This window comes from Paenibacillus sp. A14 (assembly GCF_036864815.1).
Classification (GTDB): domain Bacteria; phylum Bacillota; class Bacilli; order Paenibacillales; family Paenibacillaceae; genus Fontibacillus; species Fontibacillus sanfengchensis.
Genome location: NZ_JBAGJD010000012.1, coordinates 1 through 57,671 on the forward strand (window position 1 = coordinate 1; position 57,671 = coordinate 57,671).

A 57,671-nucleotide genomic window follows, 5' to 3' on the forward strand; every position below is an offset into this window, starting at 1 on the left:
ATAAATTATCCGGTATTAGCTACCGTTTCCGGTAGTTATCCCAGTCTTACGGGCAGGTTGCCTACGTGTTACTCACCCGTCCGCCGCTAACCATCAGAAGTGCAAGCACTCCATCAAGTCCGCTCGACTTGCATGTATTAGGCACGCCGCCAGCGTTCGTCCTGAGCCAGGATCAAACTCTCCAATAAAGTTGAAACTTATTGAATAAGCTGATAGCTCATTTTGAATCTGACGAGAATTTTACTTCTCATTTTAATACTCACTCGTTGTTCAGTTTTCAAAGATCAACTTCATTCATTTCGTTATCGCCTCATCAGCGGCAACTCTTATAGTATATTACATCCGGCGTTATTTAGCAAGCATTATTTTTTACCAAGAAGCTGTGCTCTTCGTTTCAAACACGCTTAATTAACGACCGGATATATAATATAACATAGACATCAGACCATAGCAACTCTTTTTTAAAACAAAAAAAGAGCCCCGCTCACCGCAGGGCTCCTCAGTGTTACTCCGCCGTATTCCGCATATGCGGGAACAGCAGTACGTCGCGAATCGATGGCGCATCGGTGAGCAGCATCACAAGGCGGTCAATACCGATACCCAACCCGCCGGTTGGCGGCATGCCATATTCCAGAGCACGGATGAAATCTTCATCCATCTCATGCGCCTCATCATTCCCGTGCTCGCGCTCCAGCAACTGGGCTTCGAACCGTTGACGCTGATCGATCGGATCGTTCAGCTCGGAGAACGCGTTCGCATGCTCACGCGCTACGATAAACAGCTCGAAGCGGTCGGTAAAGCGCGGATCTTCCTCGTTCTTTTTGGCCAGCGGCGAGATTTCCACCGGATGACCGTAGACAAAGGTCGGTTGAATCAGAGTTTCCTCAACGAACTGCTCGAAGAACGCGTTCAAAATATGACCAAAGGTCATATGCGGCTCTACAGGAACTTTATGTTCCTTAGCCAGTCGATGGGCTTCCTCGTTCGTCATCTGAACGCCGAAATCAACGCCGGTCACCTCTTTCACCGCATCCACCATGGAAACGCGGCGCCACTGCGGCGTCAGGTCGACCTCGTTTCCTTGATATTGAATCACTTGAGTACCCAGTACTTCTTGGGCAATGTGAGCGATCATATTTTCCGTCAGCGCCATAATGTCCTTATAATCGGCATAAGCCTCATACAGCTCGATCATCGTGAATTCCGGATTGTGGCGTGTCGATACACCTTCGTTCCGGTATACCCGGCCGATTTCGTAAACCTTCTCCAAGCCGCCCACGATTAAACGTTTCAAGTGCAGCTCGATGGCAATCCGCATGTACAGCTCCATGTCCAGCGCGTTGTGGTGCGTGATGAACGGACGAGCCGCCGCACCGCCGGCAATGCTGTGCAGTGTAGGCGTTTCAACCTCCAGGTAGCCGAGCGAGTCCAAATAGCGGCGCATGGATTGAATAATCCGCGAGCGCTTGATAAAGGTCTGTTGCACTTCGGGGTTAACGATTAAATCCACGTAACGTTGGCGGTAGCGCAGTTCCACGTCCTTCAGGCCGTGGTATTTGTCGGGAAGCGGATAGAGCGACTTGGACAAAACCTCCAGATCTTTCACCTTGATGGTCGTTTCGCCGGTTTTCGTCTTGAAAACCTCACCGGTCACGCCGATGATATCTCCTAGATCGAGAACGTTGAACGCGGCATACTTTTCTTCCGGAACGCTATCCTGACGCACGTAAAGCTGAATCTTCCCGGAAAGATCTTGAATATGCGCAAAGCTGGCTTTACCCATCACCCGTTTGGCCATAATCCGGCCGGCCACCGAAACCTCGACCTGCTTCTCATCGAGTTCTTCCTTCGTCAATGGGTCATACTGGGCCAAAATATCGCCGGCCATCGCATCACGCTCGTATTTTTTGCCGAAAGGATCAATGCCCAATCCCCGCAGCTCGTCCAATTTTTCGCGGCGAATTCTTAGCAACTCGCTGACCTCGACCACTTCCTGGTTGTTTTGTTCCTCGCTCACTTGGTTCCACTCCTTGCGACTAATATTTAAATTGAATTAAAAACAGTGAAAGAAGCTTCCGCCGGGGAAGCTTCTCGGGACGTTGATAGAGCTTATTTCTTGATATCCACGATTTTATATTGAATAACGCCTGCCGGTACGGTTACATCGACGATCGCGCCTTTTTTCTTGCCCAAAATCGCCTTTCCGACAGGGCTTTCGTTCGAAATTTTATTCTGCAGCGGGTCGGATTCGGCCGTCCCCACGATCGCGTATTCCATCGTATCGCCAAATTCCAAATCTTCAACCGTTACTGTAGAACCGATGCTCACTGTATCCGTATCGATCTCATCGTTATTGATGATCCGGGCGTTGCGCAGCATCTTCTCCAACGTAATGATTCGGCCCTCGATGAAGGCCTGTTCGTTCTTGGCGTCCTCGTATTCCGAGTTTTCGCTGATATCCCCATACCCGATGGCTGTCTTAATCCGCTCGGCCACTTCGCGGCGTCTTACGGATTTCAAATTCTCCAACTCTTCCTCCAGTCTCTTCAGACCGTCCTGTGTAAGAATGACTTCTTTATCGCTCATCTCAACCGATTCTCCTGTCATGGAAATAATATTCGCACTGTGCGGCGGACTGCCGGGCAACTTCAAGGGCGCCTCTCCCCGTTAGGAGCGTTCAAAGCATCGACTATCCCGAGAAGGTCCGTGGTTCCCGCCTGACAACGGCCGTGAAAGCTCACGCATCATTGAGAATATCATATGCAATCGCATGGAGGTCAGACCATCCATGTTGTGGAAGTTATCTCCTGAGGCGAATTTATATTGTGAAATTATAGGGGAACCGTTCTGAAATGTCAATGACACCAGACTCTAGAATTGTAAACGCTTCATAAATCGATTCCCTGTAAAAAGAGGACCCACCGGCCTCCGTATGCGTTTCTCCCGCATCCTTATGCCGATTCGGCTTCCCCATAGTTTTCCGCATTTAATTCGGCAACAAAGTTCTCCAAAATCCGCACCATTTCGTCACGTTTCGTTTCTTCCATGATGATGTCCTTAACCCGGGCCGTGCCCTTCAGGCCTTTCAGGTACCAAGCCATATGTTTGCGCATTTCCCGGACGGCGACAGCCTCGCCTTTCAGTGCGGCCAACCGGTCCATGTGCAGAATGGCAATGCGGATTTTCTCTTCCGCTCCCGGCTCGGGCAGCAGAACGCCCGTCTTTAAATACTCGACGGTACGATACAGCATCCAAGGGTTACCGAGCGCACCTCGTCCGATCATCACCCCGTCACACCCGGTTTGATCGAGCATCCGCTTGGCATCCTCCGGCGTGACTACGTCCCCGTTCCCGATGACAGGAATCGACACCGCCTCTTTAACTTGCTTTATAAATTCCCAGTCAGCCTTGCCGGTATACAATTGCTCCCGGGTACGGCCGTGAACGCTGACGGCTTTGCCGCCCGCGGCCTCCACCGCCTTGGCATTGTCAACGACATAAATATGCTCCGCATCCCAGCCGATCCGCATTTTTACGGTAACCGGTTTGCTGACAGCGTCTACGACCGCCGAAACCATTTCATAGATTTTGTTCGGATCCAGCAGCCAACGCGCACCCGCGTCACATTTCGTTACTTTGGGCACCGGGCAACCCATATTGATATCGATAATATCCGCGTTGGTCTCCTGATCTACCACTTTAGCGGCTTCAACCAGAGATTCGCGGTCTCCCCCGAAGATTTGCAAGCTAAGCGGTTTCTCCCGTTCGTCGACAAACAGCATTTCCTTCGTCCGCTTGTTGCCGTGAATAATCGCTTTATCGCTGACCATCTCTGCGCAGACAAGCCCGGTGCCGAACTCTTTCGCAATCAGGCGGAACGCCGGATTACATACGCCTGCCATCGGAGCGAGCACGACCTGATTTTTCATTTCAATATCGCCGATCTTCAGCATGATGGTCCCTCCTGATTTTATGGATTTTGATGTTGCTTGAGCTCCGCCAACGGTACGCCCAGAACATCCGCAATTTTATTTAAAATTTGATCTTCTGCCCGTCGGTTACCCCGCTCAACGGCCCCTAAAACAGCCAATGATATGCCGGTCTCATCGGCGAGTTGCTGCTGCGTGTATCCCTTCAGTTTTCGGAATGCCCTAAGCCGCTGGGCAAGCTGCCTGTTTTCCAAAACCGTACGCCATCCTTTCCGTCCACCAAATCCAAGGCGGCCCTTACCCGCTCGTATAACCCCGATGCTTCGCCTTCGGATACGATATCGCTAAGCGGAACAAGCACAAAAGCCCGTTCAAACATGCGCGGATGGGGCAGTGTCAAAAAAGCGGTCTCCATCGTCCGGCCCTCCATCCACAGCAGATCGAGGTCTACGGTTCTCGGGCCGAAACGGATGCTCCGCTCCCGCCCGAGAGCAAGCTCCACCTCTTGCATCACCGCCAGCAGAGCCTCCGGTGTCAGCGTTGTCTTTACCGCCAGCACCATGTTGATAAAGTTCGGCTGATCCAGGTAACCCACCGGGTCAGTCTCATACAAATTCGAGCAACGCAGCAGCGCTATCTGCGGATGTTCGCTCAGCAATGCCGCCGCTCTCATCATCTGCGCTTCCCGGTCTCCCAAATTAGCCCCTAATGCAATATAAGCCTCTGAGCTTTCAGAGGGGGTCTGTGCTATCATATAACCTTCTCACTTTCTGGTGCGGCGCAGTTCCACCGTCACGCCATCAAACTTGATATCGAAAGGCGGATGCGGTTTGGTCACGCCGACCGTTAAAGCATCTACCCTAGTATAAGTGTCCAATACCGAGGATGCAATATGCTCGGCAAGCGCCTCAATCAATTTGAAGCTTTTTTGTTCCACAATTCCGCGGACCAGCTCATGAATTTCGGCATAATTAACCGTTTTGGTCAAATCGTCGGATTCCCCCGCGTCCCGCAAATTCAGCTCCAGCTCCAAATCCACATAGTAACGGGCACCCAATTTGCGCTCTTCCTCGAACACACCATGGTATCCGTAAAATTCCATCCGTCGTACGATCATTTTATCCATCATTTTTCACCCTCCGTTTTAACCAAAATTAAGCGTATAAAATCGCATCGCACATCAGAGCCGTGCGCTTGATTTCTTTCACGTCGTGCACCCGAACGATCTGGCATCCTTGGGCAATACCGAGGGCCACCGTGGCGGCCGTGCCGAACACTACTTCCTCCGTCGGCAGATCCAGCGCGGTGCGGATGAATTTTTTGCGCGAGGTTCCGAGCAGCAGCGGGTAGCCCAGATCCATCAGGCGATCCAGGTTTTTCATCACCAGCAGGTTCTCGTTGTAATCTTTGGCAAACCCGATCCCCGGGTCCAATATAATCCGCTCTTCCTTCACACCGGCCGTCCGGGCCAGAGCAACACTCTCCAGCAGATCGTCCGCCACATCCTGGAGCAGGTCGGTGTAATCCCGGTTGTCGCGATTATGCATCAGAATCGCCGGGCAGCCAAACTCCACGGCCACCGCAGCCATCTGCGGGTCGGCTTTGAAGCCCCAGACATCGTTGATGATATGCGCTCCCGCCTTGAGCGCCTCCCGGGCCACGCGCGATTTATAGGTATCCACGGAAATCGGAATATGCGGCGCCTCCCGGTGAAGGGCTTCCACCACAGGAACGACCCGTTCCAATTCCTCCTGCTCGCTCACCGACTGATGTCCGGGGCGTGTCGACTCCCCACCAAGGTCGATCAAGTCCGCCCCGTCGGCGATCATTTGCAGCGCATGACGAACCGCCCGCTCGGGATCGTTATACTTTCCCCCATCGGAGAATGAATCCGGGGTTACATTGAGAATACCCATAATGAGGGTTCTTTCGCCTAGTTTCAAAGTCGTTTCGCCGCATGGATAAGTTCTTTCGAATACCCTGTTCTGCATATCAGCTTCCCACACTCTCTCTATAAAAATAAAGCAGCCGTTCCGTCACCGGCCCGATTTCTCCGCTGCCTACCGGCACTTCACTCCCGCCGGGCTCCGCCAGCCGGGTTATCGGCACTAACTCCTGAATCGAGTTTGTGACAAACACCTCATCGGCTTCCCGCAATTCATCCCAGGTATACCTGCCCTCTTCGACAGTCCAACCGTGTTTGCCGGCGAGCTCCAGGACCGCCCATCGGGTAATCCCCGGCAATATCCCCGTTCCGATCTCAGGAGTATATAGTTTACCTAACCGGACAAAAAATAAATTGCTGGCGATCCCTTCCGCTAAAAAACCTTCCGCCGTCAGCATCATCCCTTCAGCCGGCTGCGGCCGTACCACCGCCCCGGCTTTCCCGGCACTCGCCGCCGCTGCCGTCAGCCGCTCGTATTCCGCCAGTTCCCGCCGGGCCAGCATATTGTTCATGTAGTGGAGCGACTTGAGCCGCACCCCGCTTTCCGGCGTATTCCGCGGCGTTGAGAGGCGCCACAGCGTTTTGCCGAGGCGGTACAGCTCCGGGCTGGACTTGGGCAGCGGCTTGACGTACAGAATCACCGCAGGCATCGCATAAGGCTCGGTGGTCAGCCCAAGAGGGCCTTGTCCCGCGGAGACTGTCAGCCGGAGATAGGCATCTTCCAAGCCGTTCAAGGCCAGCAGCTCGGCGATTTCCGCCTCCAGCCGATCCCGGCGCGCTGCATAAGGAATGCCGAGCACCCGGCAACCCTCCTGTAGCCGCTCCAGATGGCGGTCCAACAGACACGGTAGGCCACCATAGGTGCGGAACGTCTCAAACAGCCCCATCCCGTACATGAAGCCGTGATCCATAACGGAAATCACGGCTTCGTTTGAGGGGGTCGGCTTCCCGTTCACCCCGAGGTAAGTCATACCCCGGCTTCCGCCTTCCGGCTCAGGAAGTTGCGGAGCATCTGATGCCCATGATCGGTGATGATGGATTCCGGGTGAAATTGAACGCCTTCAACAGCGTATTGTTTATGGCGCAAGCCCATAATCTCGCCTTCAGCGGTTTCCGCCGTAATTTCCAAACAATCCGGAAGACTCTCCCGCTCCACGATCAGGGAATGATAGCGCGTCGCCGTAAACGGCGACGGCAGGCCGGCAAACACCGATGTCCCTTGATGATGGATCGGTGAGGTTTTGCCGTGCATCAGGCGTTCGGCCCGGATGACCTTCCCGCCAAAGGCCTGTCCGATCGCCTGATGGCCGAGGCATACGCCAAAGATCGGAATCTCCCTTTTAAAGCGGTCGATCACGTCCAGCGTAATCCCCGCCTCATTCGGCGTGCAAGGCCCCGGGGACAGCAAAATATGATCCGGGTTCAGCTGCTGGATGCCCTCGAGGTCGATTTCGTCATTACGGCGTACGACGACCTCCCCGCCCAGCTCCCCCAAATATTGAACCAGGTTGTACGTAAACGAATCGTAATTATCGATGACCAGTATCATCACTTCATCCCCTGTCCTTCGCCGTGAACGGCGGTTAGTTCGCTCTGCCGGACCGCTGCGGCAACCGCTCTGGCCTTGTTGCTGCATTCCCGGTACTCGCGGTAGGGAACGGAATCGATGACGATGCCCGCTCCCGCTTGGATATAGCCGACTCCGTCCTTGACGACCAGTGTTCGTATAATAATATTTAATTCCATATTCCCGTTGTAGTCAATCCAGCCCATAGAGCCGGTATACGGCCCCCGGGTGACCGGTTCGAGCTCTTCGATGATCTCCATGGTCCGCACCTTCGGCGCCCCAGTGATCGTTCCTCCCGGAAAAACGGCGGCAATCGCGTCGTACGCCGTTTTATCCGCAGGCAGGGCGCCCTCCACCTCGGAAACGAGGTGCATGACGTGGGAATAGCGCTCAATGGTAAACAGCTCGCTGACCCGAACCGAGCCGTAGACCGCCACCCGGCCCAAGTCGTTGCGCAGCAGATCGACGAGCATGATGTGCTCGGCGCGTTCTTTTTCGCTGCCGGTCAGCTCCGCCTCCATAAGCGCATCCTCCTCGGCGGTATGCCCCCGCCGCCGGGTGCCCGCAATCGGACGGGTGCTGATGCGCCCCCGCTCCACCTTCACAAGAAGCTCGGGCGAAGCCGACACGAGCTGAAAATCCGGCAGCCGCAGCAGACCCATATAAGGCGAGGGATTGATCCGCCGCAGACACTCGTAGACGGCTTCAGGGGAGCTTTGGACTTCAAAGGCTTGCCTCAGCGACAAGTTCACCTGAAACACGTCGCCAGCCGCGATATAGTCCTGCACCCGCCGAACCGCCGCCTCAAAAGCCTCCTGCGGCATCGAAACCGCCTTGCAGCCCGGCAAAGCATCCGACTTGACCAGCTCCCCGGCTTCGGCGGGCGGTTTCAAAGGACCAGGGCCGGCAGGCGGGGCCTGATTCTTTTCCCCGGATTGTTCCTCGGAGTCCTGGGGGGACACGGAGCCCTCTTCCATCCTCCGGCAAAACCGCTCCCAACGGTCCGCCATCCCCATCGCCCTGTCGCGCGCCGACGTATAGAGCTTCTTCAGGTCCATTCCCGGCTCATTGTCCACCGGGCTATGAACGACGGCATATACGAACTTTTCCGTCTCATCCCAGACCCAGACTTCCTCGAACCGCATCCATACATAATCGTCGAGCTCCAGATCGTCTTTGGCCATCCGGGGAAGGCGCTCCAGGGAGCGGGCGACATCATATCCCAAAAATCCGACCGCGCCCCCGCAAAACTTCGGCAAGCCGTCTGCAACCGGCGACTTCCAGGGCGCCATCCACTGTTTAAGCAACTGCAGGGGCTTCCCTGACCGCTCCACCGTTTCACCGGAAGCTATCTCGGTAAGGACAGCTCTGTTTCCTTTGCCGCGGATGACCGAGATCGGATCAAGCCCGAGAAAGGTATACCTGCCTGTTTTTCCGCTCTCCAGCACAAAAGAATACGGCCGCGCCTCCTCCCAGGCTCGCGTCCAGTCGGCGGGCAGACCGCCCGCCACCGGTTTTCTAACCGCACAAGGCAGCAGAGACCATGTCCCTTCCTCCGCCCAAGCTTCCCATTGTTCCTGCGATATGACCGTCTCCATCCGCTGCCGCATCCTCCAGCCTCATTCTTGGTTATTGCTAGCTAGTATACTAAAAACCCCGCGACTTTAAAATACAAATAACCCCTACAGCGGCCCTGAAGAGCCGCGATAGGGGTAGTATCCGCGTTATTGCCAAGAATGGCCGCCAAATTAAGCTTCGAAATTATACAGCGGCGTGCTCAGGTAACGTTCGCCGTTACTAGGAATGATCGCAACGACCCGTTTGCCTTTGCCGAGTTTCTTGGCGACTTGAAGCGCCGCAAATACGGCCGCACCGGAGGAAATCCCGGAGAGGATGCCCTCTTCCTTGGCCACTTGGCGCGCTTGCTCAAATGCATCGTCATTCTCGACATGAATGATTTCATCATAAATCTCACGGTTCAAGATCTCGGGAATAAAGTTCGCGCCCAATCCTTGAATCTTATGAGGTCCCGGTTTGCCCCCGGCCAGAATCGGCGATGCCGCCGGCTCAACCGCATAGATCTTGAGGTCCGGAAAACGCTGCTTCAGCACTTCGCCCGCACCCGAAATTGTACCGCCCGTTCCAATCCCGGCGATAAAAGCATCAAGCTTGCCGTCCAGCGAGTCGATCGCTTCCACGATTTCCGGGCCGGTCGTCTCGCGGTGGATTTTCACGTTGGCTTGGTTGCGGAATTGATCCGCCATGAAATAGTCCGGGTTGGCCGCCAAAATTTCCTCGGCTTTCTTAACCGCGCCGTTCATGCCTTCCGATCCCGGCGTCAGCACCAGCTCGGCACCGTAAGCCCGCAGCAGGTTGCGGCGCTCCAAGCTCATCGTTTCGGGCATGACAATGACCGCTTTATATCCCTTCGCCGCAGCGACAAGGGCAAGCCCGATTCCGGTATTGCCGCTCGTGGCTTCAATGATCGTGCCGCCCGGTTGCAATTTGCCGGCCTTCTCCGCCTCTTCCACAATGCTGATGGCGATCCGGTCCTTCACGCTGGACCCCGGGTTTTGGTATTCCAGCTTCACATAGATTTCAGCGCTGTCCTCCGGTACAATGCGGTTCAGCCGGACCAGCGGCGTATCGCCAATCAGATCTGTAATGTTGTTTACGATTCTAGCCATGTCATAACCCTCCTTATTGATTAAGAAAAAAACAAGATCGAATCCGACGCTTAAATGTATTTATAAACTATAGATTTGCGGATAGACCGTCTCCGTTCCATCCAAGCTATTTCCGAGTAAACAAGTTGGTTTTACTACTATTATCTTAACAACCCCGATCGGACTTGTCAATAATGGCGCAAAAAAATACCCTGCCCTTCCAAAGTCTACACCGGAAGAGCAAAGTATTCCATCCAACCGCCGGACCTTATCCCCCGGCGAGGGAATTAATTCATTTGCGCAAGCAGTTCGTCCAACTCGTCCTGGGTGAAGGTATATACCTCGTTGCAGAAGTCGCAGACAACCTCCGTCTCCTTGTCCTCATCCCGAAGCGTGGTCAGTTCCTCTCTCCCCAAACTGATCAGCGTCCGTTCCACCCTGTCCCGGGAACAGTGGCAGGAGAACGTAATGTCCATTTCCTCCAGCACTTTGACATCCGGTACGATCCAACGCAGCATTTCCTCCGGTTCCAAGCCTTGGTCGAGCAGCGAAGTCACCGGCGGCAGCTGTCCGACCGCCCGTTCGATCGCGTCGATTTCCGAATCGCTCAATCCCGGCAGCAGTTGAATAATGAATCCGCCCGCCACGATGACGGAAGAATCGGTATCCACCAGCACCCCCAAGCCGACCGCCGACGGCGTCTGTTCCGAAAGGGCGAAGTAATAGGTAAAGTCCTCGCCAAGCTCCCCGGAAATTAAAGGAACGCTCCCGCGATAAGGGTCTTTGAGTCCCAAATCCTTCGTCACGTGAATAAAGCCCGTCGTGCCGACGGCTCCCGCCACATCCAGCTTGCCTTTGCTGTTGCTCGGCAACTGGACATGAGGATTCGTTACATAGCCGCGCACTTCTCCCTTGGCATTGGCATCGGCCACGATTTGGCCGACCGGTCCGTCCCCCTTCACCTGGATGGACAGCCGTTCTTCGCCTTTCAGCATCGCGCCCATCATCGCGGCCGCGGTGACGGTACGTCCCAGCGCGGCCGTCGTCGTCGGGTACGTATCATGGCGGCGGCGGAGTTCCTCCACCAGCTCCGTCGTCTGCACCGCAAAGGCCCGGACTTTCCCGTCCATCGCCGTCCCCCGGACCAGCCGGTCCTTCAATTCTTTCTTTTCCTCCACGCAGGAAGCCTCCTTTATATGAACTTGGAGTTCACGTTCATTGATTTCGTTCGTAAATAATGCGAAGCCCCTCCAGCGTAAGCCAGGGATTCACTTCCTCAATCGTCCGCGATTCGCTCGCGATCAACTCGGCAAGGCCGCCGGTGGCGACCACCTTCGGCTCGGCGCCCATTTCGGCCCGAATCCGTTCCACAATCCCGTCGACCTGGCCCGCGTAACCGAAAATAATGCCGGCCTGCATCGCGTGCACGGTGTTGCGTCCGATAACCTTTTTCGGCTTCTCCAGCTCGATGCGGGGCAGCTTCGATGCCCGCTGGTACAGGGCCTCCGTCGAAATGCCGATCCCCGGTACGATGGCTCCGCCTAAATAATTACCCTGGGCATCGACGCAGTCAAACGTCGTCGCCGTCCCGAAATCGACGACCACCAGCGGGCCGCCGTACCGCTCAATCGCCGCCACGGCATTGACGATCCGGTCGGCACCCACTTCGCGCGGATTTTCATAGCGCAGGTTGAGCCCGGTTTTGATGCCCGGGCCAACCACCAGCGGCTTATGATGCAGGTATTTTTTGCACAACTCTTCCAGGACATGCATCAGCGGCGGAACGACCGAGGAAATAATGATCCCTTCGATGTCATCCGGTTCGATTTTGGACATCTGGAACAGGTTATGAATCAGGACGCCGTACTCGTCGACCGTTGCCTGCCGGTTCGTCGAAATCCGGAAATGGTGCAGCAGCTCACGCTGGCTGTATACCCCAAGAACAATATTCGTGTTGCCGACATCTACCACTAGAAACACGGTATTACCCCTCTTTCTTTTCGCCCAGGTCCAGACTGATGTCCAGATTTTCGAACGAGTACGTTAACCGGCCCACGGAGATGACGTCCACACCGCTTTCCGCAATCCGCCGCACCGTCTGCAGATTTACGTTCCCGGAAGCCTCCGTTTTCACATGGGGCGCTATCACTTTGATTCGCCGCACCGCTTCCTTCATCAAATCGGGCCCCATATTATCCAGCATAATGATATCGGCCCCCGCTTGCAAAGCTTCTTCCACTTGCTCCAAGCTTTCCGCCTCAACCTCAATTGTCATCGTGTGCGGAATGTTCTTCCGCGCCCGGCTCACCGCCTGGGCGATGCCGCCGGCCCCTTTAATATGGTTGTCTTTGATCATCACGGCATCGTACAGCCCGAACCGGTGGTTCGCCCCGCCGCCGGTGCGCACCGCGTATTTCTCCAGCATGCGGTGGCCGGGCGTCGTTTTGCGCGTATCCACCAGACGGACCGGCAGCCCTTCAAGCGCGTCTACAAAGCTGCGGGTCCGGGTAGCGATTCCGGACAACCGCTGCAGCAAATTTAACGCAAGACGCTCTCCCGTCAAAATACTGTGCGTGCTGCCCTCCACTTCCGCCAGAACAGCGCCCTTCTCCACGTGCTGACCATCCTGGACAAGCGGTGTAAACGCGAGCATCGGATCTACAACCTCGAATACCAGCTGCGCGACCGGCATCCCGGCAATAACGCCGGACTCCTTGGCATGGATAATGCCTTTGGATTGATGTCCGGAGGGGATTGTGACGCCCGTCGTGACATCGCCCGAACCCACGTCCTCCTTCAGCCACAACCGAATCGACTCCACCAGGCCTTCGTTATATCCATTAAACATCATCGCTGATTTCCTCCAACATTCCTTTTTTCCGGTGACATAAAATATGCCGGCGCCACCGTACGTCGTCCTTCTCCGGGAAATCCTCCCGGTAGTGCCCCCCGCGGCTCTCCTCGCGGGCCAACGCCGCCTCGGCCAACAGCAAAGCGCAGGTCAGCATGTTGGCGTACTCCAACTGCTCCCGGGTATGTAAAACCGCCCCGAAGATCGGCAGCTGCCGCTTCAATTCCTCCATGCCTTTCAGCAGCCCTTCCTTCGTGCGGCGCACTCCCACCTGCCGAACCATGACTTTCTGCAGCTTCAGCCGCCGTTCCACGATCGGCTGCATAACCGCCTCCTGGCGGCCCGGCATGTACGCGATGTCCGCACCGGTCTCGGCGAGCGGCTCCAGTTGCCGGATGCGCCCCACGATTCGCCGTCCGAAGACGACCGCCTCGGACAGTGAATTGCTCGCCAGCCGGTTCGCACCATGCACGCCGGTGGAGGAAACCTCCCCGCAAGCGAACAGACGGCGTACGCTGGTTTCTCCATGATGCCCCGTTTGCACGCCTCCCATCATATAATGCGCAGCCGGGGCGACCGGAATCCAATCGGCAGTCATATCCAGACCATAGCCGATGCAGGTCTCGTAAATGGTAGGGAACCGGTGCTTGATCGTCTCGGGGTCCTCATGGGTGATGTCGAGATACACGTGAGTCGCACCCGTCTCCTCCATTTCGCTGACAATCGCCCGGGCCACGATATCGCGCGGAGCCAATTCCAGCAGCTCGTGATACTTCTCCATGAACCTTTCGCCGCGGATATTCCGTAAAACGGCGCCTTCTCCGCGCACCGCCTCCGAGATAAGAAACCGCGGAGCGCCGGGATAACAAAGCGCGGTCGGATGGAACTGGATAAACTCCATATCCCGAATTATCGCGCCTGCCCGGTAGGCCATCGCCACCCCATCGCCGGTCGCCACCTCCGGATTGGTCGTATAGCGGTATAGCTGGCCGACCCCGCCGCTGCAAAGAACCGTTGCGTTGCCGCGCAGGAAAACCCGGCGGCCATCGGGCTGCTGGACCAGCGCACCCAGACATACATTGTCCTTCGTGATCAAATCGATCACGTAGTGGTCATCCCAGATGTCGATATTGGCGTGTCCCCCCACCTGCTCCGACAGAGCCCGGACAATCTCATACCCCGTGGCATCTCCATTGGCATGCAAAATCCGGCGGTGGCTGTGCGCGCCTTCCTTTGTCAGGGCAAGCTCCCCGTTCTCAAGATGATCGAACGCCGTTCCCAAAGACATGAGCTCTCTGACACCGTCGGGACCTTCATTGACCAGAATATCCACCGCGGCCGAGGAACAAAGCCCCGCTCCGGCAAGGAGCGTGTCCTCCCGGTGCGAAGCCGGCGAATCCTCATCGGAAATGACCGCCGCAATGCCGCCCTGGGCATACCGGGTGTTGCTCTCCATCAGTGATTTTTTCGTTATTATTATGACCTTGCGGTCTTCACTTGTTTTTATGGCCGTAAACAGCCCGGCGATGCCCGACCCGATCACGATCACGTCCGTGTCGATCACGGGAAGCTCCGCCAAATCAAAATCAACCAAGTATTGTGGAATCAAGGTGACCACCTGTCCTTGACAGAGAGTAGCGCATGCTACTGAACTTGTAGCATGCGCTCTAATGAGGTTCTGGCTTTGTCGGCGACCGCCGGCGGGACATAAATTTGCGGCTGCATCGTTTCCAGACACTTCACCAATTTTTTCAGATTATTGACTTTCATATTGGGACAAACGAGAAACTTCGAGGCAAAATGGAAGGTCTTCTCCGGACTGTCCAGCCTCAGTTGGTATCCGGTCCCGTCTTCGGTTCCCACGATAAATTCCTTGGCGGACGACTTCTTGCAATATTCGAGAATCGCGGTCGTGCTGCCTACGAAATCACCCATCGCTACGACTTCCGGCCGGCATTCGGGGTGAACGACGAATTCCGCTTCCGGATGCTTCGCCTTCATCTCGACCACGTCTTTCACGGTCAGCATATCGTGGGTGTTGCAGTACCCTTCCCAGATAATCATTTTTTTGTCCGTATGCTGCTGGACATAGTGTCCCAGGTTCTTGTCGGGGACCCAGATAATCTCATCCGCATCGACCGAGTTAATCACCTTCACGGCATTGGAGGAGGTGCAGCAAATATCCGTCTCCGCCTTGACCTCGGCCGAAGAGTTAATATAGGTGACCACTTTGGCATTGGGGTGCTGCGCTTTAAGCTTTCTTAAGCCATCCACGTTCACCATATCCGCCATCGGGCAGCCGGCCCGTTCATCGGGAATGAGCACCGTCTTGTTCGGCGCCAAAATTTTTGCGCTCTCTCCCATAAAATGAACGCCGCAAAACACGATCGTTTCCGCCTCGGTTGAGGCCGCCTTTTGAGCGAGCAAAAAGGAGTCGCCGCGAAAATCGGCCACTTCTTGAATTTCGTCGCGCTGATAATAATGCGCCAAAATAATTGCGTTGCGTTCCTTCTTAAGCTGAACCAGCTTCTCCCGAAGCTCCCGGTTCATTTCCGCCTTCCGCTCCCGTGCTAGAGCCTCCACCTGACATCCTCCCCTGTATGCGACCGCGGTGTTTCCCCGCGCTTCTCTCTCATCCGCATCCCTATAGTAATGTTTGTGCAAAAATACGCATACTTGCCGTCACGTCAACGTACCTAAATTCACACGGCTGTGTTAACACCTAATTTACACAAGCGAATTAGGGCTGTCAATCGATCCGGGAAGGAAAGCTCAAATTTAAATTAAATCAGGCCGGATTCCCAAATTTAGGTGGAATGAAGTAAGAGTACGGAGTATTTAACGTGAAAACCTCCCGCTAATAAGCCTCCATACGGCCACTAGCGTTGCATTAAGCAATTTGAATCTCGTGCAGGTAGATAAGGGCCTTATGCGGCGCTATTTTGTCGAATTCGGCTAGATGATGTGAAATTGCGGCTTTTTGGGGTCCAATTTTTGGGAAAAGCAGGCCGACCCTGATTTTGGGTCCCTGCAGATTTGCAGGAAATCCTCATGCCAAATGAGTCAACATGGGACAATGGTAATCTAACGGCCTTTAAGCCATGAATTCGCAAAAAATCCGGGAAACAGACTTTGTCTGTCCCCCGGATGATATCCAGCGTCGCTTATACGGTTGGCGGCGTGCTGCCCCCCGGGCCTTGCCCGTTCCCGTCTTTGTTGTCCCCGTCCGGCGTTACATCGCGCACCGTACTTTCCGGCGCGTCGACCGTCGGGTCGTTCGAGACGTCGTTCGTGCTGCTGCCAGGGATCTCGTTCGGAATGTCTCCGGTTGGTCCCGCAGGGGCCGGATCCTCGGTCTTGCCTTGAATCCGAACGCGCACGTCGCCGACATTGTCCACGATAGGCTCGCCCGGCTCGGTCGTGCCGCTTCCGCTGTCGCCTTCGCCGTCTTTGCCGGCTTCCGGCGCATCCAGCAGACGCCCATGCTCGATCAATTGCTTGATCTGATCCAGGTCCAGCGTTTCCACCTCAAGCAAGGTCTCGGCGATCAAGCGAACTTCCTCGGCATGCTCCGTCAACAGCTTCTTACAACGCTCATACGACTCGTTGATGAAGCGCTGCATTTCCTGATCGATCTCGTAAGCGATCTGATCGCTGTAATTCTGTTCGTGCCCGATATCGCGGCCCAGGAACACCTGGCCTTGCGATGTGCCGAATTGCATCGGACCGAGCTTCTCGCTCATCCCGTATTCGACGATCATGCTGCGCACGATGCTCGTCGCCTGCTGGAAGTCGCTGTACGCCCCGGTGCCGATTTCGCCGATGAACAGCTCCTCTGCAACCCGGCCGCCCAGTAGGCCCGTGACCTTGTCGAGCAGCTCTTGCTTCGTCACCAGCATGCGGTCTTCCTTCGGCAGCATGATGACATATCCGCCGGCGCGGCCGCGCGGTATAATCGTCACCTTGTGTACCATATCGGCGTGCTCCAGAAAGTAGCCTACAATCGTATGGCCCGCTTCATGGAAGGCCACGATGCGTTTCTCCCGGTCGCTGATCACGCGGCTGCGTTTCTCCGTACCTACGATGACGCGGTCGATGGCTTCATCCACTTCGGTCATAGAAATATCCTTGCGGTTCCGGCGGGCGGCAAGGAGTGCCGCTTCGTTCAGCAGGTTCTCCAGATCCGCACCGGTAAAGCCGGTTGTCCGTTTGGCGATAACGTCAAAACGCACATCCTTGGTGAGCGGTTTGTTGCGCGCATGCACCTTGAGCACCGCTTCGCGGCCTTTCACGTCCGGACGGTCGACCGTAATTTGACGGTCAAAACGTCCCGGACGCAGCAAGGCCGGGTCCAAAATATCCGCACGGTTCGTGGCCGCGATGATAATAATACCTTCGTTGCCGCCGAAACCGTCCATCTCAACGAGCAACTGGTTGAGCGTCTGCTCGCGCTCGTCATGTCCGCCGCCGAGTCCGGCGCCGCGCTGACGACCAACGGCATCAATTTCGTCGATGAAGATGATACATGGCGAATTCTTCTTCGCGTTTTCGAATAAATCCCGAACCCGGGAAGCACCGACCCCAACGAACATTTCCACGAAATCGGAACCGGAAATACTGAAGAAAGGACGTCCCGCTTCCCCGGCTACCGCACGGGCCAACAAGGTTTTACCGGTCCCCGGAGGGCCTACGAGCAGTACCCCTTTCGGGATTTTGGCACCGAGTGCGGCAAATTTCCGCGGATCCTTCAGGAACTCGACGACTTCCACCAGTTCCTGCTTCTCTTCGTCGGCTCCGGCCACGTCCTCGAACGTCGCCTTCTTCTCCTCATTATAGAGACGGGCCCGGCTCTTGCCGAAGTTCATCACTTTGCCGCCGCCGCCCTGCGCCTGATTGAACAGGAAGAAGAACAGAATGAACATGATCGCGAGCGGAATGATCGAAGTCAGGAAGGTCAGCCAGATGCTCTCTCCCCGCATTTTTTCCCATTTAATGTTAAATTTATTCTGCTCGCTGAGATCCGTAATTTCTTTAAGGACATTCGGATCATAAGGGATATAGGTCGAGAAGTTCTTCGTTTTGCTTTCTCCGACCTCCTTTTTATACTTACCGGTCACCAGATAAGCGTAACCGTCGAATTTCCCGGTTAATTCTTCTACGTTTTTCTCCTTTAATTCGTGCCGCAGTTCGGTATAGCTCGGGTTGACGGTTGTCTCATTTCCGCTGTTGAGGAATTGGACGATGCCCACCACGACTAAGAAAAGTATCAAATAAAAACCAGAATTCCGGATGAACCGATTCATCCCCTACCTCCTCTCAAAACCTTAAGTTATTTTAACATAGCCGCGCACGCCTTTTCAAAAAAACGGCGGGGGATGGCTCCGGCCCGAGGGACCGGTGAAATTAGCTGCTGTAAATTTCCGGTTTCAGCACTCCGACGAATGGGAGGTTGCGGTACTTCTCGGCGTAATCCAATCCATAACCGACAACGAAAGCATCCGGGATCACAAAACCTGCCAGATCCGCTTCCAGCTTCACGGTCCGACGCGCCGGCTTATCAAACAAGGTGACGATCTTCACGGATTTCACCTTGCGGCGCTCCAGAACATCAATGAGGTAGCTCAAAGTGAGCCCGCTGTCGATAATATCCTCCACGATCAGGATGTCTCTGCCCTCTACCGAGGTGTCCAAATCCTTGATGATTTTAACTTCACCCGAAGATCGGGTAGAAGCTCCATAACTGGATACCGCCATAAAATCGAGCTCCAGCGGCACAGTGATCTCCTTCACCAGGTCCGCCATGAATATAAAAGCGCCCTTCAGAATGCAGATGACCAGCGGATTCCGGCCCTCGTATTCCTCGCTCAGCTGGCGCCCGAGCTCTTTGACCTTCTCCTGAATCTGTTCCCGGGTAATCAAAATTTCCTGGATATCGTTCTGCAAGATAAGTAAACCTCCTACGTTATACTATGAATGTCATCACTACGTTAAACCCCAAGGTCGGGATCAGGATTCCGCAGCAGGGCCATATGCAGCACGGAGGACGTCTTCCCGTCCACTACCGCCGCCGATGACCGCCGCACGCCGGGAATCCAAAGAATCCGGCCCAAAGCGTCCGTCACCATGGGGGTCTGGGAGCGAAGCGTGGGAGGTATTTTCTCATCGATAAAAATATCTTTCACCTTTTTGCTTCCATTTAGCCCCATCACGTTCATCCTGTCTCCCGGAAGCCGGGAACGAACAGTAAGCGGATAGACAAGCTCATCCGCATCAAACGCTGCCTCCCCGTTGCCATCCGTCATGGGCCCGACAAGACCCGAACCGGCAGGCTTACGGGTAAAACGCAAGGTTTGCCCCGTGTCCGTCACGGACACTTCCGCCGGAAAATGTTCCACAACATATGTATAATGAGGATTTTCCGCTCGGGCAGGTACAAACCGAATGGTATCGTATTCACGATAACAGCGGACACCTCTTCCAAGATCCAAAACCCATGTCGTGGGCCGATCCTGGACCGCCCCTTTTCGAATGGCTTCTACCTTGATAAAATCGCCGTCATCCGTACCTAAAGGCAGATAATTTAATATTAGTTTAATCAACCTCCGTTGTAAAGCGGCATGTAGGGAGGTGAATCCCCGGAGTTGAAACGCCGCACCGCCGTTTTGCCAAGTCACCGTCTCCGCATAAATCCGCTCGGTTTCCAGCCGCATATAGTCGTCTTCTTCGCCGATGACCTCGGCCAGACGATTCAGTGAATCCGTTAGCTGTTCATTATATTGCCCCAAAAAAGGAAGCACATCCAGCCGGATTGCATTGCGCGCATACTTGGGAAGCAGGTTGGAGCTGTCGATTACATAAGGAATGCTTGAGCGGTCGCAAGCTTGGACCAGCTCGTTTTTGTATATACGAAGGAGGGGACGAATAAGTTCCACATTTTTTTCGCGGCGTTTCAGCTTCATACCGGCCAAACCGGACGGGCCGCTTCCCCGCAAAATCCGCATCATCACGGTCTCCGCCTGATCATCGGCATGATGGGCGAGAGCAATCGCCGAAGCCCCGTATTTGGCGGCCATTTCATGAAGGAAGGCATACCTTTTCTCCCGGGCGGCCAATTGCCCGCCCTTTCCGGTTTCCTTCATATATGTAGGAATATCAAAAACGCCAAGTTCGAAAGGAATCCCCAGACGCTGTGCCAAACCGCGGACAAATTCGGCCTCCTCATCGGACTCCTTCCCGCGGAAGCCATGATTGACGTGTGCGCAGACCAACTTCAAACCAAGTTCCGGATCCCGCGAAAGCTCCAGCAAAATGTGCAACAGCATCACGGAATCCGGCCCTCCGGATACCGCTACGACGATGCAGTCTCCCGGGGACCATAACGCGTGTTCCTTTCCAGTGCGGCGCACCGCATCCACCAAGCGGTACATATCGGGATTCATTTGGCGGCTCTTCCTTTCCGGGCGATCCTATAGTCTATGGTTGCAGCATATGTTTTGACCTTCGGCGGTCAAAAACGTAAGGTCAGATACAATGCGCAAACCAGCAATGTTAAAGAAACGGCAAAGGCCCCCAGCATCCAGCGCGGGGTTTGACCTTTGGGCTTGCGGCGGCCGAACGAGGCGGTCACCAGCTCCCGCCATAATTGGCAGGCTTCGGCCGTATCGTTAAATTGGCCGGCCAGCGCCCGCTCCAGCCATTCCCGGTAGGGCGCCAGTGCCGGCTCCGAACGGAGAATAGCGGTCAGATCGTTGCAGCTCCGCGTCTGGGGCAACTGGGTCGCCGCCCGTTTCAATGGCCCTTCGGCCAGCAAATGGATACAAACGACGGCGAAGGAGAACCAGTCATAAGAAGGCTCCGCCGTTCGCCCGCCCGCTCCCCAAAAACCGCGGTCATACCATTCCGTGAACTGCTTGACGCTGCGGCCGATCCCGCTGACTCCACCGTAATCGATTAATTCGACCTCCCCATAGGGGGAGACCAGCACATTCTCCGGCTTCAAGTCTCCAAATACCCACCCGGACTCATGAAGCTGCCGGAGCTGACGCAGCAGGTGGAGGCCGGCGATCCCCAGCCAGGCCCCGCCTCTCTTGGCAAGAAAAGCCCTTAACGGCTCCCCTTTGACATAGCGCATGACGTAGAAAGGAATCTCCCTGCCTTGAAAGGAATAGTCATCGACTTCCACCAGATAGGAAAGATCCCGCCCCGTCACGCCTCGCCGGTATCTCTGCCGCTGAAGAGCTTTCAGCACATTGACTTCCGATTGTATATCCACCGTGTCGAAACCCATTTTCAGGGCATACAGCTTCGCGCTGTCCACCTGCTTCACCAGGTAGACGACCCCGTTCGCGCCCTGTCCGAGCAGGCGCTGAATCGCGTAGCGCCCGCCCTTCCAGCGGCCTGTCACCACCGTTCCCGGCGCCAGGCTCCATTTAGACGACGTAGTCACCGAGTATCCCTTCTCCTCTACCTGTGTCCTCCAGCCAATTCTTCGATCCATGTCCTTCCAGTGTACCATACCGGAAGAAATCCATCACCTTCAGAATGGCCGGACCGGTGGGGGTCGCGCCGCGCATGGCAAGCCGCTGAAAGATCGAGCGGGCTTGGCCGAGATCATCGGTCCAGTCCAGGTCCAGGACGGCGTCTTCGCCCCCGTGCGCCCCGGGGAAATGGAACACCGCCATTCGGCTGGCCCCCTGCCTTGCCCCAAGGCTGAGCATCATATCGCGAATCGCCTCCTCCACGGCGGCGAGCTTCGGCTTCATGCTGGCGCTGGCGTCGATGAGCAGCGCCACGTCCAAGGGGCTGTTCTCGCTCAGTTCGTCGATGACCTCCACCACCTGGGAACGCTGGTCCGGTGGCAGGTCCTCCACGGAAGAATTCCCCAGAATTGTTTTCAACTCCTTATTAACCGCGTGCTGAATCGTCTGAACCACGGTCTTGCGCGTCAGCATTTGCATCGTTTGCGCCAGCTTCTGCGTGCCGGAAAGCCGGCTCATCCCGCCTCCCGCCTTGGCGATTTCGGCGATTTCCAGACTGCCGAGCTCCCCGATCGTGCCGTAGTCGACAATCCCGATCACATTGACGACGATCCCCTCCTGCCGGGCCAGCGCGGCCGCCATAACCGGGCTCTCGCCTACATTGGAACAACCGTCGGTAATCAGCAAAATTTGCTTCATCTCTATCCCCGCTTTCTTTTTTCCATCTGATAGACTCTCTTCTCTATCATTTCCAGCGAGAATAGGATTCAAACCCGGCCTTTCCACTGGCGTCAAAAAGCAGCAGGGACACCTTTGCAGGAATGAAAAAAGAGGCTGTCCCCGAAGGGAAATGCCTCCTTAATTCGCGGCGGATGCCAGCGCAATGTCGAACCGGACCTCGCCGGTCGTATGATCCCGATGAGAGATGAAGAAGGCCCAGTGTTGTTCGGGAACCCCGTCCCGCAACAGCTCATAATTACGTGCGCATAGCCTGATGTCTATGAAGCGGGACCCGTCGAACCGGTAGTCTTCACCGGTCTGAAGGCCGAAACGAATTCGCAGCAAACTTTGCAGACCCCCCGCGGTAATAAATTTGAACCGGTATCCCTCGGTGATAGCCTTTCGCATGGCTTCCCCGCTTTGATGGGCATATGCAAGGAATTCCTCCCAATCCACATCCGGATTCACCTTCTCCTTTAAACCGGGGGCATCTTTGTTCTCTATCCATGAGATCACTTCCCTGTCCGAATAGCCTGCGGCCCGGATCATTTCCAGGCGCAGCGCGTAAGGCTGGGGCAGGCTCGTCAGCATCGCATTTGTCCCCCTTCCGGTATAAAAATTCTCAGTCTACAAGATGGCAGGCCACATAATGTCCGCTCCCGACATCGCGGAATTCCGGCTTCCTTTCTTTGCATGCCTCTGTGGCATAAGGACAGCGGGTGTGGAACTTACATCCGGACGGCGGGTTCGCCGGACTCGGGATCTCTCCCTTCAATAAAATCCGCTCTCTCTTCAATCGGGGAATCGGAAGGGGAACAGCCGACAACAATGCCTTCGTATAAGGATGGAGCGGGCGAAAAAAGATCTCGTCGCACGGCGCCATCTCCACCAGATTCCCCAAATACATAACGCCGACTCGCGAGCATAGATGCTCCACCACACTTAAATCATGAGAGATAAAAAGAGAGGCCAGTCCCTGCGTTTCCTGCAGTTTTCTGAACAAATTGATGATTTGGGCCTGAATCGACACGTCCAGCGCGGAAACCGGCTCGTCGGCGATGATCAGATCCGGCTGAAGGATCAGCGCCCGGGCGATTCCGATCCGCTGCCGCTGCCCGCCCGAGAATTCATGGGGGTAGCGATCGAGATGAGAGGCCGACAGACCGCAAAAGCCCAACACTTCCAGCACGCGTTCGCGGATTTCCTCCTTGGGGTGGAGCCCATGGTCCAGCAGAGCCTCGCCGATGGCGTCCCCTACTCGAATTCGGGGATTCAGCGAGCTGTAAGGGTCCTGAAAAATCATTTGAATTTTCGGCCTCAGTTGGCGCAAGTCCCCCTCCTTAAGGCCGTATAGGTCGAGTCCTTTAAATTTGACTTCTCCCCCGGTCTTGTCCGCGAGCCGTACAATCGTGCGTCCGACGGTGCTTTTTCCGCTGCCGGATTCCCCGACAAGCCCGAAGGTTTCTCCCGGAAGGATGGTGAAGCTGATGTCGTCCACCGCACGAACATATCCGGTAGTCCGCTGCAAAAGGCCCGATTTGATCGGAAAATATTTTTTTAGGCGGTTCACCTCAAGCAAAGCTTCACGCATGGGCATTCGCCTCCTCATAGAGCCAGCAAGCCGCCCGCTGCCGCTCCCCCACCTCTCCCAGAGCGGGCTCCCGGTGCCGGCAAATCTCCATCCCATGTTCACAACGGTCGTAAAAGTAACAGGATGGCTTTAATTCGAGGAGGTCGGGCACTTGGCCCGGGATCGAATACAGTGATTCCTCCCGCTGTCCCAGCACCGGTTTGGAACGCAGCAGCCCCCGCGTGTACGGGTGCTTCGGCGCTTCAAACAGGCGGGTAACCTCCCCTTCCTCCACGATTTTTCCGGCATACATCACGACGACATAATCGGCCATTTCGGCTACAACCCCGAGGTCATGCGTGATCAGTAAAATGGACATCCCGGATTCCTCCTTGATTCTGCGCAAGGTATCGAGGATCTGGGCTTGGATCGTCACATCCAGGGCGGTGGTCGGTTCGTCGGCAATCAGCAGCTTCGGCCCGCAGGATATCGCCATGGCGATCATGACCCGCTGCAGCATCCCTCCGCTGAGCTCGTGCGGATAGCTTTTTATGATTTGTTCAGGCCTGGAGATGCCGACCTGTTCAATCAGTTCTACGGCTCTCTTTCGGGCGTCTTTTTTACCGAGCTTCAAATGCTCAATCAACGGCTCCATCATTTGCTCGCCGATCGTTAGGACCGGATTCAGGGAAGACATCGGCTCCTGGAAGATCATGGCGACTTTGTTTCCGCGAACCGCGCGGAGCTCATGGCGATTTAGGGACAACAGGTCCACACCCTCAAAAAGGATATCCCCCTCGATTTTCGCCCCCGGAGTCCCTTGGAACAATCCCATGACCGAGAGGGCGGTCACGCTTTTTCCGCAGCCCGACTCCCCGACAATACAGACGGTTTCGCCTTGCAGCACACGCAGGCTTACTCCGTCCACCGCTTTAATAACGCCCTCTTCGGCGGGAAATTGCGTAATGAGCTGATCTATTTTCAGTAAAATCGACATATCGTTTTCACCTATCTTTTCATTTTGGGATCGAGGACGTCCCGCAGCCCGTCACCAAACACATTGATGGCGATAACCGTTGCAAAAATGGAGACGCCCGGCGGAATCCAAAGCCAGGGATGCTCTTGAAAATCAATCATATTGTTTGCAGTGTCAATCATATTCCCCCATGTCGGCGTCGGCGGCATAACCCCCAGCCCGAAGAAGCTGAGTACCGATTCGCTTAGAATCGCACCGCCGATATTCAGGGTAGCCATGACGATAATTAGCGGGAGCAGATTGGGAATCAGATGATGGAAGAGTTTCCGGCGATCTCTTAACCCGAGTACGACGGCCGCCTGCATAAACTCCCTCTCCCGCAAGCTGAGCATTTGCCCCCGGACCATTCGCGCCAGTCCCGGCCAATTGACAAGGCTCAGCATCAGCATAACGATATACATCCTGTAATCGGTAGGCACCTTCCAATCCGACAACAAGGCTCCAAAAATAAACAGAAGCGGCAGTCCCGGGATGGTCATCAGCAAATCGGCAATTCGCATAATGACCTGATCCACGATGCCCCGGTAGTAACCGGCAACCGCTCCAAGCAAGGTTCCCAGAAATACGGATAAGACCATGGAAGCGAGACCGACCGTTAGGGAGATGCGCCCGGCTTGCATGACCCGGGTCAATACATCCCTCCCCAGTTTATCGGTCCCCAGCCAGTGCTGTAGATTTGGAGGTCTGTTCATCAGAGCCATATTCACTTTATTGTCCGTATACGGAGAAAAAAGTGGACCCACAAAACAGGCGATTCCCATAAACACCACGACGGCCAGTCCCGAGACGGCCAATTTGTTTTTCAATAATTGTTGAAACGCCTGCGACCAAAGCGAAGACCTTCCGGACGGGCGAGTCCCCGGTCTCGCCGCCCTCGTCTCAATTGTTTCAATATTGTCCATTTCTTCCACCCCCTAATGAAGCCTGACGCGAGGGTCGGCCATGCGATACAACAGATCGGACAAGAGTGTGCCGATGACCGTTAAAACGGCAATCAACATCGTGAATCCCATCAATAAAGGATAATCCCGCAAAGAGAAAGAGCTCATATACAGCTGACCGATTCCCGGCCAGTTGAATATTTTCTCAATAATCAACGAACCTCCGAATAGAGCGGGCAGCTCGAAGCCCACCAAGGTGATCGCCGGCAGCAAGGCGTTGCGAAGCGCATGGGTAAATAGCACTTTCCCTTCCTTCAGCCCCTTGGCTCTGGCTGTCCGGATATAATCCTGCTTGATCACATCGATCATATTGGAACGGAAGTACCTCGTCAGCGACCCCACCCCCAAAATGGTCATGACGATCACGGGCAAGGTCATATGGCGAATGACTTCGGTAATATAAGCCCAACCTGCCGCATTGCTTCCCGTCGTCAGCATTCCCCCCGGCGGAAGCCACTTCAAATCGACGGCCACGATTTTGATCAGGAATAAGCCGATGAAAAAGGAAGGCAGCGACATGGCCGCAAACACGGCGACCAGCACCACCGTATCAAACCAGGAGTACTGTTTGTAGGCGGAAATAACGCCCACAATAACCGCAATGACCCAGGTAAAAAAGGTGGACACCGCAGCCAGCAGAAAAGAGTTCCATATATATTCGTTAAAAAGCGTCAGAACCGGCTTTTGCTGGGCGAGAGAATAGCCGAAATCGCCATGCAGCGCGTTTTTCATCCATAAGGCGTACCTTTCCAGCAGCGGTTTGTTCAAGCCATAGATTTCCCGGAGCTCGGCCTTTCTCTCCGGCGAAAGTTTAATATTGCCGCTGATAAAATCGCCGGGGGTTAAGGCGTATAAACTAAAGATGAGCAAGGATGCGGCAAGCAGAATTAAGGTCATATAGATCAGCCTTTTGCTTATATAAGCGCTCATAATCCGGCCCCTTATGTAAGCCGCCACTCCAAAAACCGGAGCGACGGCCTATTTTTATTTCAATTCCCAATTCGGCAAGCTGGAGGACAAGCCGGTGAACGGACTGACGGAAAGGTTCTGAATGCGCCCGTTGTAGGCGTAAACCGTCTTTTTGTAACTTGTAAAAATAACCGGAAGCTCGTCGTTCAACAGTTGGAACAGCTCCTGATAAACGGCCTTCCGCTGCCCGATATCGGTGGTTGAGAGCGCCTTGTCATAAAGCTCCTTCACCTTGGGATTGTCGTAGCCCTTGATTTCCCCGTCCACAAATTGCAGCACCCCTTCCGACGGGTCCGTCAGCATCGGTGTGGAGAACGAAGCGATATCATAGTCGCCGCCTTCGACTTTAGAAACCAGGGCGTTGAAGTCGGCAAAAATTTCAGGTACGAATTCAACGCCGATGGCATCGAAATTTTCCTTGGCGACCGCAATAAAAATGTCCGTTTGGGCGTTCTTGGTGCCCAGGAAGTGAATCGACAGCTTCTTTCCGTCCTTCTCGCGGATCCCGCCCTGGCCTTTGGCCCAACCGGCTTCATCGAGAAGCTGATTCGCTTTCACCGGGTCATAAGGATACGCATTGATGCTCTCTTCCGTATAAGCCCAGGAAATCGGCGAAGCGGGGACGTTGGCCACCTGGCCGGCTCCCTGGTTCGCATCCACATAAATGCTTTGCCGGTCCAAACCATAGGTGAGAGCCTGCCGAACCTTCTTATCCTTGAGCTGGTCGTGCTCCAGATTTAATTGAAGATAACCGTAGGTGCTCGGGGTATAAGGCAGTATATTGACGAAGCCCAAACTTTTGAGCTTATCGATATTCTCTTTCGTCGCACTGAACGAAGCATAATCCACTTCACCGGTCTCGAGGTACTGCCAAGTATCCCCTTCGGACGTTTTATAGATAAACCGCGCTGTCTTTGGCTTGCCGGCATAATAATGCTCGTTGGCCACATACCTTACTTCCTGTCCGGGAATGAATTTCTCAAGCACATAAGGCCCGTTGCCGAGAGGCTTTTCGTGCAGCTTTTTGATGTAGTCCAACTGACCGAATTTGTAATCCTTGCCGTAATAAGCCTTGGATAGAACGTCCCCGCCCAAAATTACAAGGGCCATGGCATTCGGCTTCTCCAGCTTCGCCGTTACGGTCAGCGGATCCGCGACGGTAATTCCGGAAATCGCGGGGGCCCTCCCCTCCTTATAGGCCGCCCCGCCCTCGATTTGAAGCGTGGGGAGCTGCGCGTCTCCGTCATATGCTTTATCGTGCAGAAGCGTCCAGGTAAACGCCACATCCTCCGCCGTCAACGGAGAACCGTCGCTGAATTTCAGATCTTTCCGCAGATGAAACGTATAGGTCCGTTGATCCTCGGAAATTTCCCAGCTTTCCGCGAGTCCCGCCTTCGGCAATCCTTTGTCGTCCACCGTTACGAGCGGGGTATACAGCAAGGAAGAAACATTGCCGTCATAGCCGCTTTGGTGGAAATAAGGGGTGAACGCGCCGCTCGGATCGGTGAGCCCCACGATAATGGTATCCGTGCGCTGTTTAGCCACGTCCGGCAGCTTCGCTAAATCGGCCGCCAAGAGGACTCCGCCGGCATCTCCGGATGAGGCCGCGCCTCCTTCCGCCGTCACCGCCGATGGATTGCCCGATGTGGCGGCCGCAGCTTTGCCAGTGGGGCCCTTATCGTCGGAAGCTCCTCCGCTGCATGCGGACAACACCAGCGAACTCATCAATACGGCTGCGGTTAATGCGGCAATCCTGTTTCTTTTCATTTCCTTCTCCCCTATTCTTGTATATTTCGGTTAATTCCGATGAGATAACTATGTAATTGTTAATGCATATTATAGATCCGCCGGTAAGTTCTGTAAATAGAGAACTTTACCTTATTTCTCTTTTTACAAAACAAAAAACCACCCTGCCTTGGCAGCGGTGGCTAACATATCCATTTTATTCGTTGGTAATATAGGCCATGAGTTTTTTCTGCAACTCCTCCAACGAGTCGAGACGCAAGCTGTATTCGGTCACCGTTTCGCCCTCGATATGAGCCCGGATCAAGCCGCCCGTTCTCAGCTTGGAGATATGGTCATGCGTAATCCCCTTCGAGATGTTTAGGTGGCGGACAATCTCGCTGAAGCTTTTCGGACCCTCGTGCAACAAGCGCAGAACTTTCAACCGGTTCTGTTCCCCCAAAGCGCGAATCGTAAGATATTCGGGTTGAGGGAATGCGGACGGATTGTCGTTGGATACTCTCGCGGAGTAATGGCACAGCGTTATTTTGCCGAAATGATAAATCACATTCATGGGTTGAAAATGATACTGCGGAACCAATACGAGCCGCTCCAGTCCTTCCTTGGGTTCAAAAACCAGGCCACGGGTCATGCGCTCCGCCAAATCGCCGTGCCGCTCTTGCGCAGCCAATTCTTTCTTCCTGCGCTCCGCTTCCAGCCGAAGCGACTCCCGGATCGCCGAATCGGTATGCTTAAAGTATTGTTCATTCCATTGGGGAAATATGGATAGCGTGCGAGAGCGAAATTGCCCCATATCCTTCGGAAAGGGTTGACCGTATTCCGCCATTAGCTCATAGAGGTCGCCCACGGATTTCCCCTCCAGCCAGGACAGGAAGTCCTCGGCATGCTCCCCTTCCCGGCATAAATAAAGCAGCAAATAGGTCCATTTCCAATCCGCATCCACTTCCATACGGCCGAGCAGTGAAGCAAATTCCGGAGTTAAGGTCCTCCCGACTTCTTTCACCCAGTTAGGGGCCAGCATGATTTTCTTGTGCGACTTGCGGCAAATATACGTATGAAGACTATTCGCAAGTTCGTATATGGCTTTATACTCGATATCCAGTTGGTAGGTCAAATGTCGTACGCCCCTTTCTGGATCTATTATAACTTGCGGGTTCGGCATGCACGCAACCTTAAAAGGGCCGGTCGCTGCCTGCGTTAAAAAAACGGATGCCCTTTCCCGAACTTTCATTTCAGGAAGAGCATCCGTCACCTCTATACTCTCATTAATTCGGCCGACCTTATGAAGATTTCGGGAAATACCCTACACCTGTCGCATATTGCACCAATCGCTTGATGTACTCCGAATCGGGAACATGACAGGTGATCCCCGTACCCTCCAGGTACTCGACGGTTTGCGGGCAGGCAAACCGGAACGGGGAGTTCTTCGCCCCGTCTCCTTCCAGTTGAGCTATCGCCAGCTCCAGCCCCGCCTGGTCCTTCGGCCGGGTCGCATCGAGCAGCCAGGATTCGTACTCGGCCCAATCCAGCAGCTCAATCCGGTACCCGAGGGCGCGGAAGGAGTCGACCATTTCCGCATAAGGCAGCTGCACTGGATTGCAGATGTGGAACAGCCGCCCGGGCGTCCGCTCTTGCAGAGCCAGGGCCGCAATTGCACCGCTCGCGAAGTTGACGGGCGTCAGATCGACCTGCCAGCTGACGCTCGGCGCTTTCCCCAGCAGAAGCATCGACTTCAGCATCCGATAGAAGGCGTTATTGTCGATGTTCCGCTGGAAAGCGCCGGTCTCCGAATGGCAGGACAGATTTCCGACGCGATACACGGTCGCCGGAACGCCTTGCTCTTCGCAGGCGCGGACGACCAGCCGCTCGGCGGCCAGCTTGCTGTTGGTGTACACATTGCCGGTATCCAGGCTCGGATCACGGTATCCGTCCTCCGAGATAAACGTTTCCCATTGCCCGGCCATGGCCAGATCCTCAGGAATCCCGAGCGTGGACACGTAATGAAAGCGGACCTCTCTCCCGCGGGCCAAGGCCAACAGGCGGTCCGTGCTCTCCACGTTGACCCGGTGGAAGTACTCGGCCTCGCCGAAATGCTTCACCTCGGCTCCGCAGTGGATGATCGAGTCGATTCTCGCCAGAAGCAGTTCGCGGACCGGACCAACCAGTCCGAGGTCCGGCTGCTCCAGATCACCCTGTACGGCAACAACGCGGCCTTCCATCCGCGACACGCCATCGGAGCCAAAGTAACCCTCCATCACTCGCTGCAAACGTTCATAGGCATCCTGGCCATGCATTGGCCGGATTAAGCAGTACACGGTCGTTTTGGACGTCCGCAGCAATTCATGCAGCAGCGAGGAACCGAGATACCCGGTAGCCCCGGTCAAGAGGATGTGATGTTGACGTATAGGGCTGCCGCCGGTCAAAGATCCCGGACCAAATTGGCGCGGCGTTTCGGCCAGATCCACCGTCTCGCCCGTCAGTCCGGGAGCGGCGGCCCCTTTCCCTGACGCGGCGGCTTGCGCCAACTCGGTGACCCGTTCGGCCAGCCGGGCTACCGTCGGATAAGCGAAAAAGTCGTTGATTTTCAATTGCGGGAAACGGGGCTTCAACAGCACGAGCGTCTCCAGAATTTTTAGCGAATGGCCGCCGATTTCAAAGAAATCGTCATGGATGCCGACCGCGCGGAGCCGCAGCGCTTTGGCCCAAGCCGCCGCGATTTCGGCCTGCAGTTCGTTCTCGGGCGGAGCCGCATCGGCCCCTCCGTTCCCTTCCTCCTCCGGCAGTTCATGCAGGCCGAGCTTCCTGCGGTCGATTTTGCCGGTCGGCGATACCGGCATCGCTTCCAGCCAGATGAAATGGCTCGGGACCATATAAGCCGGCACCTTGGATTTCATAAAGGCAACGAGCTCCGCCTTCTCCACCGGCATTTCGTTTTTGGAGGTGTAGAAAGCGACGAGCTCCTTTTCCCCGGCCTCGTCCTCTTTGACGATCACCGCCGCATCTTTGAGAGCCTCATGCTTGATCAAATTCTCTTCGATCTCTCCGATCTCAATCCGGTAACCCCGGATTTTGACCTGCAGGTCCTTCCGGCCGACGTATTCGATGCCGCCGTCCTGCTGCAGGCGAACCAGATCGCCGGAGCGGTAATACCGCTTGTCCGACCCCGGGTTGACCGGATCGGAAATAAAGGCCTCCCCGGTCTTCTCCGGCTGGTTCAAATACCCTTTCGCCAGGCCTACGGAATGGATCAACAGCTCCCCGGCCACGTTGACCGGGCACGGCTGCAGCAGCTCGTTCACGATCAACACTTCGTAATTGGCCAGCGGTTTGCCGATGCTGATGGTGTTCAGATGCTCCGGGACCGGGCTATCCATCAAATGCGTCGTGGTCGCCACGGTGACCTCCGTCGGCCCGTAAGCATTCACGATGACCGGCAGATGCGGCAGCTTTCGCTGCAGCGACCGTACCGATTCGCCGGGGAGCGCTTCGCCGCCGATGACGAAGCTGCGGATCCTACCGTATTTTAAAGCCTCCTCCGCACTTAAATAAGCGGATAGTTGGTTAAAGAATACGGTCGGCAAAATGCCGATGCGCGTCGCGCTCATTTCTTCAATCGCCGCGGTGAACGCCTCGACCGAATACCGCTGCTCGTTCGAGAGCAGGTGCAGCCGGGCGCCGCAGCAAATGGCGCTATAAATATCGTAAACCGAGGCGTCAAAGCTGAAGGTGGAGTATTGGAGAATAACGTCCTCTTCCCGCAGTCCAAGCTGCTCCACCGTGGCCATCGCCAGATTCAGGATCCCCGCGTGAGGAATAAGAACTCCCTTCGGCCTTCCCGTCGTTCCCGACGTGTAAATGATATAGGCTACATCATCTCCCGAAGTCAGGTACGCCGGGTCAAGCTCGGCATCGTCCTCATCAAGCTGCCGATCCAGATACAGGGTGGATACCTCCCGATCCGCGGCCGTCAGAAGCGTCTCTAATTGGGACGCATATCCTTCCTTGGTCAGGACAATGCCGGTCCGGGTATCGGCGATAATGTAGGCGTTCCGATCCTCCGGATGCTCCGGATCAAGCGGGATGTACGCGCCGCCTGCCTTCAAGACGGCGAGCATGGCGATGACGGCATCCAGACTGCGCTCCATGAATATGGCCACGAACTGGCCCTTTTGCAGCCCGCGCTGCAGCAGCATCCGGGCCAAGCGGTTCGAAACGCAATCCAGCTCCCGGTAGGTCAGCCTTCGGTCCCCGGAGGACAAAGCTACGCGGTCGCCATGAAGCCGCACGGTGCTTCGCAGCATCCCGGGGATGCTCACCGGAAGGGAAGGCCAGACCTTGGCCGTGTCGTTCAGTTCCGCGTAGGCGAGCTTATCGTCGGCCGTCAATATCGGAATAGCTCCGATCGCCTGTTCTTCATTCTCCAGAACAGCGCGCACGATCCATTCGAAATGGGCGGCGAATTTCGCGATGGTCCCCGCTTTGAACAGATGGCGCTCGTAACCGATCCGAAGCTCCCCGCCCCCGTTCAACCAAGCAAACTGCCAATGCAAATAGGCGCTTCCTGCGGACTCCCCTCTCAAGGCGGCACCGTCCGCTCCTGGTTTTGTTCCAAACACGGTATAAAACACGGGCGAATGCCCGATCATTTCCTCGATATCCTTCAGCGGCATATAGACGTCGTTCATAGCTGCCCGCTTATCCCTTACCACCCGGTAGAGATCCCGGAAGGACGTCTTTCCATCGCAGTTCAAGCGCAGCGGAAGAAGATCGCCTGCCGAATTTTTTACTCCGACAATCTGATCCGTTTCTCCGCTCATGCGAAATAAAAACACATAATAACAGGTGAGCATCCAGCTTTCCAAGTCGCGATCTTTGCTAATCCGGGACAAAGCGTCCTCCGGCAGGACCAACCTATGAGTGCTTGTGGCCGAATCACCTTCGTAATTCACTTTGGGAGAATCCGTATAAATATCGAAACCGGATAACGGCAACTGCAGTTCATTTAGCCAAAAGTCCCGAACCTTGCGGTCCGTCAGTAAAGTATCCACTCACTCAGCTCCTTGTTTTCTCTCTATATTTTTAGCTCTTCCACCATGTTCTCCAATTTCCCGGAAATCTCGTTCAAGCTCTCGGCCGAATCCACGATTTTACCCGCCGAGGCACGCTGTTCCAGGGCGCTGTTCTTGATGAACTCCGATACATCGGCATTTCGCTCGGCCAATACGGCGATCTGGCGAATCGTCGCGGTAATTTGCTCGGTCTCCGCCACCATTTCCTCCGTGGCCGCGGACACTTCTTGAATTTGGCTCGTGATGGAATCCGTCGCATCCAAAATGCTATAGAACAGCTCGCCGGTTTCTTTCACCACATCGATCCCCGCCTTGACGTTCCGCTCCCCTTCGCTGATCGCCTTGACGGCGGTCAGTGTTTCGTTCTGGATATAGTGAACGAGATCGGCGATCTTCTCCGCCGAGCTGCCCGATTCCTCCGCCAGTTTCTTGACCTCATTGGCCACCACGGCAAAGCCTCGGCCTTCCTCGCCGGCCCGCGCAGCCTCGATGCTCGCATTGAGGGACAACAGATGCGTTTGGGCCGAAATCTGGGTAATCACTTGAACGATTTCCTCAATTTCACCGGAACGTTTGCGCAATTGCTCGATCGAGGCGACGGAATCCTGTACCGATTCCCGAATCGAATCCATTTGTTTTATGACTTTGCCGATATTCTCGCCGCCCAGCTCGGATTGATCCTTCATTTGCACCGAGGCTTCCGACAAGGCGGAAGTGCTGCCTGCGATCGTGGAAACTCCCGAATTGATTTCCTCCAGCGATGTCACGCTCTCCGTAATCGATTTGCTCTGCATCGACACCTTGTCCGAGATTTCTTCAATATGATTCGTGATATCCGTCGAGGTCTTATGGTTTTCCTCCGAGGCCGCAAACAAGACACGCGCCTGTTCGGCTGACTGAGTGGAAACCGCCTTAATGGTGGAGACCAATTCGTTCATATGGGCGACGGTGGAATTGAATTTCGCATTGACCTGTCCCAGCTCGCTTTGACTCTCCTGCAGACGCACGCTGAAATCACCCTGGCTCAACTGGTCCAGGGCATGCATTAGATCTTTTACCGGCGCGAAGGTCCGCTTTGTAAATAGGTATTGGATTGTCAGCACCAGCAGCAAAATAACCACCAAAGCGAGGCAGGTGTACTTCAACAAATCCTGCTGTCCCCGCAAAATGACGCTTGCGTCAAAATCCATCCCCATATAAGCGAAAATCTTGCCGCTTTCATCTTGGATCGGATAAAGTACGGTCAGCCAGGTGCCGTAAGCATCTTTGTACGGTTTCGTAAAGGTGAGCTTCTTTGTTTTTAACATCTCTTGAACGCCCTTGATATGATGCGGGGGCTGTCCAAGCTGGTCACCTAAATGCAGGCCCTCTCCTTCGAACATATCGAGAACGGCCGTTGGGAAAGCGATCATCAGCGTGCTGTTATTTACGATTTCCGAGCCGAAAATATAACCCTGAGCCACGTTCGGATGGGTCGCGGATAAGTCATCGAAGATCACCGTAAGCTTTTGCTGAATCGGTGAATTCCGGTCCGTACTTTTCATGGCTTCGGCGGCTTCCGCCGGGGTGATCTTTTTCGACCAGGCTTCCATCACCGCTTTTGAATCGGACTCCAACTGCTTTGTCAGAACCTCCCCCTGAATATAAAAGCTCGACGCAATGAGAATAACGCCTGTCATCAAAATCGAAAAGCTCGCTAATACCATATTTTTGGTTACAATGCTCCATTGGCGCATACCGCCAACAAGACGGGGTAATTTCATCTCCTGTTTCTCCTCTTTCTTTCTTGTAATTTATATCTGGGTAAAAGTTTGATTTATTAAAAATTTTAATCAAATTCCGCTATCATCCCCTCTCCCCAAACGACAGAATGGTCCCTGAAATGGGCAAAAAAAGACAGCCCACAGTAAAAAAACCATAGGCTGCCGCAAACAAAGAGCAACTGGCTGACATTTCCTATGACAGGAGGTAGTCCCTATAGCTTTGCGTCACTGCCTTTCGACAGCTTTGCCAAAAAGAAATATCAAATTTTGAGAATAAGTCCCATAAATAGTGTATCGGTTGATGCGCAGGTCAATTTTACTACATCCTTCAATACTTTCCCATGAAAAAAAACCCAATTGGGTTTCCGTTTTGTGTCTTTGGGACTATAAATCAAGGGGCGTTAACCCCCGTGCTTACGTCACTATACGCAAAAAGAAACCTTGAAAGGCATGAAGCCAAACAAGGTGTTGAGCAAGTCAATCAACTTTTGAACTTCAATTTCAGCTACACAGGTTGAACTATGATTTGCATATTAGACAGCGGTGTAAATGGTTCTTTTCACACTGTTGACCCGCAACTAATGTTTGGTTCGAATTAAAGGGAATTCTTCCCGTTAATTTGGTGCGTATGCGGCTGCAGAGGCGAATTAGCTGGAAAACCTCCCGCTAATTCGCCTGAAATTGTGGATATCGGCAATAGGGCCGTGAAATAGATGGAGTTTTTCCAGCTAAATCCGATTGAAGAGCCAATAGCGGTACATTAACGGGAGATTTTCCCATTAATGATGAGACTCTGACGGTGGGGCTTTATATCTACAGTTGTGTATTGGCAACGTATCTCCGAAACCATTTCATATCCTTGCCCAACGCCACTCGTAAACCTCATCTCTAACTAATCTTGGCTTGAATCAAAAATTACTCTGAGACTGGAACATACTCAAATGGATTTTTATCAAAACCATCCCCAAAAAAATTATAACCTTCCACAATCCCGACATTTAATACGGTTGACTTCCAGTTTTCAGGGTTAGGATAGTCCTTCCAGGTCTTAGCTCCTTGACTTGCTGCAAAATCATCAAGATCGTCGGGGAATTTAACAGTCACTCCAATTATCACCAACTTTATAAGCTTACTCTGTGATATTCGACAAAAAGCTTATCACTGGAAAGTCAGACGTTATTCATGCGTTTCCCCTACCCAACAAAACGATTGCCGCTTGAATAATGGTTGTGAGAGTCGGTGGCTTTGGCTTATAAGTTGAACTATTGTTATAAGGATTAGGGCAACCGTGGGATGCGTTCAGTTACGTCCTGACATTTATTATAGTCGGACTATCCAGCCGATATATTGCGGAAGATTTTTTGACAGCCCCTTCCCCTCTTCCATGTCGCAGTGGAGCATTTTATAGTTGCGATTGAATTAAAAAATAACAAAAAAACAGGTCAATCATGGTGTATCTGACCATAATCAACCTGTTCATTGAAAAAAATGCAACTAACTTAAGGTACTATATCATTTTATAAAATCATTTTATAAAAAATTGTTTTATTTCTCCCTTACCAATAACTTTGGAAGCAGTTTGCAAAAAAAACACGTTTCCAACTCGCACCAAATTTTCAATATGTTTGTACTCTTCTTCTTCAACCGTCGGTAATTCAAAAATCACATCGTAAACCTCACCTCTAATTAATTTAGCTAGTTCTTCTTTTACTATTAGAGTGCCTGAAAATAATAAATTATTTCCAAAATTTATCACAGGTCTTATTATATTCTCAGCATTCAAGTCATTTTGTAGTGCTGTAGGGTTATCTGAGGGTCTATCAAAAGACACCTTTGCTTCAAGTACTAACATTCAACCACTCCTTCAATACTTATGAGAGATATCCTGAATAATCTTATTAAACTCATCTAAATTATCAACGTGTATTGTCACTGTACCATTTTTAAAAATGAATTTGTCCACCTCTGTGAAATCTGCCAACTTATTCAATTGTGAGGTTGGTACTTTGACCTCAATAATAGCACCTATATCTTTGAACTTATCAGCAAACTTCAATGTTTCATCAAAATTTAATCCAAATTGTTTTGCCTGTAAACCCTCCGGAATTACATTAAACTTGCCGGTCTCCATTACCTCATAGAATTCCTTTGGGCCAACGGCTCTATACAAGCTAGTTAAACTTTCAGGAGCTTCACCCGTCACCTTAGGAACACTCCGAACCCCTTTAGAGCCAAACCGGGCAATCCCCTTCGAAATACCGAACCCCGCAATCGGCAATGCAGATTCCAGTATCGCTTGGGCTGTTATTGCCTTTTCTGTAAAGTCGCTTTGGATCAAATATCCTCCGTACAACAACGTCTTCTTGCTGTAAAGGGCATTTATCTCTGATTCCAAATCATTGTCTTGGTATGTCATTGGTAAAATAATGCTTGTTTTTCACTTCCTATAATAAAACCTTGGAGGCTGCAAGGCCAACCAAGGTTTCTTTTTACTATAACTATTCAATTAAAATTCATTGTAATTTACAAAAATAAAATCACTGTCATCAAGTACCCTGTTCTCAGAAAGTTTCTCCATAATGTTATTAATTGTATCTTGTAAAGCTTCTGTTATTGAATCCCCATTGCCAACCCCCCCCTCAGGATAACCATCGAATGAACTTTTGATTTTCAAGTTAGTAAATCCCATGAACTTCCCACTCATACTTTCATAGATTCTTATTCGAAATCTGCCTGATGGAACATCTAGTTGTGTAACATCAAATTCCGCAACACACTTTTCAATACTAGAAACTCCAGTAACCTGAATGTTTTTCCAACTATTATTCCCCATTTTTTACCTCGCACCAAAAGAAATAATCTTCCCGTCAGGATCAACAATTATATATCTTTCCCAGTCCCTTCCTTTATTGTAATACTTCATAGCACCTTCTGTATAACCATCTACTGGAACACCTCTGCCTTTAAGATTCCTTGAGAACTCGTTTGCTTTGTTAAAGTATTGAGTAAAACTAGTTGCACCTACTTCACGTCCATGCTTCTCAATAATGTTTAAGAAAAGTATCTGCTATTGAATCGTGACTACCTTGATTCCATCTGCTTAAATCCAATTTAGAAAGTTCATCAATTTGTCCTTGTGTGAGCTTTCTTCCTCCTTGTGTAACAATCGACCCGTCAGGCAATTTAACTAAATCGTCAAGTGGTTTGACATTTCTAGCTTTCATTGCGCCGACAGTACCTGCTTCCCCCATCTCCCCAGAAACATTCCGAACCGCTTTAGGGCTAAATCGGGCAATCCCCTTCGAAATACCGAACCCCGCAATCGGCAATGCCGATTCCAGTATCGCTTGGGCTGTTATTGCTTTTTCTGTAAAGTCGCTTTGGATCAAATATCCTCCGTACAACAATGCTTCCTTGCTGTAAAAGGCATTCATCTCTGATTCCAAATCATTCTTTTGGGAGTTTAATGATAGGTTCATTTGGCACGGGTGGTCTCCACCGGAATTTATTATACTTAACTCCGTTGAAGTAAGATGTAAATGAAATTCAAGTTTTACTTGGTAAACGGCAATTCAAACATATCTAATTCATTCTCATCAATTTTCATAATACTTGCAACTACCAAATAACGCTTATCATTAGAGGACAGAATTGTGATATTTTCAGGTTTTACAGACTTATGGATTTTCTCCTTAATATAAAGAACATCATCATCCCCTGCCTCTTCAATTTTTAAATTAGGGAGGTTTCGAGGTATTTCTACATAATCAACATCAAAAAACATGATATCAATATTCGTTGCATTACTAGCACTTTTAATACTTCTTATGAGTAATTGTCCATGACTAATGGTATAATGCCAAAATTTAAAATCTCGACTATCAAAAGATTGTATCATAGTTGTTTCATTTCTCCTTTTTTATTCAAATGGATTCGAAACTACTTTACCATTCTCATACCATGTAATTCTGCCCCATGCTTGGGGACTTGACTTGATTTGAAGTAGTTCCCAATCAGTTGCGCCCCCTGCTCCCCTTGCTGCCCTCGATACAGAAGCCCATGGACTGTCCACACCAGTAAGATTAAATTTAATTTGTACATTTGGGTTGTTCAGATTATCTAATACGGTTGACTTCCAGTTTTCAGGGTTAGGATAGTCCCTCCAGGTCTTAGCTCCTTGACCTGCTGCAAAATCATCAAGATCGCCGGTGAATTTAACAGTCACTTCATTATCACCAACTTTATAAGCTTACTCTGTGATATTCGACAAAAAGCTTATCATTGGAAAGTCAGACGTTATTCATGCGTTTCCCCTACCCAACAAAACGATTGCCGCTTGAATAATCGTTGTGAGAGTCGGTGGCTTTGGCTTATAAGTTGAACTATTGATATAAGGCAGCCCCTTCCCCTCTTCCATGTCGCAGTGGAGCATTTTATTGTTGCGATTGAATTAAAAAATAACAAAAAAACAGGTCAATCATGGTGTATCTGACCATAATCAACCTGTTCACTGAAAAAAATGCAACCAATTAAGGTACTATATCATTTTATAAAAAATTGTTTTATTTCTCTCTTACCAATAACTTTGGAAGCAGTTTGCAAAAAAACACGTTAATTTGTCCACTTCTGTGAAATCTGCCAACTTATTCAATTGTGAGGTTGGTACTTTGACCTCAATAATAACACCTAAACCCTCCGGAATTACATTAAACTTGTCGGTCTCCATTACCTCATAGAATTCCTTTGGGCCAACAGCTCTATACAAGCTAGTGCCTCATCAGACAACCTTGACCTTGTTTTGCTCACGTAAGATAGCTCTATGACGTTTGTTCTTGTTTTCTCCACCGAAGATAAGCTTGGATCGCAGAGGTGTATACAGGTATTACATGAATTATAACCGTTGTTGGATGAATAACTTCACGCACTGAGCAACCCCCACCAAAGAAAAACCTTGAAAGGCACGAAGCCAATCAAGGTTTGAAAAATAACTATTTTTGTTCAATGTTCCTTATCATCTTTCTTACTCTATGACGTAACTTTTGTGAAGCCCAATGTGCATTTACAATTTTATACAAGGAATCCAATGGTTCACTTTGTTGAATTGAAGACAATTCTTCAAACCAGTTTAATGCTAGTTCTACCCAATAGTCTGATTTTTGTTCAAAACCAATTTTTACAACTTCAATAAAAGGAAAGACATCCTCTACATTAACAATTATATTGTAGCTGGCTAGGGCTTCCTTTAAAGAGTTATGGACTGTATTGCTTGGTTGTTCTAATAATACTAATAAGCGAAGAAATTTCCAGGATTCATCTAGTATCCTTATTCCTTGCTTATCGTTAATTACCCAATGAGCATCAGTGGATAGTCCAATGACTGTTTTATGTTCTCCAAATGACATAAGCGGAAACCAATTTACTTTTATGTCGGTGTTTACCATATAAGAAATTTTTATTTTGTCAAATGGTACGTGACTTTTAATTAGTAATTTCAAATGATTGTTCATAGTTTACATACCCCATACTTCATGTTTTACAGGCAATCCGTAATTCCTCATTACCTCTTCAAATTGTTTTCTCACTTCAGCAGTCCAGTTCTGACCATAATGACCACTATTTTCAGTAGTTAATATTTCTCCTTTAGTCCCTCTATTAAACATACCACCCACTACAGTTTTATAATCAGCATTTATTGTTTCAGCTAACTTTTGGTGTGGTGATCCAGTAAAGGAGCTACTGTTAGGTTTGCCGACAGCGAAAGCATTCGTTTTAGGGTCAAACACAAATTCAACCCGGCTCCCCTTTCACGGTTTACCGGGTAGGACAAATACTTATATAACAACATTGTCCAATTAATAGCTCATTTTAATTTTCATATCATTCTTTTTCACTTACTTCGTTTTGCATAATTTTGGGTCTTAACCACAAAGACTTTATAAACCCATTTTGCAATACAACTACTATACCTCTTGCAAACTCAATTGCATCATCTGTGTCTAAGGTTGAAACATCCCCTATACAAACCCACCCACTCTTTTCATCGAAATAGGTTTCCCATTCACCAGCTTCAACTAATCTTAATACATCCCCAGATTCAATTTCTTCTTGTATCATTAGTCCTAGCTGTTTTGCTTTTGGCGGAGTCAATATCCTATTTGCCCAACCCAAGTAAGGATTACAACCCCATATTTGTTTTGCCGTTTTGCTTGTAGAGTCGAAGGTTATATTAATATACCCGATTAATATTGCAAAATCGGCACTTACGTTAGGTTCAAAGTCAAAGGAATAATCATCTTTTGTATAAATTAATTCGCCGACTATCATTTTTACATCTTCAGTTGATTTAAATTTCATTAACTCACCACTTCCTATTTCTTGGAGTTGAATAGAAAATGAACTATTGTATTTGTATCCTTATCGATCACAAGCTCCCATACCCCACTTTTACCATTATATGCTCCTTGAACATCCCACCTTACTCCATTGGGTAATCCCCCTGGATCAGGAATTGGTTTTTTGGCACTCATTATTTCATCAATAAGAGAAGTAGTGCCATTTGACTTTACATATGGTCTCGTTGACTCGCCGGGGAATTTAACAGTTACTCCATTATCACCAACTTTATAAGCTTACTCTGTGATATTCGACAAAAAGCTTATCATTGGAAAGTCAGACGTTATTCATGTGTTTCCCCTACCCATCAAAACGATTGTTGCTTGAATAATGGTGTGATGTCCACGCAGTAAAGCTACACCAGTGTGCGTGACTGGGATTACGAGATTACTGCTATGATCAGGCTGTAAGCAATCTTGATTAGGGAGCTCTAGGAGCAACATTGAGGACTTTTGCTTCCCTTTCTCTAATTAAACACTAAGATACAGTTGCACCGAAGAATACATTAAGAGATAGCTTTCTGAACTGATAAATCACCGCCATTATTTCGGAACAACAGTAATGATCTGGGTTCGGTTTCTCTTTGTAGGCCCTCTAGTGCTACCTCTATATTCAACCTCATTGTGATTACTGATGCGACAATTTCTGCTACAGAATAGAGCCCATCTTCGCTCTTTAGCCTTGTCCCAATGTTACTACTTAGGTACCTATATTGTGGATTTAGCGTTAAACCGTCACTCCGGCACCATATGTTGATTTCAAGTCGCCAAAACGCCTGTAAATGGTCCTCCAACTCTCCCCGTTGTGCATAGAAAACCACAAGATGCTGCAGGTTTTGGTGTTCTCGAACCAAGATGTTGTACCTAAGTAGTAACTGTCCCAATAGACTTTTTAATACTAATCATATAATTAAATTTATCTTCGTAATCGTAATTGTTTTCAGAAATCCTAATATCAAGTCCGATAACACTACCTGAAAAGTACATTTCATTCAGATATGAACTGTTCTCCCCTTCTGCCACATTTTGAACATTGAGATGTTTAAAAATCAACGGAACTACTTCCCCTATCGCCAATTGTGAATTAAAAAACAAAGTTTCCATATTTAGCTGTTCACCTCACTATAACATTACTTAGTTTACTTTTAATGGAATCTTTTTCGTCACCTAAGTTGTATTTACTATTTTTCATTTTTAATCGCTACTGTAGTATGAAAGCCCTCTTTAAAGACAGTTTCAAAATATTTGTTCCGAAAATCAAAGTCAAACATTTTTCCTGGAATGGCTGTACAATTACTCAAAAAATGTTTGCCAGTCACATTTTCTTTAAAGCTAAAAGGTGCCTGTTTGCTAGAAGCGAACTCCTCGAGTTCAATTGAATGTGAATCCAAGAGTATAAAATTGTTTGATGAAAAAGTTATAGTAGCTCTAGTATTACTATCAGCAATTAGATACAACAATAAATAATGAGGCGAAAATGGTGAGTGTCCTCCACATAAAAATTGATAATCGCCTTTCGTGACTTCATAGGGCCACGTATAGTACAATGCTCTGCTTTCTGCAACTTCACCTGTGTCGCAAAGCCGTATGTCTGCACCTTTTATTTCAGTAAAGGTGAATTTTGCCTTCCCAAAGATGACCAAACTTTTATAGGCATACTCACATTTTACAATATCGTCAAAATAAGGAGTATGCTTGATGAATTCCTGTTCCATTTCTTTACTGATATTAAGTCCAAAATTCATAAGCTCAAGATCGTAATTCCCACGAATATCATTTGGAAAATTTAAAAACAATACTGGATTCATAGCAGCAAAGTCAAAGAAACTGTCATGATTAACAAGTGTATTAAATCTCTTAGTAATATCCAATGTGATATTCATGTTCGCCTCCTATTTTTGTAGTATATACTGTATAAATTCAAATGTTCTGCTTGTTGGTATCACTTGCCCATTAGAATAAGTAAATTGTCCAACATTAGGAACAGTATTAGTAGTTATTTGAAAACCTAGTTCTTTTGCTTTGCTGGGGATGGAATTAAAAAATCTGTTTGCATTTGACCCAGTCACTTCAATTGTACCTCCCTCTTGCAATACCCGTAAAATCTCAGGGTTTAAAGGATCATAACCATAAGGATTTTCCATAATAATCTTGCTTTGGCTACCTGTTGCAATATTTTTTTAATTTGTGGCATCGCCAGCGTGAATTACGGCAAAACGCATGGTCTTTGCTTTCGAATTTCCGACCATAGTATCGAGTTCCCTCATAGACATTCATATTCCGCCCCGTATTGGATGCAATGAAAGCATTATTCATCGGATACGGAATATCGTATGCCAATTCACATCGAGAGAAGGAAACCTTCTGCGCGTGGCTATACAGAGCATCAAGCAACCGTTGAAACTTTACTAAGTGGTCAGGATGGGTTTCAATTCGAAGACTGTACTTTCTTGACTTCTTCTGCCACCAAGGTTGATACCGTAAGTACAGGTACGCATCATCAAGGGCTAGATTCCAATGATAGACATAGCCCTTGTATGGTATGGCAGGCTCAATATCAAACCAATCTCGAAATGAAAGTGCCAGTTGATTGTAGAAATTGACCGTCACTCCATGGTATTCAACAGCGATTTTATCGACGGAAAGTTGTACGTTATTCATGCGTTCCCCCACCCAGCAAAACTTTTGACGGTTTTGCCGCTTGTATTATAGGAATGAGGGATTCGGTGGCTAGCCTTTCACACATGACCTTCCCGTTTGTTCAGTTAAGTCCTGACAATATAGTGGTCGGACTATCCTACGAAATTGTTGCGATGCTCTCGACACTATATCCATCGAGGTAGGTATTCGCAAAGTTGCGATTATTTTCAAAAACCTGTGAGAAAACGAAGATAACAAAAAACAGGTCAATCACGGTGGTATCTGACCATAATCGACCTGTTCAACGTAACGGAATAGCGTTGCTTAGGGTATAAAATTCAAGCCTTTACGTACGTACAACCGAAATGACGAAATCTTTATACAGCTATTACATGGGTTATTCGTGCTATTGGTTGAATGTTAGGTTCGTTCGTCACCCACCCCCTCCAAAAGAAGAAACCTTGAAAGGCATGAAGCCAATCAAGGTCGACATTATTTATTCTTCACATACTTGGATAATCTCTTTAGGAACTGGTTCAAAAACCAATACTTCCGGTTTAGGATAGGGTTTCTTTCCTTTGTATTCATCAAGTGTCATCAAACTATCCCAATACAGTTTTACCCAGTGTTCTAAACTTTCGCCTGTATCAAAATTAAGTGCTTCCTCATCAGTATCCTTCAAATCCTCATAAAACGCTTGGTCATAAATGGATAAAGAAATATCCCCATCAAAGACTAAGATTTCACTTGTAAATTCAGGAAAGCAAAATGACCTTGTAAACCGATTAACCATATCAACACCGATTGCTTCTCTAAAATCAACCCAATTTGGTGTATTCAAAGGTCTAAACCGTTCAGTTACATCAAGTTTAACCCTGCCACCATTGCTGTATCGGTTATTTGATTTTGTTGTATGGTTTATACCGCCCGACATTATCACTTCCTTGGAAACATAATGTTCATGACCTTCGGGCAAGTAAGCATGATATAGCATGCCATTCATCTTAACACCACCAATATTTATTTTCTTGGAACATAAGGGAAGTGGGAACTTCTTGTAAGGTCATCCAAGTTTTCAAAGACTCGATGACTTCCTGTCGGAGTGTCAGGTGTACTAATGTTCCCGTCAAACTCTTTATAATACTTGGTTATTCTTTGCGTATTAGGGTTATTAGGATTTGGCCAGTTTGAATATGCTTTATCAGGATTAGTCATTGTTTCTTGTCTTAATTTCCCAACATCAACATCTTCACCATATTGTGAACGATTTGGAGTTGATGGCCTACTTGGGTCATACATATGCTTTTCAGAGTGTGGGTTAACAAAATCACTAGGATTGCTTCCCCCACCCGGCTTTGTAGGAACTGGAGCATCACCCGTCCCCTCAGACTTAGCTCTAACTTTCGCCCGATAGTATGCCTTTTCATTTAATATTTCTTTTTGAAGTTTTGTATTCGAAAAGTCATTTTTAACTGTAGGATTCGTAGTGGGCTTTACTTGAGACTTGGGTGTGGGAGTTGGCTTTATTTTTGATTTACTGCTCGTTCCATTTGGCCAGGTGACCCATTTGGGGACTCGAATATTTCCCCCGCCTCCACTGCCGCCACCATCCACACGATGATCATGTCCCGTTGAATCCGTATATATTAATGGATTATTTACGACATACGTATACAAGTTTAATGTTAGCGGTTCTGTAAGCTCCCCCTCATACGTATCCTAATTAATAAAGCCTTACTAACTGGGAATTTAGGCGATAAAACCTTCTTTACCGCCTTTTCCCATTATATCACCCAGCGTCCTTCTCAGGCACTGTCGGTATCACATAAGCCGCCTTCGTCCGCATCAGGTAATGGACTATATTCACTAGCTTCCGCATGATACAGACGATGGCTTGCTGCTTCGTCTTCCCCTCCGCCATCCTTCGCTCGTAGTACGCATGGAAGTAGGGGTTACGAGGTTCCTTCTTCGTTCTAGTTACCGCGATCTGTCGGATAGCGAGAGCTTTCAGAATATCATGCAGTTCCCGGTTGCCCTGCTTACTCTTGTAATGACGGTGCTTGTTTCCCGACCCTACAGCTATCGGCGCTACTCCCGCAAATCTCGCTAGCTTATCCGGAGTAGCGAAGCGGTGAATATCACCAATCTCCGCCACCAGCTCCGCAGCCAATACCAAGTCGATTCCCGTCATAGTCTCCAGCTGAAAGCCAAGCTCTTTCATTAGGCTTGCGATCTCCTTCTCTATACGGCTCAGTTCACGCCCATAAAAGCGAATATTTCGCACAAGCCCTTTCACGATAAAATTGCGCTTCTCTTGAAAGTCCCGCGTCGTATCGCCATCCTCCGCAATAAGTGTCAGTATCTGATCCGCTTTCTTCGTCGAGAGTGCGTAGTTGCTCAGCTTCCGCAGGAACGTCGCCAGTTCATCCAACGTCACACCGTTCAGGTGGACTGGCGAAGGATACTTATGCCAGAAGGCCAACGCCGTCTTCCCATCGATCTCGGAGAAGAACGCTTTATAGCTCGGATAGTGATAACCAAGCTGCTGATGAAGCCTCTTCACCATGCCCGACAAGCTCTTGGCCTGCCATTTACGCTGGGTGACAAGCTGGCTAATCGCCCAGTACAGGTCAATCGGCTTCGCATCCGGCAGATTTGGCAGTTCATCCCGCAGTACCTTCGCCACGCATTCCGCATCCCAGCTATCGGATTTCTGAACCGTGACGTGACTCTTACGGCGGTTATTCGCCAGCTTCGCATTCACTTCCTTTACTGAACAGCCGCTTTCGGTTAAATAAACAGCAAGCGCTCTACCGAATCCCCCCACGTCTTCCAAGCCGTATACAACGGACATGCCTTTCTTTGTATGTTTCTTCACTTCCTTCACAAGCAAGGGGAAGGCGGACGGCTTGTTGTCGAACCGGATTTCCCCCAGCTTCTTACTCCAGCAGTCAATCATGACAGCAGTATGATGCTGCTTGTGCAGGTCTACGCCTACATAGATCAATCTATCGGGTTGAATCATCTTCGTTTCACTCCTCGTATAGAGATGAGACAACTACTATGCTGGAGAGGCATTCTTAGCACAAGCGGACACGCCACAACGGAACGTAAGCCAACCTCTAGCCCATGAATAACCGTCCCATCGGACGGCTTGAAACGTTATGATCAATGAGTTTGCATCCTCAGTTCGAGCGGACGAGCCGCAAAGACACGTTAGCAAAATCTCATTCCCATCACGTTCCATCAGTCAGCTATTTAGTTTTGTTCGAATTCAGCACATAGGCCAGGCAGGCTTTCCAAGTCGCACATGAAGCAATTCCAATCTTACCGCGTCTTCCAATTGATCGATGACGATCAGCACATCCTCCGCCGTCAGCTTATCTTGAACCGCTCGCCATAGCGGTACATATGATCGAATATCGCGTACTGGCACGCAGCGTTTTCAGTCGTTCCAGATACCAATCTTCCTCCTTAACACAACGGTCGTAGCGCTCCATCTCCTTCATCCGCCACCACCGACTCAAAGAATCGCTTCGTGCAGCCCAGTGACCTTCACGCTGCCATAGCACACCATGCCTTGATAAAGCTCTTTCCGGTCAAGGATTCGCTTGACTTGCACCTTTGTAAACAGCTTGCCTTGCTGGGTCGTATATCCTTCGGCGTTTAGCCGTCGCGCTGTCTCAGCCAGCGTCATGCTTGGGTTTCGTTTCCTTAGTTCAAACAGCCGCTTCACAGCCGATGCCTGGAGCGGGTTTACTTCGATTACTTTCCGTCCTTTCTTCGCCGTATAACCGAACGCAGCGCGTCCTCCGGCATAACCGCCCTGCTGTGCCTTCTTCATTCTTCCACGCCCCAGTTTCAGGGCAATCTCTAGTCGCTGGTACTGATCGAGCAGTTCCCATCAGCCCGTTAATCAGGAAGTCACTCGGGTCTTTCCGGTGGATACTGTATGTCGGCTGCTCGATACTCTTTACGTCCACGCTATAGCGCTTTAACTCCCGGTGAACAAGCACTTTCACGATATCACTACGCCACAAGCGGTTCGTATTTAGTACGAGCACATAGCTCACCCCGCCATCCGGCAGCGCTTCGAGCATATCCCGAAAGCCCTCCCGCTCGACTTCCAGCGCTTCTTCGTCTACTTCCGCACCTCTAATCCCGGCATCCTCATACACATGCAACAAGTTCCAACCCTGTGCGACGCAGTACGCTTCGATCTCATCTCGCTGATACGTGAGACTGTAGCCTTCCTTCGCTTGCCCTTGCGTCGATACGCGAATATAACCAATCACGTTCAACCGTAACTCCCCCTATCGCAACGATAATTAAAATTACCGTAACCGAACCCCTAATTTAGGTTACTATTTTTTGGTAATTATTGATCGAAGCAATCATAGTACGCGAGTGTGGGGGAGTTCAAGCATCATTTCATTCCAAAATTAAAGTGTGGTGACCTTTATTCAGCCTCCCCACAGTCGAGGCAGGGGGTTATTGGTAATCGAAAGCTCAAATGGTAATTTTCATTTCAAAATTAAAGTCACACCACCTTTATTCAGCTCGCCCACAGTGGGAACAAGGGTCTTATTAGCTTTAATGCGGTAACGTTATAAAGGCATCCTTTATTTCCTCAAGTGGTACGTTTCTAGCTGGATATAGTTTATGTACTCCACCGGAAACTGACGGGATTCCACAAACTCCGGTACATACCCGCTCTCCTTCAACTTCGCCATCATCTCATCAAAGTCACCTTTTACCGTCCTCGGGACAATCAGGTTCTTACTCTTGAGGAACAGGCGCTTTCCATAGGAGCGTTCATCCGCCTTAAAATCCCGCAGATTCTTGATTAGGTCAAGCTTCAGCTTGTTTCGGCGTTCCACCATCGGCAGACTGTAGATTCGTTTCAATTCGACGCTTCCCAGTCCCCAGATGTCCCGAATCGTTCCATCCGCCAGTTCAGCTCTCGGAATATTCGGCAGATCAGTTAGCAGGTGGAAATGAAGCGTGCCGCGTTGCTGAAAGGAGCGAACAGCGAGATACTTGAAATCCCCGTACCGCTCACGCATCCGCTTCACCCAGTTCTCATAGTCCTTCGCCGCTTCATCCAGCGTCACATCCGGCTTCTCGTTAGGTGAGCGTAATGAACTTGTGACCTAGGCTAAAGTTCTGATCCATCAGGTGGCAGAACCTTTCACGTTCCGCTAACCGGAGTGTCCCCGGCTTCGGCGTTCGATCAGGGCGATTTACCGCGCATTCCTCTTCATCCGGCGGTTCTAAAACCGCCGAATAGACCCGTTTCTGCAAGTCCGTCAGAGAGCGATCAGCGTGAATCGCTTCAATCTCCGCGTAACGTTGGCTTTTCGATTTACGGTCGCTTTCTTCAGGTAACTCCCGTCCGAATATCTTCACTCTCAGGCAATCTCCAATCCTCGTCATCTGGCAGTTATATCCCATCGCCAAGCCCTCCTCGGTTTTTTAGCGCCCTATTGGGGCGTTTAACATAAATAAACCAGGGGGATGCATCTGTACTCCATGTGATTGACATGAAAAGTAGTGGCTGGGAAAATAATCTCCTCACTTCGCTCGGTGTATCCAATAAGGAGAGAGGGAAGGAGTATGGTTACAGCCCGTTTAAACAAAGCGTAACGGGCGAATCATCAGGGGCTGGCTAAAGCCTTTCCGAATACGCAAAAAGCCCCCGTCAGTGACTACGGGACGTTCTACGTCCATATCGTCGCCAGCGGGGGCGTGTGGGGAATATGACCATCCAGAGAACAGCGAGAAATCAGCACATTTCAATTATTACCAGATACCTCGTATAGCGGACGAGCAAGCGAAGTCCTCCGAGCGTTAGCGAGGAGCATAGCACATCCATCCTCCATATTTTAAAAACAGCCCAGGCTTCTATGGGCATAGGATGCCCACGAATATTCAAGCTGCTCGTTCCTGCTTGTGACCTCCTCGCTTCGCTCGGAAGACTCCGCTTCGCTCCGTCCCTTTCCTTTCCTTCGGTCTTCAGAGGAGAGCTAGATGTTCAGGTGTGAATTCAGCTTCACTTCTGAATATCGTACCCCCTTTTATTTAAAGCACTAACGTGATAAAGAAAACAATGGTCTCTTGGGTGCTTTTGTACGGTAAAGTACCCGACAGAGTAACGATTCTCGCATGCTCCTATGGGAGGTCCCTGTATTTCCCCACATAGGACCGTATGTCACGTTTTCCATAAAATCCATCCATAGCTCTCATTCATATCGCATGTCGAAAATCCGGTACCCGAGTGGTTACAGGCGATAGAAACCGGGCAAATCCCCATTTTTATCCGCAGAACAGGCGAACGATCACGGCAGAACAGTAGCACCCAACTAAGACGGTTTCTTGACGTTCTACGCCCAATTCGTCGCCAGATGGCGGATTACGGGGAGGTTCCACGAATCAATCCACCCATCCGCCGAGAGAACTGGCTATGTATTATTAAATCCAGAAAGACGCTCAGGATGTAGTCAAGCACAAATAAATCTCGCTCCTCGTGAAATCGCCGCCGCGCATATGCTGCTATTGTTGAAGTAGCGCGGCGAGCAATAAGAAGAATGTTTTCAAGTGGCTATGTGAGTTCCAACAATTGGCCGCCCGATTCATTCGGCACTGGGTAGCCCCCACTAAAAAGAAACATTGAAAGGCGTGTAGCCAATCAAGGTTAATTGAACAATTTATAACTTCACTTTTATTAAATATACTTTTTCCGAAGGTGTTAGTGTCGATGAGCTTATCTGAGTTGGTTTGGGGATAGTCTCTTCTGTCATATCCTCAAGATACAACATGAGCGCTTCTTTCGCCATTTGAATAGCTTCCTCTGAAGAGTAGCCGCATGAAATACATCCAGGTAAATCCGGAAAGCTAACAGATATCCCATCATCAGCAAAATGGAAAATTGCCCAATACTCATACTCCTTTTGTACCACCTAATCACTCCTTTATTTATAGCCTGCTTGTTTCCTTATACTATTAAGAGTTCCAATTGGTAAATCTTTACCTCCGTGTACAGGAACTATTACCACTTCCCCATTCGGACCATTTAGTTTTACATGACTACCCTTTTGACTCACTTCTGAAAAACCATCTTTTTTCAGGAATTTCACCACATCTTTACCGCTGACAGAGCCAGTAGGAAACTTGCCCTTTGCAAATAATTGCAAATCCAGTTTAAGTGAACCAGAATTCTGCGCAGTTTCTCCCGTCCCCTTAGGAACACTCCGAACCGCTCCTTTAAAGCCAAACCGGGCAATCCCCTTCGATAGACCAAATCCAGCGGCGGGTAATGCCACTTCTAGAACTGCTTCGGCCGTTTTCCACTTGCCACTATATTCTTCCTGGTCCAAGTATCCTCCGTACAGCAACGTCTCCTTGCTGTAAAAGGCATTTATCTCTGATTCCAAATCATTCTTCTGGGACCCTGACAGTATTTTTTTAAAGTTTTGGTAATCCTGATCAGTTCTTTTCGGGTACACCAACTTGTAGAACGACTTCAAGTCGTTATCGCCGGAAGTCGTTTGTGCTTTTCCTGAGTTCATTATAGTATTGCTCACCAGGTGAGCTACTGAGTAGAGCTCACTATTTCCCCGGAGCTTTTTGTCATCTTTATCACTAACTTTTCCGATATCGTTATATTTGGCTTTCAAATGTTCACTGACGGAATCATTACTTTGCTCCAGCAGCAAACTGATGACGGCCGCCTGAGGCCTCCCTATCGCTCCTCCCGATCCATTCGTAATATTCTTGATCAGGGCACTTCTCCTCGTCAGTTCTTTATTGGTTACCAAATCCTTATTGGTTACCAGATTAATACCCGATATCTTCTGCGTTTTCGTATCCAGCACACTAGCCTTTTCTTCCGTGAGTGGCCACTTACTTGTGAGCCCTTTTATCACGGGTGACTTCACATCATAGGTCTTTTCCACCTTCGTGTGCGATACGATCTTGTTATTGGTTCCCACCGCCGTTTCGACCTTGGATTTAACCGTTACTTTACCGCCTGTAACTGAGCTTTTTGCCTTCGTATACGATTGCGACATCAGCTTGTCATATTGTTTATTGTCTAGCACAATCCGACCGTTCTGCACGCTGTAACCTTTGCTCTTCTGATCCGATTTGCTGCTCGTATTGAAGTTCACCGACACCCCCGATGAAAGGGTCACCGTCGTCACCTTCGTCTTGGAGTTGTACGACATACTTGCCCCCGTGGCTTTGGCCAGATCCCTCAGCGTTACCGCAGCATGTCCGTACGGATCCACGTTAGTTATCGGATCATTCAACGCATACGTATATAAGTTCAGGCTTAATGGGTCATCATCCTGCCCTCTATAGGTATCCTCCGAAGTAAACCGCCCAATGTACGGATCGTAATATCTCGCCCGTAAGTAGTACAAGCCTACCTCCGCATCGTAGAACTCACCCGCATAACGTATCGAACTGGCGTACTGTTCAACACTTAGCAGGATATTCCCGAATGGATCGTAATCGTACTGATTCTCCATCTCCCCGCTATCGCTGACGGTATGAACGACATCCCCATGACCGTTAAACAGGAAGTATGACACCTTCGAGGAAGCATCCATTCTGGCAATGTAGTTGATTCCTCGCACATAACTCACCGATACATGGTCTTCGGCATCCGTCTCCAGGATTACGGATTGGCGGTCGTAGAGATAATTCGTAACCTCGGCCTTATCCTCCTTCGAGCTGCGGGATTGCTTCCGCGTCCGGAGTCCGTCTCCGTCATAGGTGTACTCAACGCTGTAACGGATTCCGCCCTGAATGCGCTCCGAGCGCTTCAGACGGTTGAAGCCGTCAAACGTATTGCTTGTTTTTTCAAACACCTCATACAACTCGTTCGTCAGTCCGTCACCGTGCGGATTGGCACCGGTCACCTGTTTCATGTCACGGTTATGTGGTCGGATATAACCTACCTGCCGCCGTAATTCATTACCATTGTCGTCATATAAATAGACGGTTGTCTTCTCCAACGTCTCTTTTCCCTCGGCATCCAGCATCTTCTCTACGAGCTGCCGCAAAACGTTGGCGCTTGAATAAACGTACTCACTTTTCTTGACGAGATAGGTTACTTTCCCCCCGTTTGACGGATCAACATATCCGCTAGACTGCTCGGACGTATACGTTTCTAATTCCGTCAGACGGTTGCCGCTTTTGTCGTAAGCATAAAGTGTTGTCTTTCCAGGCGTCTCGACCTTCAAAATCCGTCCGGCCTCATCGTAGGTGTAATTTGTCTTGCCATAGCTGTCCGTCTTCGACGTCTGTCGGCCTGCTCCGTCATATGTATACGTATAGGAGGACAGCAGTGAACCATTGGGCTTCAAATTTTGCAAAGTCAGCAAATGGTTGTTTTTGTCAAAGGTATAGGTTTCCTTCACACCACCCGCATAAGTCACGGAGGTTCGGTTTCCTCCTGAATCATACGTGTATGTTGAAACATTCCCTTCCGATTCCACGGAAGACATCCGGTTTGACCTGTCATACGTATAGGTGGTCGTATTTCCCTTTTTGTCTTTCACCGTAGCGACATTGCCAACGGCATCATAGGTATAAGAAATTTGTACCGCTTCATCTCTGGATATGGCGGTAACCCGGTTATTTTTATCATAGGCATATCGGGTAACTCCGCTTTCGTCTGTCATGGATAAGCGATTACCCGTTTTATCATAAGTGAAATGGACGGCGTCTCCCGTCTCATCCACCACTCTTGACAGGAGCAGATTTCGACTGTCATAGGTATAACGGGTATGGTTGCCGTTCTTGTCGGTCATCTCCGCAATATTTAACGCCGGATCATAGCGGTAACTTATCCGTTTGTTGTCCGGATTGATTAATCCGATGAGCAAGCCGAAGGAGCTGTACTCGTAACGGGTAACTTTCCCTCTTCCATCTGTCATATCAAGCTTGTTGCCGGCCAAGTCGTAGCTGTACAGCACATTGACGCCCAGCGGATCGGTGACCTTGACCAGTCGGCCTGCGTTATCGTATTCGTACGTATAAGAAGCTCCCAGTGCGTTCGTCTCTTTCAGAAGCTCCCCTGCCGGGTTGTACCGATAGGTTGTTGTGAAACCCTCGCGATCCGTCTTCGAGACCAACCTTCCGGCCAAATCATAAACATAGACTTCACCGTAACGGCTATCATCCGAGCTTCCCGCCTGATAGCCTCTGGCATCTATATCCTTGATCTTGTTTCCTGTAGCGTCGTAGACATAATGTGCCGTTATCGTTTCATATGCATCCGTTATCGAGACCAGACGATTAAGCTTGTCATAAGCGAAAGAAGTCCGGTTGCCCAAGGCATCCGTCTTCGACAGTTGATTGCCTGCCGCATCATATTCGTAAGACAACTCATGACCCTTGGCATCCGTAACCGAAGACACCCGGTTCATCGCATCATAAGCGTAACGCTGGGTGAAGCCCAGTTCATTCGTCTCCGACAGACGGTTTCCGGCCGGATCGTAATCATACTTGACTGCGGCATCCGCTCCACCCCATTTTTGTATCCTCGAAGATAACCGGTTCAAAGCATCATACGTATAAGAAACTTCGCTGCCTCGCGCATCGGTCTCCTTCACCAGATTGCCGAGAAGATCGTACTCATAATCTGTAGCAAGCTCTACCACTTCAGCATTTTCAGCATCCTGGTTGTCTCCCGTGGCGACGACCGCATCCAGAGCCTGCTCTTCCGCAAGCCGGATTCGTTGAATCATTCGATTTGAGCTGTCATAGACAAATTTTTCGATATCCCGTTCGTTTGCCGAACGAGGTGCCTCTGTCCGGACAACATTGCCGTTTCTGTCGTAGAAAGTCTCTGTCGAAGCTCCGCTATTGTCCGAGCGGGTCCGTACCAGCCCATTAGAATAATAAGTGTAGGTCGTCTCGCGAAGAAACGACTTATCTTTGGAGCCGGCGAGGCTTTCTTTCAGAAGACGCCCAACCGGATCGTACGAATAAGTTTCTACCGCATAAACGGCATTTCCGCTGCCATCCTTTTCAAGGGGCGATTTCTTCTCAATTAATTGGTTTTTCGCATCATATTTATACAAGCTGACGCTTCCCCGTTTATCCTTAAAAGACAACAGGTTGCCGGCAAGATCATACTTCGATTCGGTGGTGTGACCATAAGCGTCGGTCAAGGCCTTTTCTTTACCGAATGAGTTGTAGGTATACTGTGTTTGGACGCCAAGCGGATTGATCTCCGAAATTTTACGTCCCAAAAGATCATACGCATATTTGACAACGCCTCCATCGGCGTTTGTCATCTTCGAAACGGTACCGTCTGCATTATAGCTATAACGGGTAATGAGTCCGCGTTTATCCGTAATTTGAATGACATGATCCAAAATGTCATAGTTATAAACGGCACTACCGCCTAAAGCATCGGTTTCTTTCGTTTTACGCCCAAGACCGTCATATTCCATCTCGGTTCCTGGCGATGCCGAAATACTGTTGTCCTTGTATCTCAGCCCATCAACCATTTTGTTTACACGCCCCACCGCATCATAGGACACATATTCGAGCGCCTTCCCTTCCGGAGAAAAGGTAACTGTACGGCGATTCATCGAATCGTATTTATAAGAAACCCCGGCCATTCCCATGACGGCAGTCTCGCTGTCCAACGACGAGTTATATTGGTTGGGAGCAATTTCTTTAATCAAATTTCCATTTGCGTCGTAGACGTATCTTCTAATCGCGGAAGAGCCGTCGGCCGCCGGCTCCTTTTTACGAATCAAACGATTAACCGCATCATATTCATAAACCCTGGACATCCCCGCCGTGTCGGTCTCTTGTACAAGTTGCCCATTGCCGTTATACCGATAAGTAATAATTCCATTTAAAGCATCGGTCTTACGAATCAGACGATTATCAAGATCGTAAGCAAACATCGTCGCATGACCTTTGGCATCGGTCTGTTTCTTCACTTGGCCGTTATTGTTATAGATATAACGGGTTGTCGACAAAACGCGATCAATATAAGCATCGTCAAATTGGGCCCCCGCCAGCTCTTCCTGCGCCAAATCGGACATGCGTACGAGGAGCGATTCGGCGACGAGATTGCCTTGAACATCATACTCATAGCGGGTCATATCATAATCATTGTCCGAAACTTTTTGTTTCTTGAGAATAACATGATTTGTCCGGTCATACTCAAAAAGGGTTTCTCGGCCATTCGGTCCGGAGGAACGAATTAAACGCCCCGCTTTGTCATACACGTTCATAACTCGGTCGCCTGTCGATGTCTTTACCGGAGTTCCTGACATACCCGCCGGCTCCTCGTAACGGAAGGTTTCGGTTTCAAGCAAGCGGTTCGCTTCGTCATATTTCATTTCGGTCCGCTTGTACAGATTATGCGAGCCGTTCACGGATACGAACTCAAGCTTGGTTGTCACATTACCGGAGGCATCGTACTCCATTCTTTGTTCGTTTCCGGCCTGGTCAAGCTTCCTAACGAGTTTACCCTTGGGAGAATAGAAGAAGCTCTCGGAGGTCCCATCGGGATATTCAATTCGAGCAGGCTGATCAAAGATGGTCAGATACTGCTTGGTAACGCCTCCATTGCGGTCAACCGTCTTTTTCCAGACCTTTCCGGTCAAATCATAATCATACGTCTCGCTGTTGCCGTCCGCAAACACTTTCTCTTTCAGGAGACCGTTCAGATAATAAGAATAATTCGTTGTCGCTCCTAAGGCATCCGTTTCCGCAAGCAGATTACCGGCACCGTCGTATTTATTCCTTTTGGTAAATAACAAGGATCCGGTCTTCAGGTTGTCGGAAGCCGTCTGTGCAGAGATGATCTGTACCGGACGATCAAGCGCGTTATATTCGAACACGCTTCCGATAGAAGCGTTCGGATCGGCAGCATTATATCCCTCGCCTTGCACTTCCAGTACAACGTTGTCGCGCCCATCGTAGTGCTTGTACGAAATCACTGTCCGGGTTTGTCCGTCAAAAACGGATGTGCGAACAAGCCGATCAAGCGAATCATACTCTTGTTCAATGCCCGGGGCCTTTTCTTCCGGCAACGATGAATATCTCGGATCGATCTCCTTGGTTTGATTTCCGTTCGCATCATAAACATATCTCCAGGCATTCCCCAGCGGATCAGTCTTCCGGATAAGTCTCCCCATCCCGTCATAAGTATACCCCATCGTCGCGTCCGTTCCTTGAACGGTCTGCGTTTCGGCGATTACCCGGCCGGCCCGGTCGTAGCTAAACTGTGTTTTCTTGCCCTTCGCTTGGCCTCCGTACGGTTCATACCTTGCTATTACCTGATTTCGATAATCGTAAACCATTATGATCGTATCAAAAGAAGAACCGTTGTAGCGTTGCTCTTCCACAACATTGC

Annotated in this window: 51 protein-coding genes, 1 rRNA gene, 2 pseudogenes and 1 riboswitch (1 of these 55 running past the window's edge); all 54 genes and pseudogenes read right to left on the reverse strand. The window is 50.5% G+C overall.

The annotated features are described in order from the left end of the window. A 16S ribosomal RNA gene (locus V4U88_RS22615) occupies positions 1-188 on the reverse strand; the annotation flags it as partial. Positions 189-505: 317 nt separating this feature from the next. After that, positions 506-2,017: a lysine--tRNA ligase gene (gene lysS, locus V4U88_RS22620; RefSeq protein WP_334075513.1), complete on the reverse strand. Its 1,512-nt coding sequence runs from the start codon at positions 2,015-2,017 to the stop codon at positions 506-508. Between the two features lie 92 nt (positions 2,018-2,109). After that, the gene (gene greA, locus V4U88_RS22625; RefSeq protein WP_148454309.1) at positions 2,110-2,586 is read right to left on the reverse strand and encodes a transcription elongation factor GreA; all 477 of its coding nucleotides are present in this window, start codon (positions 2,584-2,586) and stop codon (positions 2,110-2,112) included. Positions 2,587-2,951: 365 nt separating this feature from the next. Then, complete coding sequence (dusB, locus tag V4U88_RS22630; RefSeq protein WP_334075514.1) at positions 2,952-3,953, reverse strand: tRNA dihydrouridine synthase DusB; 1,002 nt, start codon at positions 3,951-3,953, stop codon at positions 2,952-2,954. A 17-nt stretch (positions 3,954-3,970) separates the two neighbouring features. Next, positions 3,971-4,183, reverse strand: a complete 213-nt coding sequence (locus V4U88_RS22635) for a helix-turn-helix domain-containing protein (RefSeq protein WP_334075515.1) — start codon at positions 4,181-4,183, stop codon at positions 3,971-3,973. Then, positions 4,135-4,683 (reverse strand): 2-amino-4-hydroxy-6-hydroxymethyldihydropteridine diphosphokinase, encoded by a 549-nt coding sequence (gene folK / locus V4U88_RS22640; RefSeq protein ID WP_334075516.1) that lies wholly within the window; start codon positions 4,681-4,683, stop codon positions 4,135-4,137. Before folK ends, V4U88_RS22635 begins: the two co-directional genes overlap by 49 nt. 9 nt (positions 4,684-4,692) lie before the next feature. Beyond that, positions 4,693-5,055, reverse strand: a complete 363-nt coding sequence (folB, locus tag V4U88_RS22645) for a dihydroneopterin aldolase (RefSeq protein WP_334075594.1) — start codon at positions 5,053-5,055, stop codon at positions 4,693-4,695. Between the two features lie 28 nt (positions 5,056-5,083). Further along, the gene (gene folP / locus V4U88_RS22650; RefSeq protein ID WP_334075595.1) at positions 5,084-5,920 is read right to left on the reverse strand and encodes a dihydropteroate synthase; all 837 of its coding nucleotides are present in this window, start codon (positions 5,918-5,920) and stop codon (positions 5,084-5,086) included. Between the two features lies 1 nt (position 5,921). Further along, the gene (locus tag V4U88_RS22655) at positions 5,922-6,845 is read right to left on the reverse strand and encodes an aminotransferase class IV (protein WP_334075517.1); all 924 of its coding nucleotides are present in this window, start codon (positions 6,843-6,845) and stop codon (positions 5,922-5,924) included. Then, on the reverse strand, positions 6,842-7,423 hold the full coding sequence (gene pabA, locus V4U88_RS22660; RefSeq protein WP_334075518.1) for an aminodeoxychorismate/anthranilate synthase component II: 582 nt from the start codon (positions 7,421-7,423) through the stop codon (positions 6,842-6,844). The genes V4U88_RS22655 and pabA overlap by 4 nt, the downstream gene beginning before the upstream one ends. Continuing rightward, positions 7,423-9,039, reverse strand: a complete 1,617-nt coding sequence (locus V4U88_RS22665; RefSeq protein ID WP_334075519.1) for an anthranilate synthase component I family protein — start codon at positions 9,037-9,039, stop codon at positions 7,423-7,425. The genes pabA and V4U88_RS22665 overlap by 1 nt, the downstream gene beginning before the upstream one ends. A gap of 150 nt (positions 9,040-9,189) precedes the next feature. After that, positions 9,190-10,128: a cysteine synthase A gene (gene cysK, locus V4U88_RS22670; protein WP_334075520.1), complete on the reverse strand. Its 939-nt coding sequence runs from the start codon at positions 10,126-10,128 to the stop codon at positions 9,190-9,192. Positions 10,129-10,394: 266 nt separating this feature from the next. After that, positions 10,395-11,285 carry an Hsp33 family molecular chaperone HslO gene (gene hslO, locus V4U88_RS22675; RefSeq protein ID WP_334075521.1) on the reverse strand — a complete coding sequence of 297 codons (891 nt, stop codon included), beginning with the start codon at positions 11,283-11,285 and terminating at the stop codon, positions 10,395-10,397. A 37-nt stretch (positions 11,286-11,322) separates the two neighbouring features. Further along, on the reverse strand, positions 11,323-12,087 hold the full coding sequence (locus V4U88_RS22680) for a type III pantothenate kinase (RefSeq protein ID WP_334075522.1): 765 nt from the start codon (positions 12,085-12,087) through the stop codon (positions 11,323-11,325). Positions 12,088-12,091: 4 nt separating this feature from the next. Beyond that, entirely contained in the window at positions 12,092-12,958 is an 867-nt protein-coding gene (gene nadC / locus V4U88_RS22685) for a carboxylating nicotinate-nucleotide diphosphorylase (protein ID WP_334075523.1), read from the reverse strand. Beyond that, positions 12,948-14,567, reverse strand: a complete 1,620-nt coding sequence (gene nadB / locus V4U88_RS22690; protein ID WP_334075524.1) for an L-aspartate oxidase — start codon at positions 14,565-14,567, stop codon at positions 12,948-12,950. The genes nadC and nadB overlap by 11 nt, the downstream gene beginning before the upstream one ends. 35 nt (positions 14,568-14,602) lie before the next feature. After that, the gene (gene nadA / locus V4U88_RS22695) at positions 14,603-15,541 is read right to left on the reverse strand and encodes a quinolinate synthase NadA (RefSeq protein WP_334075525.1); all 939 of its coding nucleotides are present in this window, start codon (positions 15,539-15,541) and stop codon (positions 14,603-14,605) included. A gap of 581 nt (positions 15,542-16,122) precedes the next feature. Then, positions 16,123-18,261, reverse strand: coding sequence for an ATP-dependent zinc metalloprotease FtsH (gene ftsH / locus V4U88_RS22700; RefSeq protein WP_334075526.1), 2,139 nt, complete (start codon positions 18,259-18,261; stop codon positions 16,123-16,125). Positions 18,262-18,361: 100 nt separating this feature from the next. Further along, complete coding sequence (gene hpt / locus V4U88_RS22705) at positions 18,362-18,901, reverse strand: hypoxanthine phosphoribosyltransferase (RefSeq protein ID WP_334075527.1); 540 nt, start codon at positions 18,899-18,901, stop codon at positions 18,362-18,364. Between the two features lie 44 nt (positions 18,902-18,945). After that, entirely contained in the window at positions 18,946-20,397 is a 1,452-nt protein-coding gene (tilS, locus tag V4U88_RS22710) for a tRNA lysidine(34) synthetase TilS (protein ID WP_334075528.1), read from the reverse strand. Positions 20,398-20,465: 68 nt separating this feature from the next. After that, positions 20,466-21,404, reverse strand: coding sequence for a protein kinase domain-containing protein (locus tag V4U88_RS22715; protein WP_334075529.1), 939 nt, complete (start codon positions 21,402-21,404; stop codon positions 20,466-20,468). Beyond that, positions 21,388-22,134, reverse strand: a complete 747-nt coding sequence (locus V4U88_RS22720) for a vWA domain-containing protein (RefSeq protein ID WP_334075530.1) — start codon at positions 22,132-22,134, stop codon at positions 21,388-21,390. Before V4U88_RS22720 ends, V4U88_RS22715 begins: the two co-directional genes overlap by 17 nt. A 159-nt stretch (positions 22,135-22,293) precedes the next feature. Continuing rightward, the gene (locus tag V4U88_RS22725) at positions 22,294-22,746 is read right to left on the reverse strand and encodes a hypothetical protein (protein ID WP_334075531.1); all 453 of its coding nucleotides are present in this window, start codon (positions 22,744-22,746) and stop codon (positions 22,294-22,296) included. A 31-nt stretch (positions 22,747-22,777) separates the two neighbouring features. Further along, the gene (locus V4U88_RS22730; RefSeq protein WP_334075532.1) at positions 22,778-23,746 is read right to left on the reverse strand and encodes an ABC transporter ATP-binding protein; all 969 of its coding nucleotides are present in this window, start codon (positions 23,744-23,746) and stop codon (positions 22,778-22,780) included. After that, on the reverse strand, positions 23,739-24,722 hold the full coding sequence (locus V4U88_RS22735) for an ABC transporter ATP-binding protein (protein WP_334075533.1): 984 nt from the start codon (positions 24,720-24,722) through the stop codon (positions 23,739-23,741). Before V4U88_RS22735 ends, V4U88_RS22730 begins: the two co-directional genes overlap by 8 nt. An 11-nt stretch (positions 24,723-24,733) precedes the next feature. Continuing rightward, the gene (gene opp4C, locus V4U88_RS22740; RefSeq protein ID WP_334075534.1) at positions 24,734-25,663 is read right to left on the reverse strand and encodes an oligopeptide ABC transporter permease; all 930 of its coding nucleotides are present in this window, start codon (positions 25,661-25,663) and stop codon (positions 24,734-24,736) included. Positions 25,664-25,675: 12 nt separating this feature from the next. Further along, positions 25,676-26,632, reverse strand: a complete 957-nt coding sequence (locus V4U88_RS22745) for an ABC transporter permease (RefSeq protein WP_334075535.1) — start codon at positions 26,630-26,632, stop codon at positions 25,676-25,678. 54 nt (positions 26,633-26,686) lie between these two features. Next, positions 26,687-28,438, reverse strand: a complete 1,752-nt coding sequence (locus V4U88_RS22750) for an ABC transporter substrate-binding protein (RefSeq protein WP_334075536.1) — start codon at positions 28,436-28,438, stop codon at positions 26,687-26,689. Between the two features lie 175 nt (positions 28,439-28,613). Further along, positions 28,614-29,528: an ArsR/SmtB family transcription factor gene (locus tag V4U88_RS22755; RefSeq protein WP_334075537.1), complete on the reverse strand. Its 915-nt coding sequence runs from the start codon at positions 29,526-29,528 to the stop codon at positions 28,614-28,616. Between the two features lie 166 nt (positions 29,529-29,694). Beyond that, positions 29,695-33,462 (reverse strand): non-ribosomal peptide synthetase family protein, encoded by a 3,768-nt coding sequence (locus tag V4U88_RS22760; protein WP_334075538.1) that lies wholly within the window; start codon positions 33,460-33,462, stop codon positions 29,695-29,697. A 23-nt stretch (positions 33,463-33,485) separates the two neighbouring features. Next, complete coding sequence (locus V4U88_RS22765; protein ID WP_334075539.1) at positions 33,486-35,246, reverse strand: methyl-accepting chemotaxis protein; 1,761 nt, start codon at positions 35,244-35,246, stop codon at positions 33,486-33,488. A 171-nt stretch (positions 35,247-35,417) separates the two neighbouring features. After that, a riboswitch (cyclic di-GMP riboswitch) is annotated at positions 35,418-35,505 on the reverse strand. Between the two features lie 656 nt (positions 35,506-36,161). Beyond that, complete coding sequence (locus tag V4U88_RS22770) at positions 36,162-36,362, reverse strand: hypothetical protein (RefSeq protein WP_334075540.1); 201 nt, start codon at positions 36,360-36,362, stop codon at positions 36,162-36,164. Between the two features lie 409 nt (positions 36,363-36,771). Further along, on the reverse strand, positions 36,772-37,098 hold the full coding sequence (locus V4U88_RS22775) for a hypothetical protein (protein ID WP_334075541.1): 327 nt from the start codon (positions 37,096-37,098) through the stop codon (positions 36,772-36,774). Between the two features lie 12 nt (positions 37,099-37,110). Continuing rightward, positions 37,111-37,662 (reverse strand): hypothetical protein, encoded by a 552-nt coding sequence (locus tag V4U88_RS22780; protein ID WP_334075542.1) that lies wholly within the window; start codon positions 37,660-37,662, stop codon positions 37,111-37,113. 90 nt (positions 37,663-37,752) lie between these two features. Continuing rightward, positions 37,753-38,079 (reverse strand): hypothetical protein, encoded by a 327-nt coding sequence (locus V4U88_RS22785; protein ID WP_334075543.1) that lies wholly within the window; start codon positions 38,077-38,079, stop codon positions 37,753-37,755. 208 nt (positions 38,080-38,287) lie between these two features. Next, positions 38,288-38,725: a hypothetical protein gene (locus tag V4U88_RS22790; protein ID WP_334075544.1), complete on the reverse strand. Its 438-nt coding sequence runs from the start codon at positions 38,723-38,725 to the stop codon at positions 38,288-38,290. Between the two features lie 74 nt (positions 38,726-38,799). Further along, positions 38,800-39,144, reverse strand: coding sequence for a hypothetical protein (locus V4U88_RS22795; protein ID WP_334075545.1), 345 nt, complete (start codon positions 39,142-39,144; stop codon positions 38,800-38,802). A gap of 21 nt (positions 39,145-39,165) precedes the next feature. Next, positions 39,166-39,471, reverse strand: a complete 306-nt coding sequence (locus tag V4U88_RS22800) for a hypothetical protein (RefSeq protein ID WP_334075546.1) — start codon at positions 39,469-39,471, stop codon at positions 39,166-39,168. 763 nt (positions 39,472-40,234) lie between these two features. Beyond that, on the reverse strand, positions 40,235-40,753 hold the full coding sequence (locus V4U88_RS22805; protein ID WP_334075547.1) for a hypothetical protein: 519 nt from the start codon (positions 40,751-40,753) through the stop codon (positions 40,235-40,237). 3 nt (positions 40,754-40,756) lie between these two features. Then, positions 40,757-41,035 (reverse strand): annotated as a pseudogene (locus V4U88_RS22810) (polymorphic toxin type 43 domain-containing protein); the annotation flags it as partial. Between the two features lie 88 nt (positions 41,036-41,123). Then, on the reverse strand, positions 41,124-41,600 hold the full coding sequence (locus V4U88_RS22815; protein WP_334075548.1) for a hypothetical protein: 477 nt from the start codon (positions 41,598-41,600) through the stop codon (positions 41,124-41,126). Positions 41,601-42,502: 902 nt separating this feature from the next. Beyond that, positions 42,503-42,742, reverse strand: a complete 240-nt coding sequence (locus V4U88_RS22820; RefSeq protein WP_334075549.1) for a hypothetical protein — start codon at positions 42,740-42,742, stop codon at positions 42,503-42,505. Positions 42,743-42,819: 77 nt separating this feature from the next. Continuing rightward, on the reverse strand, positions 42,820-43,521 hold the full coding sequence (locus tag V4U88_RS22825; RefSeq protein ID WP_334075550.1) for a hypothetical protein: 702 nt from the start codon (positions 43,519-43,521) through the stop codon (positions 42,820-42,822). A 9-nt stretch (positions 43,522-43,530) separates the two neighbouring features. Then, on the reverse strand, positions 43,531-43,782 hold the full coding sequence (locus V4U88_RS22830) for a hypothetical protein (RefSeq protein ID WP_334075551.1): 252 nt from the start codon (positions 43,780-43,782) through the stop codon (positions 43,531-43,533). A 16-nt stretch (positions 43,783-43,798) separates the two neighbouring features. Next, the gene (locus tag V4U88_RS22835; protein WP_334075552.1) at positions 43,799-44,299 is read right to left on the reverse strand and encodes a hypothetical protein; all 501 of its coding nucleotides are present in this window, start codon (positions 44,297-44,299) and stop codon (positions 43,799-43,801) included. 475 nt (positions 44,300-44,774) lie between these two features. Continuing rightward, complete coding sequence (locus V4U88_RS22840; RefSeq protein ID WP_334075553.1) at positions 44,775-45,281, reverse strand: DNA polymerase III; 507 nt, start codon at positions 45,279-45,281, stop codon at positions 44,775-44,777. A gap of 17 nt (positions 45,282-45,298) precedes the next feature. Next, complete coding sequence (locus tag V4U88_RS22845) at positions 45,299-45,955, reverse strand: hypothetical protein (protein ID WP_334075554.1); 657 nt, start codon at positions 45,953-45,955, stop codon at positions 45,299-45,301. Between the two features lie 112 nt (positions 45,956-46,067). Beyond that, positions 46,068-47,303, reverse strand: coding sequence for an IS110 family transposase (locus V4U88_RS22850; RefSeq protein WP_334075555.1), 1,236 nt, complete (start codon positions 47,301-47,303; stop codon positions 46,068-46,070). A 249-nt stretch (positions 47,304-47,552) separates the two neighbouring features. Beyond that, complete coding sequence (locus V4U88_RS22855; protein ID WP_334075556.1) at positions 47,553-47,714, reverse strand: hypothetical protein; 162 nt, start codon at positions 47,712-47,714, stop codon at positions 47,553-47,555. An 87-nt stretch (positions 47,715-47,801) separates the two neighbouring features. Continuing rightward, positions 47,802-48,579, reverse strand: a pseudogene (locus tag V4U88_RS22860) (recombinase family protein). Between the two features lie 321 nt (positions 48,580-48,900). Continuing rightward, positions 48,901-49,392, reverse strand: a complete 492-nt coding sequence (locus V4U88_RS22865; RefSeq protein ID WP_334075557.1) for a rolling circle replication-associated protein — start codon at positions 49,390-49,392, stop codon at positions 48,901-48,903. 13 nt (positions 49,393-49,405) lie between these two features. Then, a complete protein-coding gene (locus tag V4U88_RS22870; RefSeq protein ID WP_334075558.1) occupies positions 49,406-49,687 on the reverse strand; it encodes a hypothetical protein in 282 nt (93 codons plus the stop codon). Positions 49,688-50,985: 1,298 nt separating this feature from the next. Then, positions 50,986-51,237, reverse strand: coding sequence for a type II toxin-antitoxin system HicB family antitoxin (locus V4U88_RS22875; RefSeq protein WP_334075559.1), 252 nt, complete (start codon positions 51,235-51,237; stop codon positions 50,986-50,988). A gap of 12 nt (positions 51,238-51,249) precedes the next feature. After that, positions 51,250-57,671, reverse strand: the 3' portion of a protein-coding gene (locus V4U88_RS22880; RefSeq protein WP_334075560.1) for an RHS repeat-associated core domain-containing protein. The gene runs 3,265 nt beyond the window's last position; the window shows 6,422 of its 9,687 coding nt (coding positions 3,266-9,687); the start codon falls outside the window, past its right edge — the gene reads right to left on this strand; it ends in the stop codon at positions 51,250-51,252.

Coding starts and splice junctions, on each gene's coding strand:
- greA (WP_148454309.1), bottom strand. CDS start 2,586: ATGAGCGATAAAGAAGTCATTCTTACACAGGACGGTCTGAAGAGACTG.
- dusB (WP_334075514.1), bottom strand. CDS start 3,953: ATGCTGAAGATCGGCGATATTGAAATGAAAAATCAGGTCGTGCTCGCT.
- folK (WP_334075516.1), bottom strand. CDS start 4,683: ATGATAGCACAGACCCCCTCTGAAAGCTCAGAGGCTTATATTGCATTA.
- folB (WP_334075594.1), bottom strand. CDS start 5,055: ATGGATAAAATGATCGTACGACGGATGGAATTTTACGGATACCATGGT.
- folP (WP_334075595.1), bottom strand. CDS start 5,920: ATGCAGAACAGGGTATTCGAAAGAACTTATCCATGCGGCGAAACGACT.
- V4U88_RS22655 (WP_334075517.1), bottom strand. CDS start 6,845: ATGACTTACCTCGGGGTGAACGGGAAGCCGACCCCCTCAAACGAAGCC.
- pabA (WP_334075518.1), bottom strand. CDS start 7,423: ATGATACTGGTCATCGATAATTACGATTCGTTTACGTACAACCTGGTT.
- V4U88_RS22665 (WP_334075519.1), bottom strand. CDS start 9,039: ATGGAGACGGTCATATCGCAGGAACAATGGGAAGCTTGGGCGGAGGAA.
- cysK (WP_334075520.1), bottom strand. CDS start 10,128: ATGGCTAGAATCGTAAACAACATTACAGATCTGATTGGCGATACGCCG.
- nadC (WP_334075523.1), bottom strand. CDS start 12,958: ATGATGTTTAATGGATATAACGAAGGCCTGGTGGAGTCGATTCGGTTG.
- ftsH (WP_334075526.1), bottom strand. CDS start 18,261: ATGAATCGGTTCATCCGGAATTCTGGTTTTTATTTGATACTTTTCTTA.
- tilS (WP_334075528.1), bottom strand. CDS start 20,397: ATGAATCCCGATATGTACCGCTTGGTGGATGCGGTGCGCCGCACTGGA.
- V4U88_RS22720 (WP_334075530.1), bottom strand. CDS start 22,134: ATGAAGCAAATTTTGCTGATTACCGACGGTTGTTCCAATGTAGGCGAG.
- V4U88_RS22725 (WP_334075531.1), bottom strand. CDS start 22,746: ATGCTGACGAGCCTGCCCCAGCCTTACGCGCTGCGCCTGGAAATGATC.
- V4U88_RS22730 (WP_334075532.1), bottom strand. CDS start 23,746: ATGCGTGAAGCTTTGCTTGAGGTGAACCGCCTAAAAAAATATTTTCCG.
- V4U88_RS22735 (WP_334075533.1), bottom strand. CDS start 24,722: ATGTCGATTTTACTGAAAATAGATCAGCTCATTACGCAATTTCCCGCC.
- opp4C (WP_334075534.1), bottom strand. CDS start 25,663: ATGGACAATATTGAAACAATTGAGACGAGGGCGGCGAGACCGGGGACT.
- V4U88_RS22745 (WP_334075535.1), bottom strand. CDS start 26,632: ATGAGCGCTTATATAAGCAAAAGGCTGATCTATATGACCTTAATTCTG.
- V4U88_RS22750 (WP_334075536.1), bottom strand. CDS start 28,438: ATGAAAAGAAACAGGATTGCCGCATTAACCGCAGCCGTATTGATGAGT.
- V4U88_RS22765 (WP_334075539.1), bottom strand. CDS start 35,246: ATGAAATTACCCCGTCTTGTTGGCGGTATGCGCCAATGGAGCATTGTA.
- V4U88_RS22775 (WP_334075541.1), bottom strand. CDS start 37,098: ATGTTAGTACTTGAAGCAAAGGTGTCTTTTGATAGACCCTCAGATAAC.
- V4U88_RS22780 (WP_334075542.1), bottom strand. CDS start 37,662: ATGACATACCAAGACAATGATTTGGAATCAGAGATAAATGCCCTTTAC.
- V4U88_RS22785 (WP_334075543.1), bottom strand. CDS start 38,079: ATGGGGAATAATAGTTGGAAAAACATTCAGGTTACTGGAGTTTCTAGT.
- V4U88_RS22790 (WP_334075544.1), bottom strand. CDS start 38,725: ATGAACCTATCATTAAACTCCCAAAAGAATGATTTGGAATCAGAGATG.
- V4U88_RS22795 (WP_334075545.1), bottom strand. CDS start 39,144: ATGATACAATCTTTTGATAGTCGAGATTTTAAATTTTGGCATTATACC.
- V4U88_RS22805 (WP_334075547.1), bottom strand. CDS start 40,753: ATGAACAATCATTTGAAATTACTAATTAAAAGTCACGTACCATTTGAC.
- V4U88_RS22815 (WP_334075548.1), bottom strand. CDS start 41,600: ATGAAATTTAAATCAACTGAAGATGTAAAAATGATAGTCGGCGAATTA.
- V4U88_RS22820 (WP_334075549.1), bottom strand. CDS start 42,742: ATGGAAACTTTGTTTTTTAATTCACAATTGGCGATAGGGGAAGTAGTT.
- V4U88_RS22825 (WP_334075550.1), bottom strand. CDS start 43,521: ATGAATATCACATTGGATATTACTAAGAGATTTAATACACTTGTTAAT.
- V4U88_RS22830 (WP_334075551.1), bottom strand. CDS start 43,782: ATGGAAAATCCTTATGGTTATGATCCTTTAAACCCTGAGATTTTACGG.
- V4U88_RS22835 (WP_334075552.1), bottom strand. CDS start 44,299: ATGAATAACGTACAACTTTCCGTCGATAAAATCGCTGTTGAATACCAT.
- V4U88_RS22840 (WP_334075553.1), bottom strand. CDS start 45,281: ATGAATGGCATGCTATATCATGCTTACTTGCCCGAAGGTCATGAACAT.
- V4U88_RS22850 (WP_334075555.1), bottom strand. CDS start 47,303: ATGATTCAACCCGATAGATTGATCTATGTAGGCGTAGACCTGCACAAG.